This is a genomic window from Tersicoccus phoenicis, from assembly GCF_001968835.1.
In the GTDB taxonomy this organism is placed as follows: domain Bacteria; phylum Actinomycetota; class Actinomycetes; order Actinomycetales; family Micrococcaceae; genus Tersicoccus; species Tersicoccus phoenicis.
The window spans coordinates 1-56,177 of record NZ_MRDE01000016.1 but is presented as its reverse complement, the minus strand read 5'-3'; the positions used below and the strand labels follow the sequence as shown (position 1 = coordinate 56,177).

Genomic DNA, 56,177 nt, shown 5'->3' with positions numbered 1-56,177 from the left:
GCCGAACTCGCCCGGGCCCGAGCCGGCGGCTCATTCGACCCGTCCCGGGTCTTCGCGGCCGGGATGGCCGGCGACGTCGTCTCCCTCGCCCGCGGTCAGCGACCGCGTCCACGGTCGCAGGCCGTGGTGCTCTGGCGAGGGCTAGCCCGCTGACCCGAACCGTCAGCGCCGCTCGTAGGTCAGGTCGCGGATCACCCGGCCGGCGGCGATGCCCTTCCGTTCGAACCCGGTCGCGATGCGCCCGGGAAACCGTGGAGCGAAGCCGTCCGGGCCGTCGTTCGCGGGGGCGAGGCCCGAGACGGCGTCCAGGGTGTCCCGCATCTGCTCCGCGTACTCCTGCCAGTCCGTCGCCAGTCGCCACCGACCGCCGGGCCGCAACACGCCGACCACCAGCTCCGCGAAGGCGGGGGAGACCAACCGCCGCTTGTGGTGCCGCTTCTTGGGCCACGGGTCGGGGAAGAACGTCCACACCTCGTCGACCGAACCGGACGCGAGCAGGGTTCGGAAGACGTCGGGCGCATTCGCCTCGATGACGCGGATGTTCACCGCACCCGCCCGGTCGGCCTTGCGCATCAGGTCCGACAGGCCGGGCCGGTACACGTCGACGGCGAGGAAGTCGTGTTCGGGCGCGGCGACGGCTGCCGCGACGACGGCGTCACCGAGACCCGATCCGATCTCGACGACGAGCGGCGCACGCCGCCCGAAGACGGTGGCGGCGTCGAACCGAACGGTCGGGTCGACGGAGGTCGCCGCGCTGCCGCGTGGGACGTCGATCAGGTAGCGCCCGGCCAGGCGCTGCCAAGCGGCCAGCTGCTTGCCCTGCAGGCGGGTGCCCCGGCGCACGAAGGAGACCACACCTCGGCGCTCGTCGGCGGCGGCCGACGGCGTTCCGCCGGTTCCCGGTGCGCTGCCGTCCTCATGTTGCGTCACGGGGACCCAGCCTAGCTGGGCAGCAGATCGGCACGGAGAGCAGGTGCAGGACGCGCAGGGACTTCCGCAGACTTGTTCTCCTTGTGGACACCGCTGACTGGGACAGTTCCTCCCGAGGAGGCGGTGCCCCACACCGCCTCAACGGTAGGACGTGTCCCATTCGGTTCGCGGCGCTACTCCTCCACGTCCGCCTTCAGGGCATCGGCCAGCTGCTGTGCGGGGCGGCGGCGAGGCGGCCGGTCGGATGTGACCAATCACTCCGCGCTCGATCCCCACCTCGGCACCCCTGGAGCCGTAAGATCGGAGATAGTACCGGCTCGTCGGACGGTTCTTTCGTCCTGGTGCGCCATCATCGGCCCGTGACGACTGATCGACGTCGTCGATCCCGCGGGTCGCCTGCGGTTCCCGCCGCACCGGCTCCAGCCGGTTGCGATCACCCGCCGGTACGCGTCGCGAATCTGACGACCCGCCGCTCGTGCGGCCCTTCCTTTTCCGGCGCACCCGCCGCCATCCCGCGCGCGGGCCCGACCACTGAGAGGTTCCACCCTCGTGACATCCTTCGCCGCTCTCGGCGTGCCCACCGTTCTCGCGGACGCCCTGGCCGTCCGTGGCATCTCTGCCCCGTTCCCCATCCAGGAAGCCACGCTGCCCGATTCGCTCGCCGGCCGCGACGTCCTGGGCCGCGGCCGCACCGGTTCCGGCAAGACCCTCGCGTTCAGTATCCCGCTCGTCGCTCGTCTGGCCGGTGCCCGGGTGCGACGCCGGCCCGGTCGGCCCACGGGGCTGATCCTCGCCCCGACCCGCGAGCTGGCCACCCAGATCAACGCGACGCTCGAACCGCTGGCCACCGCGCTCGGCCTCCGCACCACCGTCATCTTCGGCGGTGTCCCGCAGAAGCGACAGGAGACCGCGCTGGCCGCCGGCGCCGACATCGTCGTCGCCTGCCCCGGGCGCCTCGAGGACCTGCTGCGGCAGCAGATCCTGACCCTGGCCGACGTGCGGATCACCGTCCTGGACGAGGCCGACCACATGGCCGACCTCGGCTTCCTCCCGGTGGTGCGGCGCCTGCTGGACGGCACCGCGAAGGACGCCCAGCGACTGCTGTTCTCCGCCACGCTGGACAACGGGGTCGACGTGCTGGTCAAGCGCTACCTGCACGACCCCACGGTGCACTCGGTGGACGAGTCCGCTGCGACCGTCGCCACCATGGAGCACCGGGTGTTCGTCGTCGGCGCCGACGAGAAGAAGGACCTGGTCCGGGTTCTGGCCTCGGGCACCGGCCGACGGCTGATGTTCATGCGCACCAAGCACCACGCCAAGAAGATGGCCCGTCAGCTCACGGCCGCCGGGATCCCCGCGGTCGACCTGCACGGCAACCTCTCCCAGAACGCGCGGGACCGCAACCTGGCCGAGTTCTCGTCCGGTGACGTCCGGGTCCTCGTCGCGACCGACGTCGCGGCTCGTGGGGTGCACGTCGACGACGTCGAACTCGTCGTCCATATCGACCCGCCGACCGAGCACAAGGCCTACCTGCACCGGTCCGGCCGCACCGCCCGCGCCGGCTCGGACGGCACCGTCGTCACGGTCGTGCTGCCCGAACAGCGCCAGGATGTGCGGAAGCTGCTGCGCGCCGCCGGCGTCGAGGCCGCGTTCGAATCCGTGACGCCCGAGTCGCCCGAGGTCGCCGCGGTCGTCGGCGAGGTCGCCCCGCACGTGGCTGCCGCGCCGGCCCGCACCCCGGCACAGCGCCCGGCGAAGTCCGGCACGGTGGGTTCCCGCCCGGCGAAGTCCGGCACCGCAGGTTCTCGGCAGGCGGAGTCCCGGCAGGCGGAGCGGACCGGCGGTGAGGGCGTCGGCCGCTCCCGGAACAGCTCTCGCCGCGGACGTGGCGGTCCGGCGAAGAACTCCCGGCCCTCGTCCTCGGTTGCCTACAGCACCTCCACCGGGGCGCCGGGCGGAGCCGCGTCCGGCGGTAGCCGCAGCGCCGGTGCGCGGGGGACCGGAACCACGGTGGGTCACCGGCGCGGTCCGCGCCGGGCCGACTCCCCGAACACCGCCCGCGCCCGCCAGGGCTGACCGCGGTCGCTGCCGGCTCGTCGCACCGGAGGTCCGGAAGTCCCGGACAGCCGGTGCTCAGCGACGGGCCGGACCGGGCTGGGTGGCGGCCGAACGCCGCGGGCTGTCCGGGTTCATCACCGAGTTGCGGCGTGAGTACAGGAAGTAGATGGCCAGGCCGACCGCGAGCCAGACGACGAACCGGATGTAGGTCTCCACGTTCTGGATGGAGACGATCAGCCAGAGGGAGAACAGCACGCCCACGGCCGGGGTGATCGGCATCAGGGGGGCACGGAACTCGCGCGGCAGGTCCGGGCGTCGATAGCGCAGCACGATGACCGCGATGCAGACGACGACGAACGCGGACAGGATGCCGATGTTCGTCAGGCCGGCGGCTTCCTCGATGGGCAGCACCCCGGCGATGATGGCGGAGCCGATGCCGGCGAGCCACGTCACCCGCACCGGCACCTTCCGGCGGGTGTCCGTCTTCGCGAACCACTCCGGCAGCAAGCCGTCCCGGCTCATGGAGAACCAGACCCGGGTGACGCCGAGCATGAAGGTGATCATGACGGTCAGGATCGAGATGATCGCCCCGACGGCGATGATGTTGGCGACCACGGGCAGGCCCACGGAGTTGAACGCGGAGGCGAAGCCGCTGGTGGGGTCGATCTCGGTGTACTTCTGCATCCCGGTCAGGACCAGGGTGGCCAGTACGTACAGCGCCATGGCGATGGCCAGGGAATAGAGGATCGCCTTGGGCATGTGCTTGGTCGCGTCCTTGGACTCCTCGGCGGCGGTGCTCATCGCGTCGTACCCGAACACGGCGAAGAACACGGTGGCCGCGCCCGCCATCACCCCGGAGAACCCGAAGGGGAAGTACGGCGTGTAGTTGGCGGTGTTGATCTGGAACGCGCCGAGCACCACGATCAGCAACACCAGCGCAACCTTCAGAACCACGAAGATCATCTCGGCGCGGGCGGCGCTGCTGATGCCGCGCGTGAGGATGAACGCGGTGAGCAGGCACAGGACCATCGCGAACAGATCCACCACGTGCCCCTCGCCGGTGCCGGGCGCCCCGAGCATCCAGGGGGGCAGGTCGATGCCGATCTGGCCGACCAGGAAACCGAAGTAACCCGAGATGCCGATCGCGACGACGGCGACGATGGCGATGTACTCCAGCAGCAGGTCCCAGCCGATGAACCAGCCGACGATCTCCCCGAGCCCGGCATAGCCGTAGGTGTAGGCGGACCCCGCCTTCGGCACCATGCCCGCGAACTCGGCGTAGGAGAATGCCGCCGCGGCGCTCGCGACGCCCGCGATCAGGAAGGACAGCAGAACCGCCGGTCCTGCCTTGCCGTTCGCGACGGCGCCGGCGAGGGAGAAGATGCCCGCACCGATGATGCCGCCGACGCCGATCGCGGTCAGCTGCCACAGGCCGAGGGTCCGTTTGAGGGAGTGCTCCTCGACCTCCGGCTCGATCTCCCCGATGGGTTTGCGGCGGAGCACGGAGTACGGGTTGTCCGCCCGAGCCGATCGTGACGCCTGTCCTGGTGCTGTCATGGTGCCCTCCTGCGTACGCGTGCGCCGAAGCGGAACCGAGCGCCAGCGTGAGCGGCATCACCCGGCCCGGCACAGGCGATGCTACCCGGGATCACCGACATCGGCACGGGTTCGCCGACGCTGATCGCCGGTGGTGGTCACTGCCGACCGGTGGCGGCCGCGCCGGTTCCGGGACAGAATCGGAGCATGAGGACCCTGCTGAACCTGATCTGGTTCGTCCCGAGCGGCCTGTGGCTGGCCGTCGCCTACGCCGTTGCGGGCGTGATCTGCTGCCTGCGCAACCCGGCCGCGGTGGGCGGCCGGCCCGCGATCGGCGCATGCGTGGACGACGCGCGCTGACTCGCACTGCGAACCATACCCGCCCGACGCGAGGAGCTCATGCAGACCGTCACCCTCGGCGCCGGCTCGGCCGGGCCCCTCACCGTCAGTGCCCTCGGCTTCGGCGGCATGGCGCTCACTTCCGCCTACGGCGGCCTGTCGGCTGACGAGGCGCTCGCCGTGCTGAACGCCGCCGTCGATGACGGCATCATCTTGGTCGACACCGCCAACGTCTACGGTGACGGTACGAACGAGGAACTGGTGGGCCGGCTGCTGGCGGACCGGCGCGACGAGGTCGTGGTCGCGACGAAGTTCGGCATCGTGCACGGCGCGGACGGCACCCGGCACGCCCGGGGCGACGCCGCCTACGTGCGCCGCTGCGCGGAGGAGAGCCTGCGGCGGTTGAGCGCCGACGTCATCGACCTGTACTACCTGCACCGGCGCGACCTCTCGGTTCCCCTGAGTGAGACGGTGGGGGCCATGGCGGCGCTGGTGGATGCCGGTCTCGTCCGCCACCTGGCACTGTGCGAGGTGACGGCGGCGGAGATCCGGGAGGCGCACGCCGTCCACCCGATCACCGCCGTGCAGAGCGAGTGGTCCGTGTTCAGCCGGGACGTCGAGCACGCGGTCGTGCCCGCGTGCGCGCAGCTGGGTATCGGGTTCGTGCCGTTCGCGCCGCTCGGTCGCGGGTTCCTCGCCGGTGCCGTCCGTTCCGTGGCGGACCTGGGGCCCGACGACGCCCGGCACGACTTCCCGCGGTTCGACGCCGACAACCTCGGTGCGAACCTGGAGCTGCTCGCCGAGATCGAGGCCAGCGCGCACGAGACCGGGATCACGCTCGCGGAGATGGCCCTGGCGTGGCTGTACGCCAAGGGCGAGGACGCCGGTCTGACCGTGGTGCCCATTCCCGGGTCCCGGCATCCCGAACGGAACCGGCAGAACGCCGCCGCCGTGGACATCAGCCTCTCGGCTGAGCAGGTCGCCGAGCTCGACAGCGCCGCGGCCCGGGTGGCAGGCGCCCGTTCGCGCGACCGTTCCTGGGTGTCCGAGGGACGGGAGCGATCCGCGGACTGAGCCGGCCGGCGGTGCCTCGACCCGGCGGCGGCGAAGACGACGGCCAGGTGAATCCGTCCAGAGCTATTTGCTGCTTGGCGCCGGGCTCGGTGTGAGACCGCAGGCCGTGAGCAGGGCCGTGACCGAGGCGGTCGGAACCTGGTCGCCGGCCTTCGCAATCTCCTCGAGCGGAGTGACGAACTGGGCCGGGACCCCCGCTGCCTTGGCGGTGGAGAGCAGGCCCGAGAGGACCTGCCGGTCCTGTGCGCCGAGCTGCCCGTCCTGCAGCGGCGAGCAGATCTGTCCCCGCACCACATCGGCAGCGGCCGTTGCTGCCTGCGAGGCGGCGGCCCCGGCGGCGCTCTTCGCTGCGTCCTGCACCTGGCCGCAGCCGGCCAGGGCGAAGAGCAACGGGATCCCGATGAGCACCACGAGAGGACGGTTCATCTCCCCATGCTAGAACGGGCGTCCGACGCCGGACATCGTTCCGCAAAATTATCCATGCTGCGCGTAACCCATGGTCGCCCAGGAAAGGTCACGCCGCGATGCCGGCCTCAAACGCCGGCAGGGTCCCCGGCCACCGCGGCCACCGCGGCCACCGGTGCGTTCACCGAGTGGACAGGAACCATCGGAACCGGGAAAAAAACTAGCCAAGGTTCTTCGATGCAGGGAGTCAGTTCTCACTGGCTGCTTCCAGCGTGCCGGTTTTGACTGCTTTGACGAGTTCATGGTAGTCGGATTCGGTCTGGTCGGCGTAGCCGACAGCGTAGGTGGTGAACGCGGTGTCCATCGGTTCGCCGTTGGCGCAGTAACCTGCCAGCAGCCGCGGGTCGATCGATCGGGAGTGGGCCCGCGCCAGCAGTGCCCCTGCCAGGCGGCCGTAGTCGTCCAGGTGGTCGCGTCTGAGCCCGGTGGGGTCGATTTCACCTTTCCGGTTGCGGAATTGCCGGATAAGGAACGGTCGCCCCCCGATCGTGGTCCAGCCAAGCAGGATGTCGGTTTCCGCCTGGACCAGTCGCGCGCCGTGCACGATCCGCCTACCCTCATGCGAGGCCGGCGCACGGCCCAGGGCATCGTTCACTGCGCTCCGTACGGCCTGCTTGGCTTGCAGGATGAGTGCCTCGTCTCCGTTGCCGCGCAACAAAATCAGGTAGTTGCGCAGTCCGACGCTGCCGGTGCCCACCACCCGGAAGGCCACATCGGAGAGGCTGTAGCGCGCGAGCAGATGCCCGCGGGACTCGTGCAGGCTTGTCACGTAGCCGGGCAGCCCGCCGATCACAGCGTTCGCTGTCGCGGAGCTGACCTGGCTGAGCGCCGGCGGGTCGGCAATGAAGCGCCATTCCCGCCCGTCCATGCGGGTCCATTTGGCCGCGACCTTCGCGCTGGTGTTCTTTGTGGCTTTACGCGCGGCCTGGGCGAAGTCGTCCAGCAGTTTGTCTGCCTTGACCCTGTTCAGCACCGACTCATCCCCGAGCGCGGTCCACGAATCCATGAACGGCAACCCGGCCAGATGTTTGCTGGTCTGGCGGTAGGCCCGCACGGCGTCCTCCGCCGCGTCCTTGCACCCGCTTTCCGACACACCGCCCACACGGCCGGCCAGGATCAGGCTGACCGCCAGGCGTTTCAGATCCCACTCCCAGGGACCCGACGCCGTCTCGTCGAAATCGTTGATGTCCATGATGATCCGGTCATCGTGCGTGCCGTACAGCCCGAAGTTCCCTGCATGCGCGTCCCCGCACAACTGGGCCTCCAGACCGGTGCGCGGGCCGGCGGCCAGGTCCCCGGCCATCAGCGCCGCACTGCCCCGGAAAAAAGCGAAGGGCGAGGCGAGCATCCTGCTTACGCGAAGAGGCACCAACTCCGGCCGCCGGCCTTCGTTGCTCGACTCCACGAATTCCTTCACCGCAGGCCTGCGGGCGGCCAGGACAACAGACCGGTGCACCTGGTGATCGACACTCTCACGCAGCGCCCGGCCGCGCGCGTGAACCTCCGTCGGGTCCACCCAACGTCCCAGCACCGGGGCGGCACCCGGCCCTTCGAAATCACTCATAAGTAGTGCCTCATAAGAGTGGTGTAATGCCCCGGTGGCCAGCACGTCATTGCAGACGTGGACGCGACCACCGGTGTGGTCCTTCGAGTCAGCCTTGCACAGAATCCTCGAAAGGAGACACCACGGTGACCGCTCCTCATATTGTCGACCCTACCGGGCTGCTGGGTGAAGCCCCGGCTGACCACGCAGGGATCCTCCCCGCGGCCCACGGCGCGGCTCTGGACGCCGTGGGAGCGTGGCATCGGCCAGGTCGCTGCCAGCGGTCCGGCTCCAAGGCCTTCGGGCCGTGGACCGGGCGCGCCGAGGCGCTTAGGCTGAACGAACCGCGACCTCGCCGGTGAAGGAGAGTGACATGAGCCAGGCCAGCCAGTCCGACGACAGCGCGAAGATCATCGAGCTGATGCGGAAGGACCACACCGTCATGGTCAGTACGGTCCTGGAGAGCGGATCGATCCAGAGCCGGCCGATGACGGTCCAGAAGGTCGAGGGCGACGGCACCCTGTGGTTCTTCGCCCGTGACAACGGCCCGTTCGCCGAGCAGTTAAGTGCCCACCCGCAGGTCAACGTCGCCTTCGCCGGCTCCGGGCACTGGGTCTCGCTCGCCGGGAGCGCGCGGCTCGAGCACAGTCGGACCAGGATCGACGAGCTGTGGGACTCGGCCACGGACGCCTTCTTCCCGGACGGGAAGCAGACACCGGGGCTGACCCTGATCGCCGTCAGCCCGGACTCCGCCGAATACTGGGACCAGCCCGGCGGCGGCGCGGGCGCCCTGCTCAATTTCGTCAAGGCCAAGGTCACCGGCGCCACGTACGACGGTGGCAACAGGGGCAGCACCGAGCTGTAGTCCACGGCGGCGCCGCCCAGACCGGACGGGGCGGCGGGCGCCCGGAGGCTCAGAGGCGGACGGTGCCGCGAATGCAGGTGACCACGTTCCCGCCGACCCACACGTCGTCGCCGTCGGCGTCCACGTGCACACGGCCGGCCCGGCCCACCCGGCTGCCCTGCGCCGCGACGTAGGACGGGGGCAGCACGCCCTCGCCGATCAGCCACTGCGCCAGGGACGCGTTCAGGCTCCCCGTGACGGGGTCCTCTGCCACGCCCGCGCCGACGGCGAAAGCACGCACCTCCGCCCGGACCGGCCCGCCCACCGGCTCGAGCCCGACGATGCCGACGTTCAAGCCGCTCAGGGCCGTGACGTCGGGCTCGACGGCACGCACCGCGTCGGCGTCGGCCAGCAGGACACCGAGCCAGCCGGGCCCGTTGTCCACCCACCGGGCGGCGACCACCTGGTCCGGCTCGATCCGCAGTCCCGTGGTGACGAGGGCGAGCGTCTGCTCGTCCGGAGGCCCGGATCGGACCGTCGGAGGTGCCGCGAACGCGAGCCGCCCGCCGTCGCGCCTGATCCGGACCAGGCCGGCGCCGCATTCCTGGACGACGTCGCCGATCCGGTCCTCCGGGCGCGAAGCGTCGCCGGAGGTCAGCCACGCGTGCGCGCTGCCGAGGGTCGGGTGACCGGCGAACGGCAACTCGCGCGCCGGCGTGAAGATCCGCAGCCGGTAATCGGCGCCTGGTGCGGTGGGAGCGCACACGAATGTCGTCTCGGACAGCTTCGTCCACGCCGCGAAGCGTTGCATGGCATCCGCGTCCAGTCCGTCGGCGTCCAGGACGACGGCGACGGGGTTGCCCCGGTAGGGCTCGGCGGTGAACACGTCGACCTGGGTGAACGCACGATCACGCGGCTGCCGGCCGGCGGAGGTCGCTTCAGTCATGAGGCCGACTCTACGGCCGACACCGTTACCGGATCGTTCCGTCGGCGGTCGGCGTGGGCGCGTAGCGTGACGACGGTGCAACGAAGGGAGTGGATCGTGATGTGGCGATCGAAGCCGACACCGTCCGCGCCGACCCGGCGGGCTCGTCCGCGGGTGAGGAGGGGGCGGACGGCGGCGGCCGCGCTGATGGCCCTGGGCCTGGTCAGTGCGACGGTCGCGCCTGCGCAGGGAGCGCCCGTGGCGCCGGCTCGCGCCGTCCCGGCCAGCGTCATTCCCGGCGCCGGCAACCTGACCGGGCGACTCACCCTCGAACAGCGCGTGGGTCAGCTGTTCATGACGGCGAACACGGCCACCGGCGTCGACCCGGCGGTCACGGCACTGATCCGCGGCCGGCACATCGGCAACGTGATGCTCAGTGGGCGCAGCAGCGCTGGCATCGGGGCCACCGCTGCCGTCAGCCGTGACCTGCAGGCCACGGCGGGCGCGGCCACGGGAGGATATCGACTCGCCGTCGGCACCGATCAGGAGGGCGGCGCCGTCCAGGTGCTCCGCGGTCCGGGCTTCTCCACCATCCCGTCTGCCCTGACGCAGGGCACCTGGTCCGACGCGACGCTGCGTTCCTCGGCCGCCGCCTGGGGGCGCCAACTGCTGTACGCCGGAGTGACGGTGGACCTGGCGCCCGTCGCCGACACCGTCCCGAGTCCCCGGTTCGCGCCGTCGAACGCCCCGATCGGCGCCTTCGCTCGCCAGTACGGGTACACACCCGCGCAGGTCTCGGCGAAGTCCCGTGCCTTCGCGGCGGGCCTGCGGGACGCCGGCGTGGCGCCGACACCGAAGCACTTCCCGGGCCTGGGCCGGGTCACCGGCAACACCGACACCACGGCCGGTGTCACGGACAGGCAGACCACCCGCACGGACCCGTACCTGCAGCCCTTCCGGGACCAGGTCGCCGCCGGTGCCCGCTGGATGATGGTTTCCACCGCCTACTACAGCCGCATCGACGCCGCCCGGCCCGCGGCGTTCTCACCCACCGTGCTGTCGGGCATGCTGCGGTCCGACCTCGGCTTCGGCGGCATCGTCATCTCGGACGACCTGTGCAACGCCAAGCAGGTCGCGGCGTGGACCCCGGCCCAGCGCGCCGTGAACTTCATCGGTGCCGGTGGCAGCATGGTGCTCTGCGCCAGCCCGACGATGACGGCACAGATGTACGACGCCGTGCTGGCGCGGGCGCGGTCCGACTCCGCCTTCGCGGCCAAGGTGAATCAGGCGGCCCTCATCGTCACCCGGACCAAGGCGACCAGCGGCAGTCCCAGCATCCCGAGTTCGGCGGACCTCATCGCCCGGGGCTCGAACAACGACCTGCTCGACTATGCCGGCTCCGGTCGTGGAACCGTGCTGCCCGCTCGCCGGATCGGCACCGGCTGGGGCGCCATGCGGTCCGGTGCCACCGTGGACTACAACGGCGACGGCACGTTCGACATCGTCGCCTCCTTCACCGGCGGGGATCTGAAGCTCTACCCGGGGTACAACGGCGGCGGGTTCGCCCCGCCCGTGACGATCGGTCGGGGCTGGGGTGGGTATCAGGTCATTCCCGGTACCTGGATCGACGCGGCGCGGTATCCCGGCGTGGTGGCGAAGAGCCCGGACGGACGGTTGCTCTACTACGCCAATCCGAGTGCGGGAACCACGGCCGCCGGCACACTGATCGCTTCCTCGTGGCCGGCGGTGGAGACGGTGATGCTGGACACGGACGGAGACGGGCACGCCGATCTGCTCGCCCGTACCGGTGACGGGCTGCTGCGGCTGTATCGCGGCGACGGCGCCGGGCGCCTCACCGGCGCCCCCACCGTGGTCGGCCGTGGCTGGAACCGGATTCGCGGGATGACGGTGGTCCACGGTTTCACCGCGCCGACGAGTACCGGCCTGCTGGCGACGTTCGACGACGGGTCCCTGCGGTACTACCCGGTGGCCGCGGGCCGAGTCAGCGGGGGTCCCACCGTCGGGTCGGGTTGGACACGGATGACGACGCTGCGATGAGGCTACGCGAGGCCTGGCTGGTCGGCATCGAGACCGAACGGACCGGTCAGGCCTTGGCCGCGGCTTCCTTCTCGGACGTCGCACCCTCGTGTCGCAGGCCGCCGCCCGTGTTCTCCAGGTGGGCGCGGATGAACCACTGGAACTTCTCCAGCGCCTGCACCTGGCCGATCAGCATGTCCTGGGTGACCAGGTCCAGGTCGTCGAGGATCGCGATGTCCTTGCGGTGGTCCTCGATCACCCCGTTGTAGACGAGGTCCAGCGCGGCGAGGTGCTCGACCGTGCTGGCGCGGCCGATCGAGTAGTCCTGCCAGGTGCGGCGGGCCACCAGGTCCCCGGGCAGGCCGTTGGGCGGCACTCCGAGTGCGGCCATTCGCTCGGCGAGGTCGTCGACGAAGCCGCGGACCAGTTCGATCTGAGGGTCCAGCATCTCGTGCACCCCGATGAAGTCGCGCCCGATGACGTTCCAGTGCGCGTGCTTGAGGGTCAACTGCAGGTCGTTGAGGGCGTGCAGACGGATCTGCAGCAGATCGCCCACCCGGTGTCCGTCCTCCACGCTCAGGCCTGGAACCGTGAATGTCGCATCGTTCGTTGCCATGCTCGGACTGTTCTCCTCACCATCGACTCCCGATCGGCACCGACGTGCCGCTGTGCCCGTCCATCATAGTGCTGATGATCTGGGGTGCTCCAGTCGACGTCTACCGACCTCCATCGGCTCGAGCCGCGGCGGCGGCCTCGTGAACGAGGGTCGTGATCAGCCGGGCGCCCGTGCGCGCGGTCCGCTGGTCGACGTCCAGCCGGGGTGCCAGTTCGACGACGTCGACCAGGGCCAGCTTTCCGCTCGCGGCCACGTGCCGGCAGACGGCGTGGACGACCTCGAGGGGCACCCCGTAGCCGGCGGGCGCGCTGACGCCGGGGGCGACAGCGGCCGGGAGCACGTCCAGGTCGATGCTCAGGTGCAGGGCGTCGACGTCGGCGAGCAGGGCGTCGACGGCCGCCAGGACCGCGGTCAGGTTCGTGGGCGTGCACTGTTCATCGGTCAGGTACCGCACGTCCAGCTCCGCCGCCGCGTCGAACAGGGCGCGGGTGTTGGACGGTTCGCTGATCCCCAGCACGGTGTAGCGGAAGTCGCGGCCGTCGGCCCGGTCGGCGTCGGCCATCTGCCGGAACGGGGTGCCCGACGACGGGGCGGCCGCGGTGCGCAGGTCGAAGTGGGCGTCGAGATTGAGCACGCCGACCCGCCGGCCCCGCTGCCCGGCGCCACCCAGGCGGGTGCTTCGCCTCCGCCCGAGATAGCTGCCCCAGGCGGTCTCATGGCCGCCGCCGAGCACCACGACGAGGTCGTGCTGGTCCACAGCCTCCGCGACCCGGTCACCGAGCCGGTCCTGACCGCCCTCCAGATCGGGGCCGTCGACCGTCACCGTGCCCGTGTCGACGATCGGCAGCTCGGTGTGCACGGCCAGTGGGGCGAGGGCCCGCCGCAGGGCATCCGGCCCCTCGACCGCACCGGGCCGCCCGTGGTTGCGCCGCACCCCCTCGTCGCTGGCGAAGCCGATGAGCGTGACACCGCCACGTCCGTCGCCGGCGCCGGTCTCCGCCGTGCAAACCGCCTGGTGCCAGCGACGGTGCTCGGGGCCGGGACCGTCGGTGCGCCCGCTCCACGCGAAGGACGCCGGCGCCGCGGCGGGGGACGGGTCGGAGGTCATGCTGCGATTCTGCCGTCGTCGGGCCGGCGCCACGACCGCCGGCGGAGCCGGTAATGTCTGGGATCCCAGATATGGCATCGGAGGAGGAACGACCATGGGCTCCAAGGTCCCGGCGGCGACGAACACGCTGCGCCTGCTCCGCTTCCTGGCAACGCGCCGGGGACCAGTCACCGCCGCGTCGATCGCCACGGCGCTCGAGCTGCCCCGTTCGTCGGTGTACCACCTGCTCGCGGTGATGACGGCCGAGGGCTTCGTGACCCATTTACCGGAGGAGCGGCTCTACGGCCTCGGCATCGCGGCGTTCGAGTTGTCGTCGGCCTGGGTGCGGCAGGACCCCATGGCGCGTCTCGGCGCTCCGCTGCTGCACGCTCTCGTGGACACGGTGGGGGAGAGCGCCCACCTGGCGCTGTTGCACGGGCGCGACGTCGTGTACGTCGTGGAGGAGCGCGCACCGGGCCGCCCGTCCCTGGTCACGGAGGTGGGGGTGCGCATCCCCGCGCACCTGACCGCGAGTGGACGATCGATGCTCGCCGACCTGGCCCCCGCCCAGGTCCGGGCCCTGTACCCGAACCGGGCCGCGTTCAGCTCCCGGCGCACCGACCGCGACGAGCGCACCGGGATCACCAGTCCGAGCCGGCTTCGCGCCGAGCTGGAACGCACTCGGGTGCGGGGCTGGGCTGTCGAGGAGGGCGACGTCACTCCGGACTTCGCGTCCGTCGCCGTCGCCGCCCACGATCATCGCGGCCTGCCGGTGGCCGGTCTCGCCGTCACGTTTCTCTCTCATCGGATCGACGAGGAACGCCGCCGTGGTCTCGTCGTGCACCTGCGGCGGACCGCCGACGCGTTGGCGGCCCGGCTGTACGGGGTTCCGCGGTCGGATTGAGCACGTGCCGCCCGTGTCTGGGATCCCGGACAGATGGTGTCGGGACGGCCGCACAGGGCAGGCCCGACGTGGTGCCATGGAGGCAGTCGCGGGCCCGTCACGGCCTCACCGACCCGATCCGCGTCACCGGCCCGTGCGCTTGACCCGCTCGACCCGACAGGAGAACGACCATGGCCCTGCCCGGAGCCCGACCCGTCCGCGCCCCCCGCGGCACCGAGCTCAGCGCCCGGAGCTGGCAGACCGAGGCACCGCTGCGCATGCTGATGAACAACCTCGACCCGGAGGTCGCCGAGCGGCCGGACGACCTGGTCGTCTACGGTGGCACCGGCCGCGCGGCCCGCAGCTGGGCCGCCTTCGACGCCATCGTGGAGACCCTGCGCGATCTGGCGGACGACGAGACACTGCTCGTGCAGTCCGGCAAGCCCGTGGGCGTGTTCCGCACCCACGTGTGGGCGCCGCGGGTACTGATCGCCAATTCCAACCTCGTCGGCGACTGGGCCACCTGGCCCGAGTTCCGCCGGCTCGAGGCCGAGGGCCTGACCATGTACGGCCAGATGACCGCCGGCTCGTGGATCTACATCGCCACCCAGGGCATCCTGCAGGGCACCTTCGAGACCTTCCACGCCGTCGCGAAGGTGATGCACCAGGACGGACGGCTCGCCGAGCCCACCCTCGCCGGGACCCTCACCCTCACCGGTGGCTGCGGCGGGATGGGCGGCGCCCAACCGCTGGCCGTGACCCTCAACGGCGGGGTGTGCCTGGTGGTCGACGTCGATGAGAGCCGGCTGCGCCGCCGCCAGGCCAAGCGGTACCTCGACGAGGTCGAAACGGATCTGGAGACGGCGATCGCCAAGGTGACCGCGGCCAGGGCCGAGCGGCGGGCCGTCTCGGTCGGGTACGTCGGCAACGCCGCCACTGTCTTCCCCGAGCTGCTGCGCCGGCACCGGGCCGGCGAGCTGACCGTCGACGTCGTCACCGACCAGACCTCCGCGCACGACCCGCTCTCCTACCTGCCGACCGAGTACACCGTCGACGCGTGGCAGGCGGAGGCCGCCGCCGACCCCGAAGGGTTCACGAAGAAGGCCCGCGAGTCGATGGCCACCCAGGTCACGGCCATGGTGGGATTCCGCGACGCGGGTGCCGAGGTGTTCGACTACGGCAACTCGATCCGCGACGAGGCGCGGCTGGCCGGGTACGGCCGCGCGTTCGACTTCCCCGGCTTCGTACCGGCCTACATCCGGCCGCTGTTCTGCGAGGGTCTCGGGCCGTTCCGCTGGGTGGCGCTCTCCGGGGACCCGCACGACATCGAGGTGACCGACGCGGCGATCAAGGAGCTGTTCCCCGAGAACGAACACCTGCACCGGTGGCTCGACGCCGCCGCCGAGCGCGTCGAGTTCGAGGGCCTGCCGGCGCGGATCTGCTGGCTCGGCTACGGTGAACGGCACCGCGCGGCGCTGCGGTTCAACGAGCTCGTGGCCGACGGGACCATCTCCGCGCCGATCGCGATCGGGCGGGACCACCTGGACTCGGGCTCCGTCGCCTCCCCGTACCGCGAGACCGAAGCGATGGCCGACGGGTCCGACGCGATCGCCGACTGGCCGCTGCTGAACGCATTGACCGCCGCCTCCTCGGGTGCCACCTGGGTGTCCATCCACCACGGTGGCGGCGTCGGCATCGGCCGCTCCCAGCACGCCGGTCAGGTCGGCGTCGCCGACGGCACGCCGCTGGCCGCGCAGAAGCTCGAACGGCTGCTCACCAACGACCCCGGCATGGGCGTCATCCGGCACGCCGACGCCGGCTACGTCCGGGCGCTCGAGGTGGCCGACGAGCGCGGGATCGTCATCCCCATGCGGAACCGGGAATGAGCCTCTCCGACCGGGGGTCCGTACTGATCACCGGCATCGCGGAGCTGACCACCGTGGACGAGGAGCTCGGCACCATTCCCGACGCGGCGGTCGTGATCGAAGGTGAGCGGATCGCCTGGGCCGGGCCCGCGTCACGCGCGCCGGCGGCGGACCGCGCCGTCGACGTCGGCGGCCGCGCGGTGCTGCCCGGCTGGGTCGACTCGCACACCCACCTGGTCTTCGACGGGGACCGGGCCCCGGAGTTCGCCGCCCGGATGGCGGGCCAGGCGTACGAGGCCGGGGGCATCGCCGTCACCGCCGACGCGACCCGCGCCGCCGACGACGCGCGGCTCGACACCCTCGTCGCCGCTCGGGTGCGGGAGGCACTGGCCGGCGGCACCACGAGTCTGGAGACCAAGACCGGCTACGGGCTGACGGTCCGGGACGAGGCCCGCAGCGCCAGGATCGCCGCCGCCCACGTCGAGGACGTCACGTTCCTCGGGGCGCACCTGGTGCCGGACGGCCTCGACCCGGACGACTACGTCGAGCTGGTGTGCGGTTCGATGCTCTCCGCGGTCGCTCCCCACGTGCGCTGGGCCGACGTGTTCTGCGAACGCGGGGCCTTCACGGTCGAGCAGTCCCGCCGCGTGCTGACCGCCTGCCGGGACGCCGGGCTCGGGCTGCGGGTGCACGGCAACCAGCTGGGCCCCGGCGGCGGCGTCGCCCTGGCCGTCGAACTCCGTGCCGCCTCGGTGGACCACGTCAACCACCTCACCGACGACGACGTCGAGGCACTCGCCGGGTCCGCGACCGTGGCAACGGTGCTGCCGGCGTGCGACCTGTCCACCCGCGCCCCGCTGGCCCCGGCCCGGCAGCTGCTCGACGCCGGGGCCACGGTCGCCATCGCCTCCAACGCCAACCCCGGCACCAGCTGGACCACCTCCATGAACTTCTGCGTCGCCACCGCCGTGCTGCAGATGGGCTTGTCGGTCGCCGAGGCGGTCGAGGCGGCCACCCTGGGCGGCGCCCGGGCCCTTCGACGCGACATCGGCACCGCCGACCGGCCCGCAATCGGGCGCCTGGCCGTGGACACCCGCGCCGACCTGCACGTGCTCGACGCGCCGTCGGCCGTGCACCTGGCCTACCGCCCCGGAATGCCGCTGACCTGGGCCGTCTGGCGACGCGGCGAGCAGCTCGTCCGGCCCGTCGGCCGCCCCTGAGCTCCCGATTCACGACCCCACACCCTCGTCAGCCCGTCATCCCACCACCCCGTCAGTTCGTCATCCCAGGAGGAATTCCGTGACCGCCACCACCACCGTCTTTGCCACCGATCGGGCGGCTCCCGTCACCCTGTCGACGTCCGGGACCACGACCGCGGACGTGATCGCCGTCGCCCGGCACGACGCCCGGGTCGAGCTCGCCCCGGAGGCGCGCGAGCGGGTGAGCCGCGTCCGGGCGCACATCGACGCGCTCGCCGCATCCGACACCCCGGTCTACGGGATCTCCACCGGCTTCGGCGCCCTCGCGAACACCCCGATCCCGCCGCAGAAGCGCACCCGGTTGCAGAAGTCGCTGATTCGCTCGCACGCGGCCGGTGCCGGTCCCGCCGTCGAGCGCGAGGTGGTCCGCGCCCTGATGTTCCTGCGCGCCAAGACCCTGGCGTCGGGTCGGACAGGCATCCGGCCGCAAACCCTGCAGACCCTACTCGATGTGCTCAACGCGGGGATCACCCCGGTGGTGCACGAGTTCGGCTCGCTGGGCTGCTCGGGCGACCTCGCCCCGCTGGCACACTGCGCGCTCGTGCTGATGGGGGAGGGCCGCGCCACCGGGCCCGAGGGCGTCGAGCGTCCCGTTCCCGAGTTACTCGCCGAGGCCGGCATCGCCCCCGTCACTCTGACCGAGAAGGAGGGGCTCGCCCTGATCAACGGCACGGACGGCATGCTCGGGCAGCTGATCCTCGCGCTCGCGGACCTGAGGGAGCTGTTCACCGTCGCCGACATCACCGCCGCGCTCTCGGTGGAGGGGCTGCTCGGCACCGACCGCGTCTTCGTGCCGGAACTGCACGAGCCGCTGCGGCCCCACCCCGGTCAGGTCGACGCGGCCGCCAACATGCTCGCCGTGCTCGCCGACTCGCCCATCGTCGCATCCCACCGGCACGGGGACGACCGGGTCCAGGACGCCTACTCGCTGCGGTGCGCCCCGCAGGTCGCCGGGGCCGCGCGGGACACCGCGGCCCACGCGACGCAGGTCGCCGACCGGGAGCTCGCCGCCGCGATCGACAACCCGGTGGTGCTCGACGACGGCACCATTTCCTCCAACGGCAACTTCCACGGCGCTCCGGTCGCCTACGTCCTGGACTTCCTGGCCATCCCCGTCGCCGATCTGGCGTCCATGGCCGAACGCCGCACCGACCGGATGCTCGACCCCGCCCGGTCCCACGGTCTGCCGCCGTTCCTGGCCGAGGACCCCGGCACCGACTCGGGGCTGATGATCGCCCAGTACACGCAGGCGGGACTGGTCTCGGAGCTGAAGCGGCTGGCGGTGCCGGCGTCCGTGGACTCGATCCCCAGTTCCGCGATGCAGGAAGACCACGTCTCGATGGGCTGGCACGCGGCGCGGAAGCTGCGCCAGGGGGTGGGCAACCTCCGGCGGGTGCTCGCCGTCGAGCTGCTGACCGCCACCCGGGCGATCGCGCTGCGCAGCCCCCTGCAACCCGGTCCGGCGGGAGCGGCGGTGCTGGCGGACGTCACCGCCCGCATCGGGACCCCGGGCCCCGACCGCTTCCTGGCCCCGGACATCGCCGACCTCGACGACTACCTCGCCTCGGGCCAGCTCGTGCGCACGGTCGAGGCGGTCGTCGGTCCCTTGCACTGACGCCGCGACGTAAAGCGAGGTGCGGGCACGGCCGGCCGGGAATGTCCACTTCCCTCCCCGAATTGAGTTGATTAGACTCAAGTTTGAGTTCTCTGCACCCCTCTCGTCGAAAGGACTCCGGTGAGCCCCCGATTCACCACTCGCAGCCAGGAAGCGCTGTCGGCCGGCGTGACGGCCGCGTCGACCGCCGGCAACCCGCAGGTCGAGCCGCTGCACCTGCTCTCGGCCCTGCTCGAGCAGACCGACGGCGTTGCCGTGGCGGTACTCCGCGGCGCCGATATCGATCCTGCAGTGCTCCTGCCGAAGACCGCCGCGGCGTTGCGCGCACTGCCGGCGTCGTCCGGGTCCTCGGTCCAGCAGGCGCAGCTCTCCCGTGCCGGTCTGGCCGTCGTGCAGGCCGCGCAGACCGAGGCCGAGCGGCTCGGTGACGAGTACGTCTCCACCGAGCACCTGCTGCTCGGCGTCGCCGCCGACCAGGGCGCCGCCGGCACCCTGCTGCGCGAGGCGGGCGCCACCCCGGACTCGCTGCGTGCGGCGATCCCGTCCGTGCGTGGTGGCCGGAAGGTCGACAGTCCCGATCCCGAGGCCACGTTCGCGTCGTTGGAGAAGTACGGCACCGATCTGACCGCCGTCGCCCGCGCGGGCAAGCTCGACCCGGTGATCGGCCGGGACGCCGAGATCCGCCGCGTCGTGCAGGTGCTCTCCCGCCGCACCAAGAACAACCCGGTGCTGATCGGCGAGCCCGGCGTCGGCAAGACGGCCGTCGTCGAGGGTCTGGCCCAGCGCATCGTCGCCGGCGACGTGCCCGAGTCCCTGCGCGGCAAGACCCTGATCAGTCTCGATCTCGGCGCGATGATCGCCGGCGCCAAGTACCGCGGCGAATTCGAAGAGCGGCTCAAGGCGGTGCTCGAGGAGATCAAGAACGCCGAGGGCCAGGTCGTCACCTTCATCGACGAGCTGCACACCGTCGTCGGCGCCGGTGCGTCCGAGGGCGCGATGGACGCCGGCAACATGCTCAAGCCCATGCTGGCTCGCGGCGAGCTGCGGCTGATCGGCGCCACCACCCTGGACGAGTACCGCCAGAACATCGAGAAGGACCCGGCACTGGAACGCCGGTTCCAGCAGGTGTACGTGGGCGAGCCGAGCGTGGACGACACCATCGCCATCCTCCGCGGGCTGAAGGAACGCTACGAGGCGCACCACAAGGTGGCCATCGCCGATGCCGCGCTGGTGGCCGCCGCGTCCCTGTCCCACCGGTACATCTCCGGTCGGCAGTTGCCGGACAAGGCGATCGACCTCGTCGACGAGGCCGCGTCCCGGCTGCGGATGGAGATCGACTCCGCGCCGGAGGAGATCGACACACTGCGGCGCGCCGTCGACCGGCTGACCATGGAGGAGCTCGCCCTGCAGAACGAGACCGACGCCTCCTCGGTGGAACGGCTGGCCGCGCTGCGGGAGGAGAAGGCCGACAAGCAGGAGCAACTGGACGGGCTGAACTCCCGGTGGGAGGCCGAGAAGTCGTCCCTGAACCGGTCCGGTGACCTGCGCGCCCGGATCGACGCCCTGCGCTCGACGGCGGAGAAGGCGCAGCGCGAGGGCGACCTGGCGGAGGCCTCCCGCATCCTCTACGGCGAGATTCCCACCGTGGAACGCGAACTCCAGGCCGCCGACGCCGAGGCCCAGCGGGTCGACCTCGGGACGACGACGCTGCTGGTCAGCGAGGAGGTCACCGCGGACGACATCGCCGAGGTGGTCTCGGCCTGGACCGGCATCCCGGCCGGCCGGATGCTGCAGGGCGAGTCGCAGAAGCTGCTGCACATGGAGCAGTTCCTCGGTGAGCGGCTGATCGGTCAGCGGCAGGCCGTGGCGTCCGTCTCCGACGCGGTGCGGCGTGCCCGGGCCGGGATCAGCGACCCGGACCGGCCCACCGGCTCGTTCCTGTTCCTCGGACCCACCGGCGTCGGCAAGACCGAGCTGGCCAAGTCGCTGGCGGACTTCCTCTTCGACGACGAGCACGCCATGGTGCGCATCGACATGAGCGAGTACTCCGAGAAGCACACCGTGAGCCGCCTGGTCGGCGCTCCTCCGGGATACGTCGGTTACGACGAGGGCGGACAGCTCACCGAAGCGGTGCGCCGCCGGCCGTACTCCGTCGTCCTGCTCGACGAGGTGGAGAAAGCCCATCCGGAGGTGTTCGACATCTTGTTGCAGGTGCTCGACGACGGTCGGCTCACCGACGGTCAGGGCCGCACGGTCGACTTCCGCAACGTCATCCTCGTGCTGACCTCCAACCTGGGCTCGCAGTTCCTGGTGGATCCGTCCATCGACGACGCGCGGAAGCGCGACCTGGTGATGGGGGTGGTCAATGCCTCGTTCAAGCCCGAGTTCCTCAACCGGCTGGACGAGATCGTCGTGTTCGACGCGCTGACCATCGAGGAACTGTCGCGGATCGTGGACCTGCAGGTGCGGGATCTGGCGTCCCGGTTGACGGACCGGCGGTTGACTCTTGACGTCGCCGACGCCGCCCGGGAGTGGCTGGCCCTGACCGGGTTCGATCCCGCCTTCGGGGCCCGGCCCCTGCGCCGGCTGGTGCAGCGGGAGATCGGGGACCGGCTCGCTCGGGGCATCCTGGCCGGGGAGATCGCCGACGGCGACACGGTACGCGTCGAACGGCTGACCGCCGAGGACGGCAGCGAAGGGGACGGTCTCACCGTGCGCACCGTGGTGCCCTCCAGCTGACGGTTGGTCACCCTCGGGAAAGGGGGTGTGCTCACGGCGTCGACGGTGCAAGGATGGCCAGCATGCTTCGTCCTCGATCGGAAGGGCCGTCATGACGAACACCTTGACCCGCGGCATCCTCGCCGGCGCGGCCGGTACCGCCGCGCTCAACGCCGTCACCTACCTCGACATGGCGCTCCGCGGCCGGTCCGCCAGCGACGCACCCGGTCGGACCGTGCAGGCGGCGCTGCGCCGGTTCGACGTCGACATCCCCGGCCGCGGTGCCGAGCGGGAGAACCGCCGCAGTGCGCTGGGCGCCGTCGGCGGCATCGCCGTGGGCGTCGGCATCGGTGTCCTCGCCAGTGCGGCCCGGTCGGCCGGCCTGCGCTTCTCTGCCCCCACCGGTGCCGCCCTGACCGGTGCCGCCGCGATGGCCGCGAGCGACGTGCCGATGGCCGCCCTGCGGGTCAGCGACCCCCGCGCCTGGTCCTCGACCGACTGGGCGACCGATGTCGCGGGCCACCTGGCCTATGGCATCGCCACCCGGGCGGCGCTCGGGGCCGCCGAGCCGGGCCGGCCGGTCGACCGCGGTCTGGCGCGTGTCGAGCGTCGCGCGCGACGGCGGGCGGGCCGACCCTCGCTGTCCCTGGTCGCGCGCTCCGGGGTGCTCGGTGTCGCCGCCGGTATCCGCAGCTCGTTGGGTGTGGCGGGTCCGGTGTACACGCCGCATCCCGGCTCCGTCTCGGCCGGACGCCGGGTCGGCCGGGCGGTCGCGGGCCTGGCGGTCGCGGGCGAACTAGTCGGCGACAAGTTGCCGATGACGCCGAGCCGGCTGGCGCCGGGGGCACTTGCCGCCCGCCTCGTCTCCGGCGGCAGCGGCGCGGTGATCCTCGCCCGGCGGGAACGGGCCACCCTGGATCTGCCCGTCGTCGCCGGCGTCACGGGTGCCCTGCTCGGATCGTGGGGCGGTGCGGCTTGGCGCAGCTGGGCGCAACGCGAGCTCGGCTGGACCTGGTCCGCCGCGCTGATCGAGGACGGCGTGGGTCTGACGTTCGCGGCGCTCGGGAGCCGTCCGCCATCGACGCCGACCACCGCCATCGTGGCGCATGCTCTGTCGTCCGACGTGCGCCAACCGGCGGCGCCGTCGACCAGGTGAGCGAGGCCGATTCATCATGGCTGCGGCCCGGGGAATGAAAGTGACGTCCGAGAGCGGCACCTGATGGACCGGTTCGAGAGCCTGGCCGAACGCCGGATCCGGGAGGCCATGGAACGCGGGGAGTTCGACGACCTGCCCCTGGCCGGTAGACCACTGGACTTCTCCGACGTCGAGGACCCGCAGTGGTGGATCAAACGATGGATGCAGCGCGAGCAGATCGACACGTCGACCCTCGCCCCGATGGTCATCCAGTTGCGGCGGGAGGCGGACGGCTTCCCGGCCTCACTGCGCCGGTTCACCCGGGAGGACGACGTGCGGGCCTACCTGGAGGACTTCAACCACCGGGTCAGGGCCGACCGGGTCGAGTCCCGCTTCAGCCGCGAGTCCCGGATCGTCGCGCCGATCGTGGACGTCGAGGCCATGATCGCGCGATGGCGAGACCTCGAGTGACGGATGCCGGAATGCCGGCGGTTCGCTTCCCGTTGTCGCCTGCGTGAACATCGACATCTGGTCCGACATCGCCTGCCCCTGGTGCTACATCGGCAAACGTCGCTTCGAGTCCGCACTCGCCCGCTTCGAGCACCGTGACGCGGTGACCGTCAGCTGGCACAGCTTCCAGCTCGACCCCGCCCTCCCGGCGCACTACGAGGGGACCGAACTGGAGTACCTCAGCGAACGGAAGGGTATGCCCGCCGACCGGGTCGCCCAGATGTTCGCGCAGGTCACCGAGGTGGCCGCGGGGGAGGGGTTGGCCTACGACTTCGACGCTCTCGTCGTCGCCAACAGCCTTTCGGGCCATCAGCTGCTGCACCTGGCCGCCGAACACGGCGTCGCCGCTGACGTCAAGGAGTCGCTGCTCTCCGCCCACTTCGAACGGGGCCTGGACATCGGTGACCGCCAGGTGCTCGTGGGGATCGGCACCGGCGCCGGTCTCGACGCGGAGGAGATCACGACGGCGCTCGACTCCGGGCGCTTCCGCGACGCGGTGAGCGCCGACATCCGACGCGCCCAGAGCCTGGGCATCACCGGCGTGCCGTTCTTCGTCCTGGACGGCAAGTACGGCATCTCCGGGGCCCAGCCCGTCGAGCTGTTCGACCAGGCTCTGCGGACGGCGTGGACCGAGGCGAATCCGCTCGTCATGGTGACCCCGGAGGGCAACGCCGATCGCGAGGCCGACCTCGACGGCCGGGCCTGCGGCCCGGACGGCTGCTGACGACGTCCGTCGTTCTCGCCCGGTCAGAAGCCGGCGGGTTCGTGCGGAGTGTAGGGCGCCTCCAGTTCTGCGACGTCCTGGTCGCTCAACCTCACCTCGAGGGCGGCGACGGCGTCGTCGAGATGCTGTCCCGTCGTCGCCCCGACGATGGGTGCGGTCACCACCGGATTGCGCAACACCCAGGCAAGGGCGATCTGCGCCCGTGACACCCCGTGCCGGTCGGCGACGACGCCGACCGTCTCGACGATCGACCGGTCGGACTCCGGATAGAGCTGTTTGCCGAACTCGTCCGTCGCGGAGCGTTCGGTGTCGGTGTCCCAGGGGCGGGCCAGACGTCCGCGGGCGAGCGGGCTCCAGGGGATGACACCGACGCCCTGATCCGCGCACAGGGGGAGCATCTCCCGTTCCTCCTCACGGTTGAGCAGGTTGTAGTGGTCCTGCATCGAGGCGAACGGGGTCCAGCCGTTCGTGAGTGCGACCTCCTGCGCCTTGGCGAACTGCCAGGCCCACATGGAGGACGCACCGAGGTAACGCACCTTCCCGGCGCGCACGACGTCGTGCAGGGCCTCCATGGTCTCCTCGATCGGGGTGTGGGGGTCCCAGCGGTGGATCTGGTAGAGGTCGACCCAGTCGGTGCCGAGACGGCGCAGACTCGCGTCGAGTTCGGCCATGATCGCCTTGCGGGAGAGGCCGGCGCCGTTCGGTCCCTCGTGCATCCGGCCGTTGACCTTCGTGGCCAGCACGACGGTGTCGCGATCCGTGAAGTCGGCCAGCGCCCGGCCGACGATCTCCTCGCTGCTGCCCGCGGAATAGACGTTCGCGGTATCGAAGAAGGTGATGCCGGCGTCGACGGCCTGCTTGATCAACTCACGGCTCGGTTCCTCCGGCAGGCTCCAGGAATGACTGCCGCGGTCCGGGTCGCCGAAACTCATGCACCCGAGGGCGATCCGTGAGACCTCCAGGCCGGTGGTGCCGAGACGGGTGTACTCCATGGCAAGTTCCTCCCCTTCGTCCGTGTGCGGTGCATCGTGGTCGAGCCTACGAGCCTACGAGCAGGTGGGGGACTCCGCGACGGTGTCCTCAGGTGTGGGCGGTCCTGGACCCGCAGGACCGGCAGGACCCGCAGGACCGGCAGGACCCGCAGGACCGGTGGGACCCGCAGGACCGGCAGAACCCGCAGGACCGGCAGGACCGCGCGCGCGTGTGGCGCTGTGGCCGTCAGAAGGGTGGTGGGTCGGCGGGCCGGGTCGTGTAACGGCGGCCGGCGGGCGAGGTCCAGGTCAGAACGCTTGACGAGAGCGCCTCCCGCTCCTCTGGTCCAACGGTGTCGTGGCGGTCGTGGCGGTCGTGGCGGTCGTGGCGGTCGTGGCCGTCGTGGCGGTCGGTGTCGACGGTGTTGGCGGTGTCCCTCGCTGCGCTGACGGTCCAGCCGGAGTGGTGTTTGAGGACGTGGTGTTTGCGGCACAAATGGGCCAGGTTCGCCGGTGTCGAATCACCGCCGTGGGCCCAGGCGATCACGTGGTCGAGGTCGCAGGCGGTGGAGGATCGGCGGCAGCCGGGGAACCGGCAGGCGGCTGGGTCCCCGGTGCCGTACCGGGTGTCGAGGCGTCCGTGCCTTCCATGACACCAGTGAATCCGACACCACCGACAGAACTCAGGGGGCCCGTGCCGGCTGGCGCATATCACGGCTACCGTGGCCCGGACGACGGATCGGCGTCCAGGTCGGGACCCGAGGTCGACGACCCGCCGACTTCGTCGCTGGCGCGTTGCGCCTCGCCCTCGACGGCGTTCGCCTCCGCGAGGGCCGAACGGACGTCCTCGTCCTCGACCTCCGCGGAGAGAACCGCATCCTCGAGCTCCGGCTCGGGCAGGGACACAGCGTCGGGGTCGGTGATCTCCGGGACGGAGCCGGTGGCCAGCGTCGGATCCGCCCCACCCGGCATTGCGTCGTCCTGCCCTGGTGTTTCGCTCATGGGTGATCAACCTCTCGACGGACGATTCGACGGACAGATTCACGGACATATCGACGAACCAACGGAACACCACGGACGCCGAGCCGGGGGTCGACGGTGCCCCGCCGGGATCACCGGAAGCGCCCGGTTCCGTGCTGGCACCCTAGCCGATCCGCTACTGGCCGTCACCGTACCCCCGAATGAAGGCACGGTGACGGGCTCGAACGGGCGCCCCTCTCCCCGCTCCGTGGAGGCGGGAGTGCCGGACTCGCGGGACGGTGGAGCCTGGCGGGCGGGCGTTCGGGCGTGCCGACCGGGACGGCCGAGCATGTACCCTAGTGCTACGAAATATCGACCACATCATCCGTGGGCCCGCACGCGTGTGCCCAGCCCGGCGGAGTACTGACAGAGCAGAGGGGGTCACGCCATGGGGCGCGGCCGTCAGAAGGCGAAAGCCACCAAGCAGGCGCGGGACATCAAGTACTACAGTCCCACGACCGATTACTCGGCGCTGCAGCGCGAACTGGCCGGCTCCCCCGGTCATACCCCTGCCGGCCGATATCCGGAGCCGGCCGAGGACGATGATTCCTCCGTCGACCGGTACACCGACGACGACGACGACCGCGGGAGCCGCCGCCTCGGTTGAGCCGGGGCGCACCGTCGTCGGTCACGCCGTGCTCGCGGACTGATCGCACCACCTCACCGATGTGGGCGAACCGTGGGTCACCCGGTGGGCCCGGAGACTCCCGGATCGAGAGACGCGCTGCTCAGGCGTACCGGTTGACCAGCCGCACGGTCCCGCCGTCGACCCCCTTGGCGCCCTGCACCACGTCCGGATCGTGCGCGGACATCGGGGCCAGGTCAGCGTCGACGTCCACGTGACCCATCACCCACGCTTCGGTCCCACGCGCGCGCAGCCGAGCAACCACGGCGTCGGCGACGTCCTCGGCCACGACGACAACCATGCCCACTCCCTGGTTGAGGGTGCGTTCCAGGTCCGGCTGCGGTACACCGCCGAGCTGGCCGACGAGCGCGAACACCGGTGGCAACTGCCAGGTCGCCCGGTCCACGGTCGCCGTGAGACCGCGCGGCAGGACACGTGCCAGGTTGGCGGCGAGCCCGCCACCGGTGACGTGGCTGACCGCGTGCAGGCCGTCGCCCAGCGCGTCGGCCAGGTCGAGGATGTCGGCGGTGTACAGGCGGGTGGGTTCGAGCAGTTCCTCACCGAGGGTGCGGCCGAGTTCGGAGACCTGCCGCTCGAGCGCCCAGCCCGCGTGGTTGATCACGCGGCGGACCAGTGAGTAGCCGTTCGAGTGCAGGCCGGAGGACCCCAGGCCGATCACGACGTCGCCGGCGCGGGCCCGGTCCGGGCCGAGCACCCGGTCCGCTTCCACGACGCCGGTCGCCGCACCGGCGACGTCGTACTCGTTCGGCGCCAGCAGGCCGGGATGCTCGGCCGTCTCCCCGCCCACCAGGGCCGTTCCCGTCTGTTCGCAGGCGGCGGCGATGCCGCGGACGATGTCGGCGATCCGCTCGGGCACGACCCGGCCGCACGCGATGTAATCGGTCATGAACAGCGGTCTCGCGCCGACCACGACGATGTCGTCGACCACCATGCCGACCAGGTCGAACCCGATGGTGTGGTGCACGTCCAGCGCCTGCGCGATGGCGACCTTGGTGCCCACCCCGTCGGTGGAGGTGGCCAGCAGCGGCTTCCGGTAGCCGGTCAGCGCGCTCGCGTCGTACAGACCCGCGAATCCGCCGACCCCGCCGAGCACCTGAGGGCCCTGAGTGGCGCGGACGGCGTCCTTCATCAGTTCGACAGCGCGATCCCCGGCCTCGACGTCCACGCCCGCGCTGGCGTAGGTGATGCCCTGGGCGACGCTGACGTCGGTGTTGCCGGCGGTGCCGGGCGCGGTGCTCTCCTCGGTGGCCGCTGCCGGGTGTGGCCGGCTCATGTGCGGGCCCGCAGACTCGCGGCGGTGTCCTGTGCGGCGTGCTGCTCTTCCGGATTCAGCACCCGTTCCAGGTCGACGTCCGGACCGGGTTCGCAGCCGCCCGGGTCCTGGCGCTCGAGCAGGTTCTTGCCCAGCCGGTCGGGCGCGGGCAGCGGGATGGGGTACTGCCCGGTGAAGCAGGCGGTGCAGAGTCGCTCCCGTGGCTGCTCGGTCGCGGCGATCATGCCCTCCTCGGAGATGTAGCCCAAGGAGTCCGCGCCGATCGAGGTGCGGATGTCGTCCACCCCGAGGCCGGTGGCGATCAGCTCGGCACGGGAGGCGAAGTCGATGCCGTAGAAGCAGGGCCACGTGATCGGCGGAGAGGAGATCCGCACGTGCACCTGCGCGGCGCCCGCCTCGCGGAGCATGCTGACCAGCGCTCGCTGCGTGTTTCCCCGCACGATCGAGTCGTCGACGACGATGATCCGCTTGCCCCGCACGACGTCCTTGAGGGGGTTGAGCTTGAGCCGGATACCGAGCTGGCGGATCGTCTGGCTGGGTTGGATGAACGTGCGGCCGACGTAGGCGTTCTTCACCAGGCCGTTGCCGAAGGGTATCCCGGACCGTTCCGCGTAGCCGATGGCGGCCGGCGTCCCGGACTCCGGGGTGGGGATGACGAGATCCGCCTCGACCGGGTGCTCGGCGGCGAGGCGGCGGCCCATCTCCACGCGGGAGGCGTAGACGTTCCGCCCGGCGATGGTGGTGTCCGGCCGGGCCAGGTACACGTACTCGAAGACGCAGCCGGCCGCACCGCGTTCCGCGAACCGCTGGGATCGCAGGCCGCCCTCGTCGACGGCGATGAACTCCCCGGGTTCGATCTCCCGGACCAGGGAGGCGCCGATGATGTCGAGGGCCGAGGTCTCGGAGGCGACCACCCAGCCGCGCTGCAGCCGACCCAGGACCAGCGGGCGGACCCCGTACCGGTCCCGCGCGGCGTAGAGGGTGCCCTCGTCCATGAAGACGAAGCAGAAGGCACCCTCCAATTGCGGCAGGATCTCCATCGCGGTGGCCTCGAGGTCCTCGCCGGGTCGACCCTGCAGCAACGCGGTGACGAGTGCCGTGTCGGTGGTGTTGCCCTGCGCCAGTTCCCCGGACCGTGGGGCCCCGTAACGCTCGCGCACCAGGTCGTACAGCGCCGCGGAGTTGGTCAGGTTGCCGTTGTGCGCCAGGGCCACGGTGCCGCCGAAGGTGGCGCCGAGCGTCGGTTGGGCGTTCGCCCACACGGAGGCGCCGGTGGTGGAGTAACGGCAGTGCCCGACGGCGATGTGCCCGCGCAGGGTGGTGAGGGTGGCCTCGTCGAACACTTGGGAGACCAGGCCCATGTCCTTGTAGACGCTGATCCGCTCGCCGTCGCTCGCGGCGATCCCGGCCGACTCCTGGCCGCGGTGCTGGAGGGCGTACAGGCCGAAGTAGGAGAGTTTGGCGACCTCCTCGCCCGGGGCCCAGACCCCGAAGACGCCGCAGGCGTCCTGGGGGCCTTTCTCCCCGGGCAGCAGGTCGTGCGAGAGTCTTCCGTCGGGACGAGCCACGGGTCGATTATCGCATGGTCCCGGTGACCTCGTCGGCCGTCGCTCTCCGGATCCGCCGGTGGCTGCGCCGGTCCAGGCCGAGCACGAGCAGGGCGCCGGCGCCGACGCCGACGACCCCGAAGATCATGGCGAAGAAGCCGAACGCGGCGGCGGGCGTGTACTGCGGGTCCTCCGGGCGGGCGAACACGAGGACGCCGGCGACGACGAAACCGAGGACGGCGCCGCCGAGCAGGAACGGCGTGAACCGGGGTGCCCGGCGGACGGCCAGCTCCCGGCGTTCGACCGACTCCACCAGTCGGGGCGTCTGCTCCGGGACCTCGGCGTCCCGGCGTCGCAGTGGTGCGGAGGCGCCCGGGCCGGGGTCGGCGGCCGGGTCGGCGTCGGGGGGTGGCGCGGCGGAACTCATGCCGTCCAGCGTAGTCGCGGCGCCACCCGGCCGCTCACGCGTCTCCGGCGGCGAACCGCGACCACAGCGGGAGCAGTGCCGTCAGGTCGGCCCGGGTGCCGGAGGCGGTGACGGCGCCGGATTCCCGCGCCCCGTGCCAGTCGAGGCGCCCGGTGACGAGGCCGAGGAACGTCGCGGCGTCGGTCTCGATCACGTTCGGCGGGGTACCGCGGGTGTGCCGGGGACCGGCCACGCACTGGGCGACGCCGAAGGGCGGCACCCGGACCTCCACGCTGTTGCCCGGGGCCCGGGCGGTCAGTTCCTCCAGGGCGTACCGGACGGCGGTCGCGACGGTCGGGCGGTCGGTCGCGCCCTCGGCGCAACGGCTCAGCGCCGCGTCCCCGTCGGCCCACTCGATCCGTCGTCGTGCCATGTCAGCTCCCGTTCGGCGCCCGAGACAAGCGAATCAGTCGAGCAGGGCGGTGACCGGCGCCGCGAGCTTGACGTGGCCCACCGGCTCGCCGCCGCCGAGCACCGGGCGCACCACCTTCGGCAGCACCGCGGTGACCCGGTCGGCGTCGAGGGCCCCGGACGCGGCGAGCAGGGTCAGGGCGACGAGCGAGGTTGCCCGTTCCGCGCCGTCGAGCATCTTCAGCGCCACCGCGGCGCCGGACGGGGTGGCCATCGCGATGACGCCCTCCGCGCCGCCCTTGGCCAGCACGCCGAGCTCGTCCATCACCACGGTGTTCGGGGCGCCGTGGCCCTGCACCGCCCACGGATAGTCCAGCATCGCGGTGCACACGGTCGCGGCCCGGGCGTCGGCCATCACCTCGCCCGGGGCCTGGGCCAGCGAGGAGAAGGCACGGGCGAGTCCGTGCAGGGACACGGCCGCGAGCGGAGCTCCACAGCCGTCGACCCCGACGTGCGTCACCGATTCGCGGGTGTACTCCTCGATCACCTTGATCACCCGCTGCTGGAAGGGGTGCCGCGGGTCCAGGTAGGTCTCGGTGTCCCAGCCGGCCTCGGTGCAGGCCCACAGGAAGGCGGCGTGCTTGCCGGAGCAGTTCATCGCCAGCCGGGTCTTCCCCCGCTCGTTGCGCACCAGCCACTCGCGGGCCGCCGCGTCGGCGGGCCAGTCGGGTGGGCACTGCAGGTCCGACTCGGCGCAGCCGGCGGCCGTCAGCATGCCCTCGACCACGTCCAGGTGGTCGAAGCTGCCCTCGTGGCTGGCGGCGGCCAAGGCCACCTGCGGCCCGCGCAGCGGCACCCCGGCCTGCATGGAGGCGATCGCCTGGAAGGGTTTGAGCGAGGACCGCGGGAAGATCGGGGCCCGCACGTCCCCCAGTTCGAGGACCACCTGGCCCTCCGCGTCGACGACGACGGCGGCACCGACGTGCCGGGACTCGATGAAGCCGCTGCGCTCGACGACGGCCAGTTCCACGGCGGTGTCCGCGGCGAAGGTCTGTGGCATGCGTCCCAGTATCCTGGATCCACCCTCCTCGGATCGCACACCCGGATCGCGGTGAGCCGGACGGCCCCCGTAGGCTGGACCACTGTGAAGGTACTCGTGCTCGGTTCCGGTGGCCGCGAACACGCCCTGGTCCGCTCCCTCGCCTCCGACCCGTTCGTCACCGACCTGCACGCCGCGCCAGGCAACGCCGGGATCGCGCAGGAGGTGCCCTGTCACCCCGTCGACACCGTCGACGGCACCGCCGTCGTCGAACTCGCCGGTCGGCTCGGCGTCGAACTCGTCGTGATCGGCCCCGAGGCGCCCCTGGTCGCCGGGGTCGCCGACGACCTGCGCGCGGCGGGGATCGCCGTCTTCGGCCCGTCGGCCGGTGCCGCCCGGTTGGAGGGCAGCAAGGCGTTCGCCAAGGAGGTGATGGCGGCAGCCAACGTGCCCACCGCGATGGCGCGGGTCGCCGCGACCGGCGAGGAGACCGCCGAGGCCCTGGACACCTTCGGGTCTCCCTATGTCGTCAAGGACGACGGGCTGGCCGCGGGCAAGGGGGTCGTCGTCACCGAGGACCGGGACGTCGCGCTCGCGCACGCGCAGGACTGCTTCCGCTCCGGCGGCACCGTGCTGATCGAGGAGTACCTGCGCGGGCCCGAGGTCTCCCTGTTCGTGCTCTGCGACGGCCGCACCGGAATCCCGCTGAGCCCGGCCCAGGACTTCAAGCGCATCGGCGACGACGACGAGGGTCCCAACACCGGGGGGATGGGCGCCTACACCCCGCTGGACTGGGCGCCGGCCGGGCTGGTGGACGAGGTGATGGACCGCGTCGCGACCCCGGTGCTCGCCGAGATGGCCTCGCGCGGCACCCCGTTCGTCGGCGTCCTGTACTGCGGGCTGGCCCTCACGCCGCGCGGCATCCGCGTGGTCGAGTTCAACGTCCGGTTCGGCGACCCGGAGACGCAGGCCGTGCTGGCCCGGCTCAAGACGCCGCTCGGCTCGCTGCTGCTGGACGCCGCGAAGGGCCGGCTCGACGAGGACGAGCAACTGCGCTGGCGGCACGAGAGCGCCGTCGCCGTCGTGCTCGCCGCCCACGGCTATCCCGCCTCGCCCCGGACCGGGGACCGAGTACGCGGGCTGAAGAAGGCCGCGGCGGAACCCGACGTCACGGTGCTGCACGCCGGCACCGGAACCGACCGTGGCGGCAGGGTCATCGCCACCGGCGGCCGCGTGCTGGCCGTCGTCGGCCGCGGGGAGGACCTGAACGCCGCCCGCCAGCGTGCCTACACCGGCATCGGCCACATCCGGCTGGACGGTGGTCGGTACCGGCGGGACATCGCCGCCGCAGCCGCCGCCGGCCGGATCGAGGTGCCGGCCGCCGCCGCCCGGCCGCCGCGTCGCCCCGATCCCGCGTCCGCGGGGCAGACCGGCACCATCGAACCGGTCACGTCCACGATGGGGACGACGGTATGAGTCCGGGGTTGTTGGAGGCGCCGAAGATCCCCGGCTGGACGCACGTCTACTCCGGCAAGGTCCGGGAGCTGTACGTACCGACGGTGCCGGAACACGGTGACGGCGACGGCGACCCACAGCTCATCCCGGAGCGGCACGTCCTCGTCGTCGCGACGGACCGGATCAGCGCGTACGACCACGTGCTCGCCACCCCGATCCCGGACAAGGGACGGATCCTGACCCAGCTCTCGCTGTGGTGGTTCGAGCAACTCGACGACGTGGAGAACCACGTCGTCTCGGCCGACGTGCCCGACGAGGTCGCCGGCCGGGCGATGATCTGCCGCAACCTGTCGATGTTCCCGATCGAGTGCATCGCCCGCGGCTACCTCACCGGGACCGGGCTCACCGAGTACCGGCGATCCGGCACGGTCTGCGGACTCTCCCTGCCCGACGGGCTGACCGAAGGGTCGGCCCTGGAACCGCCCCTGTACACCCCGTCCGCGAAGGCGGCGGTCGGCGAGCACGACGAGAACATCACGTACGAGCAGACCGTCGAGGCGGTCGGCGCCGACGTCGCCGACCGGCTGCGCGAGCTGACCCTGCGGGTGTACGGCCGGGCCGAGCGGATCGCCCGCGAGCGCGGCCTGGTCCTGGCCGACACCAAGGTCGAGTTCGGCCTGGACGTGCACGACGGGACCATCACCCTCGCCGACGAGGTGCTCACCCCGGACTCGTCCCGGTTCTGGGACGCCGCCGCCTGGCAGCCGGGACGGCCGCAGGCCAGTTTCGACAAGCAGTTCGTCCGCGACTGGCTGACCTCGCCGGCGTCCGGGTGGGACCGGGCCGCCGACACCCCGCCGCCGGCCCTGCCCGACGACGTCGTCGCCGCCACCCGGGACCGCTACCTCGAGGCATACGAGCGGCTCACCGGCCGCACGTTCTGACATGGCCTCGGACGGCTCCGGCCCGGAAGGCGGCTGAGCGCCGGCGTCACCGCGGTGCCGTCGACCGGTCCGATACCGGCACGCGCTCTGGTGACTCCCAGAGCCGCGGCGTACCGTGGACCCCACAGGTGACGTGACGGCGGAAGTGATGGACGATGCAACGCCGATGGTGGAACTGGATGCCGGCGGTGGCGCTGCCCGCGGTAGTCGTCGGCGGTGTGCTGGTCGGCTCGTTGCCGGCCAGTGCCCAGGACCCGCCGCCGCCCCGCACGGCGGAACAGGTGCTCGCCCTGGCCGCCGGCAGCCAGGCGAGGCAGTTCTCCGGTGACGTCGAACAGCGCTCCGACCTGGGTATCCCGTCCCTGTCCGGCGCACTCGGCTCCGCGTCACCGGGCGCGTCGTCGCCCAGCTCCGGCAGTGCGCCCGGTGCCGGGACGCTGGCCGGGCAGGCCGCGGCCCTGGACCTGTTGACCGGCACGCACACGGCCCGGGTCTACGCCGACGGCCCCACCCGCACCCGGATCCAGGTCCTGGACCGGCTCGCGGAGCGGGACGTGATCCGAGACGGCACGCAGGTGTGGACCTGGGACTCGAAGGCGAACGCCGCCACCCGGCTGACCCTGCCGTCCACCTCGGCGGACCCGACGCCGACCGCGCCCACGGTGACCCCGGATCGGCTCGCCCAGCGCTTCCTCACCCGTGCCGCACCCAGCACCGCGGTCGGTCTCGGCCCGGCCACCACGGTCGCGGGCCGCTCGGCCTACCAGCTGATCCTGACCCCGCGCACCGCGGCCACGCTCGTGAGCTCCGTCGCCGTCGCGGTCGACGCCGGCACCGGGCTGCCCCTGAGCGTCGACGTGTTCGCCCGAGGGCAGCAGCAGCCGGCCTTCCACACCGCGTTCACCGCGCTGGACCTGCGGGCGCCGGACGCCTCCCGGTTCCGGTTCACCCCACCGGCCGGGGCCACGGTCACACAGCAGGCCCTGCCGACGCCCACGGCGAAGCAGCACACGCCCGCGCCGGCCGGCCAGCGCCCCGCGGTGCGCGGGTCGGGTTGGGACGCCATCATGGTCGTCCCCGCTGCCGCCGTGCCCGCCGGGACGCTCTCCTCCCCGCTGATCACCAGGCTCGCGACGCCGGTGCCCGGCGGTCGGGTGCTCTCCACCTCCCTGGTCACCGTGCTGCTGGCCGACGACGGCCGGGTGCTGGCCGGTGCCGTGCCACTGAGCGCGTTGCAGGCCGCGGCGGCACGGTGAGCCCGGCCGCCGCCACGCGCGCCCGGGCGGCGGCAGCGGGGGGGCAGCCCGACGACGGGCTGGTGATCGCCACCGCGGGACTGACCAAACGGTTCCGGCACCAACTCGCCGTCGACGGCGTGGACCTCGCCGTCCCGCGCGGCAGCGTGTTCGGGTTCCTCGGGCCCAACGGCTCCGGCAAGACCACCACCATCCGGATGCTGCTCGGGCTGGTGGCGCCGTCCGGTGGGCGCGTGCGCGTGCTGGGAGAGGCCGTGCCCGAGCGGCTGCTCTCGGTCCTGCCCCGCGTCGGGGCCCTGGTGGAGGGACCGGCGTTCTACCCGTTCCTCTCTGGAACGGCCAACCTCGTCCGGCTGGACACCGCGGACCGGCGCGCCGACCCGAGGACCCGGTGCGCCCGGGTCGCCGGCGCCCTGGATCGCGTGGGATTGACCCAGGCGGCGGGCAAGAAGGTGCACGCCTACTCCCTCGGAATGAAGCAGCGCCTCGGCCTGGCCGCGGCGCTGCTCGCGCCCCGGGAGCTGCTGGTGCTGGACGAGCCCACCAACGGGCTGGACCCGCAGGGCACCCGGGAGGTCCGTGGTCTGATCCGTTCCCTGGCCGACGACGGCACCACCGTCTTCGTCTCCAGTCACCTGCTGGCGGAGATCGATCAGATCTGCACCCACGCGGCGGTGCTGCGAGCCGGCCGGCTCGTCGCCCAGGGCACCCTGGACGAGTTGCGCCGGTCCGGGACCGGCCGCGCCGTCGTCCACACGCCCGACGGGGATCGGGCGCGCGCCGTGCTCACCGCCCTCGGCCTGACGGTGGCGCCGGAACTCTCGCCCGGCGTCGTGAGCGCCGACCTGCCCGACGACGGTCCCGCGCCCGAGTCCTTGGTCGCCGGACTGGTGGCCGGCGGCGTGCGGGTCCGCGGCTTCGCAGTGGAGCGCGCCGGACTGGAGGAGCGGTTCGTGCAGCTGACCGGGGAGGGCTTCGATGTCGACCAGTGACCGGGCACCCGCCGCGGTTGCGCACGGTCCCCGGACCGGTGACGACGACGGTCGGGCTCGGGTGGCGCGGTGGGAGCGGACAGCGGGGCCGCCCCACGGCGGCGGGCTGCGGTTGTTCGGCTCGGAGCTGGCGGTCCTGTTCCGCCGCTGGCGCACCTGGGCGCTGCTGGCGGCGCTGGCGGCCGTGCCGGTCCTGATCGGGTTGGCGGTCCGGTTCTCGCCGGGGCGCCCGCCGAGCGGCCGGGGCCCCGCGTTCCTGGACCAGGTCACCAACAACGGCCTGTTCGTCGGTGTGGTCGCCATGATCGTCAGCGTGCCGTTGTTCTTCCCGCTGACCGTCGGTGTGGTCGCCGGTGACACCATCGCCGGGGAGGCGGGCCTCGGCACGCTGCGCTACCTGCTGGTCGCCCCGACCGGGCGGCTGCGCCTGCTGCTGGTCAAGTACGCCGGAGCCGCCGTGTTCTGCGCCGCGGCCGCTCTGACCGTCGTCCTCAGCGGCGCCGTCACCGGCCTCGTGCTCTTCCCGCTCGGCCCGGCGACCCTGCTGTCGGGGGACACCGTCGACGCCGGTGCGGCGTTCGGCCGGCTGCTGCTGATGGCCGGTTACGTGACGGTGTCCCTGCTGGGGCTGTCCGCCGTCGGGCTGTTCCTGTCGACGCTGACGACGGTGCCGGTCGGTGCGATGGCCGCCACCGTGGTGCTCGCGGTCACCGCGCAGATCCTCGACTCGCTGGACCAGCTGGCCTGGCTGCACCCGTGGCTGTTCAGCCACTACTGGCTCGACCTCGGGGACCTGCTGCGCTCACCCATCTCATGGGCGTCGTTCGGGGACAACGCCGTCCTGCAACTGGGATACACCGTCGTATTCTTCGGCTTGGCGTGGGCCCGCTTCGCCAGCAAGGACGTCCTGCCCTGAGAAGACGTGATACAGCCGAATACTTGGGCTAGAACTTTCCTGCGTTGCACCGCGGTGGCATGCTCCCGCTTCGGCGAAGAGTGTCGCGGGCGGGCCGTGCCAGCGCGACGCCCTACAGAGGCCGAGAACCCAACTTGCCCGGATGGCTCCGGCGACACCCTGTCGATAACTTGACTCCGAGCTGCACAACGGGCTACGGTGATCAATGTCACGTTCAGTGACTCGGCACAACAAACCTGGGGGTTTCGACGATGAAAAAAGTCCTCACCGCTTCGGCGGTAGCAGTTGGAACACTTCTCTTGGTAGGCATCGCGGCGGTCCCCGCGCAGGCCTCTGTCCTCTCCTGCCCGACGAGCAACGTGTGCGTCTATGCCGAAGCCAACTTCTTGACAGGCGGGTCGTATGCTTGGCAGAAGACCAGCGGCTTCAGCGCGTACGCCGACCTCGCTCCCGGAATCCACGATCGGGCGTCATCGTGGATTAACGCCAACAACTCACAACGCATGGGAATTGGCGAGTGGGTGAATGGTGGTCAATTCATCGCGCAGAGGCTGAACGCCGGGTGGAAAGACAACAACCTCAGCGATATCGGCTTCAATGATCGAGCCGATTTCGTCCTTCAACAGTAGATGAAGCGCGGAAACTGATCGTTCGGGCTGTGCGTCAAGCGTGCGTGTGGCGCACAGCCCACCCAAAATTTAGGTCTCTCGTGAAATTCACCTACCGGTTCATCGTGGTCATTGCCGTTCTCTTCGTCACCGTCGGCACTGTTGCCGCAGCCTCACTGTTCACATCGACCGAGCAGAAAGCGGCGGAAGCCAGCCCACCTGCCCGGTCCGATGTCACGGTCACGGTTGAATCGGGGTCGATCAAGGACACCGTCCCGTTGACCTGCGAAACGGTGTACCGATCGACGACGGCGCTGAAGGCTTCGGGTGCGCCACCCCTCGTCCTGACCCGCACGACGGTGAAGGACGGTGAGGAACTGACCGACGGCTCCCTTCTGGCCGAGATCAACGGACGTCCGCTGTTCGCTCTGATCGGCGACTTCCCCTTGTACCGGTCCCTCGCCAAGGGCGACAAGGGTCCCGATGCTGTCATGGTCAATGCCGCTCTCGTTCGCCTTGAACTGATGGCACCACCCGCACCGGACGTGGCCGCCGTGCTCCATCAGGACGCGGTCGACTCAGTGGCCGAACTCTACCGGCGTGCCGGATACGAGCCACCGGCAAAGGGTAAGCCGGTGGTATCTGCGACCGACTTCCTCGTGGTGCCGAAGGGAGCCACCGTTGCCGGTGCCCCCAGGACTCCCGGCTCTCTCACGGGTCCGTTCGCCACGGTGGCGATGGGCGGGGCCGTGGTGGAGTGCAGCGGAGTCAACGGCAAGCTCCCGACCGAGGCAAAGAGCGGTCAGAAAGCGACGACCAGTCTGAGCGGCTCCGGTGAATGGCCGGTCACGGTGGTTGCGGCGGCCCAGGAACAGACGACGCCCCTGGGATCCTCGTCGACCGGTGGCCAACCGGGACCGGGAGCGGGTGGTGCCGCCAACGGGACCAACCCGTCAGCCGGCGGTCAGGCCGGCTCGCCGGCGGACGCGGCGACGGCTGGCAGCGGCCGCCTGCAACTGGCCGCGACCAGCGTCGGCAAGGTGGGACAACGGGGCACGGGAACGCTGGTGCTGGGTTCCTCCGCGCCCGACCAGCTCGTCGTGCCGAGCGCAGCATTGTGGTCGAAGGATTCCCGCACCGTCGTGACGGTGCTCGAGGGGGATGCCCGTCGTGACGTCCCTGTCGAGATCGTCTACTCCGCCGACGGTCGGAACGCGGTCAAAGCCGTGGAACCTTCAGGATTGCGTCGCGGTGACCAGGTGCTCGTCTCGGAGCCGGGTGCCTGATGCCCGAGACCACCGGGCGGGCGCCGCTCGTCGAAGCGGTCGGCTTGAGGAAGAGCTTCGGCTCGGGCGACCACGCCGAAACCGTGGTCAAGGACGCCCATTTTCGCATCGCCAACGGATCCATGGTCGCGCTACTGGGCCCTTCGGGATCGGGCAAGAGCACCTTGTTGAATCTTCTGGGTCTGCTCCTGCCCGCCGACGGGGGGACTCTGCTCATCGAGGGCGAGCCCGTCGCCATGGGTTCCGCCAACGACCGTGCCCATTCGCGATTGGTGAACACGGCGCTGGTGTTCCAGTCGTTCCATCTGATCGAGCACAAGACGGTTGCGCAGAACATCGAACTCCCTCTTCTTCACCTGGGACTGCCGCGCGCAGAACGGGCGCGGCGCGTGGGCGAGGTGCTGGAACGGTTGGAGATTGCGCACCGCGCAACCGCTCACCCCGGGACGTTGTCCGGCGGCGAGAAGCAGCGAGTCGCGATCGCACGAGCCATCGTCACCGAACCCCGGGTGCTGCTCTGTGATGAGCCGACCGGTTCGCTCGACAGCCGGCGAACCGCCGAAGTCATGGATCTGCTGCGGTCGGTCACCACGGATGACCGGGCAACCGTCGTCGTCACGCACGACCAAGCGGTCGCTGCTCGATGCGACGAGGTCCTCCGCATCGATGACGGCGAGTTGCACCAGGTGACGGCACCGGCGGCGGTCCCCGATGCCACCACGCCGACGGAGGTGACCCACCGGTCCGTCGGCAGGTCGAGGTCCGGGCGGCCGGGCCACTGGGCCGCGGTGTCGAGCCGGGAAGCCATGGCGGCGGTCTGGGCGCGGATGCGCCGCAATCTCTTCACCATGATCGGCGTGGGTCTGGGCGTGGCCGCTCTGGTGCTCTCCGTCGGATTCACCGCGACGGTGTCGGCTCAACTGTCGGACAAGTTCAACGGTTATCTCGCACAACGCGTGACCGTCACGCGAACCGACCTGGAGCGGGCACCATTGTCGACCGGTATGGCATGGGACCAGTCAGCTGCCCTCCGGCGCATCAACGGCCTCAACGGGGTGGAGGCCGCCGGGGTCATTCAGGAGGTCGGCGGTGGTGCGGTCACCGTCACCACTGCCCCGGAGCCGCGCGACCAGTTTCCGGGCCGAGTGCAGGCTCCCGTGCGGGCGCTCTCCGACCAGGGCATGAGCGCGCTCGGGGCGACGGTCTCGCAGGGTCGCATGTTCGACGCCGGGCACGCCCGGCGCGGTGACCCCGTGTTGGTCGTCGGTCGAGCCACGCTGCAGGCACTGGGGCGGCCGTGGGTACCGGGACTTCAACTGTACGTGGATGGACAGCGCTACACCGTGATCGGAGTGGTGGAGGAAGATCTCTCGGCGGGTGGAGCGACGTCGGCGTTGTACGTTCCGCTCTCCGAGCGGGCGATGGGTTCGAGCGGTGTTCTGTCCGTGCTCGTGAAGACGTCGCTGGGTGCGGCTCAGCAGGTGGCCGGGGAGATCCCGCCGGCCTTCCTGCCCGAACATCCCGATCGTGTGCTGGCTGCGGCGCCGCCCGAGCCACGAACGCTCACGCAGGCCGTCGACGAGCAGCAGCGGATCCTGCTGCTCGGTATGTCACTGGTGACCCTCGTCATCGGCGGGGTCGGCATCATGAACACCTTTCTCGTCGCCGTGATGGAACGGCGACGAGAAATCGGACTCCGGCTGGCGCTCGGCGCACCTCCGCGCGCCATGACGCTGCAGTTCGGACTCGAATCCGTGGTGACCGCCATGATCGGGTCGCTGGGCGGGACGGCGGTTGCCGTCAACGTGCTGGCGGTGGTCAGCCTGGTGAACCACTGGACGCCGGTCATCTCCGGGACGACCATCGGACTCGGTCTGGTCGCCGGCGTCGTGCTCGGACTCGTGGCGGGGGTCTACCCCGCCCGGAAGGCGGCCGGGATCGACCCGGTGGCGGCCCTGTCCCATGCGTGAAGAATCGATCGATGTGAGGAGCCTCATGCGCAGGCACGTGATGACCACAGGAGCGACCGCCATCGCCGTCGCCCTCGCCCTTGCGGGTTGCGGCAACGGCGGCGGCAGCGGTGGGACCAACCCCGGTGCGGCGTCGGCGCAGATCAGCCCCGCCCAGAATGCCGATCCGCAGACCGTGGCGCAGGCCAACGCGCTGCTCTCACCCAACGAGGCGGCGGAACAGGCGCGCCAGGTGGTGCTCGAGACCTGTATGGCGGCAGCGGGCGGCTCCTGGACCAGGCAGACGCCGGAGAAGGCTACGGTGTACGACCTGTTGGCTCTGCGGCCGCTCACCATCGAGCAAGCCCGCCAGCGGGGCTACAACGAGGACAGGTCCACGGGAGAGCAGGCGCAGGGCGGGGGACAGGCTTTCCTCGGTACCGGTCAGACCGAGGCGCCCGTCTCCGCCGATCTGTTCGGGATCAAGTCCCAGGTCAACCCGGATGGGTGCCTCGGCAAGAGCTTGGCCGAGGTCTATGGGTCGGTCCAGTCCGGCATGCAGGCCACGGGCGTCGTCGACAATGCCATGCTTCCCGCTGTCAACGCGGCTCTGGCGAGTCAGGAGATGTCCGACGTCACCGGCAAGTGGTCGGCGTGCATGAAGCAGGCGGGCGAGAACTTCCCGACGCCCGACCTCGCGACCATGAACGCCCGCCAGCAGCCGGATCGCAGCATGGCGATCGCGCTGGCCGATGCGAAGTGCCGTGAGTCCGTTCGATACGAGCAGGTTCGCACGAGCCAGCTGAACCGGTACCTCGCCACGTTCCTGCGTCAGCACGAGGCCGAGATCACCACGGTGCTGGATGCCCGGAAGGTGGGCGCGCAGAACGCGGAGCGAATTCTCGCCGGGTGACTGCTGCGCCATCGACGCTGGTCGGGGTGACAGGATTTGAACCTGCGGCCTCGTCGTCCCGAACGACGCGCGCTACCAAGCTGCGCCACACCCCGTCGCAAGGCCGCGAAGAGCGGCCAGAGCAACTTGTCAAGGATAGCCGACGCGGGCCCCGATCCAGAAACCGGCGACGTCAGGCGGTGACGTGGCAGCCGGGGACGGACGTGGGCCCGGCACGCGAGGTGCCGGGCCCACGCGGCGCGGGTCGCCGTGCGCGGTGCGAATCTGGGGTAAGCACCGATCACGGCCCCGGGCGCCGGCGGCAGGTCTCCGCAGCCTGCCAGGGTGAACGGTGTGTTCGCTGCGGATCGTGCCGTCAAGGGGATCAACGCTGATCCACGTCGAATCTATCCCGGTCGCCGGCCCGCGTCGACGAGTAGCACTACTCGTTCCCGCCGGCAGGGGACGGGAGCCGCGCTGGACCCGGGCTCAGCGGTCGGTCGGGGTGAGCGTGAGCAGGACGGCCTCGGGCGGGCACGCGAAGCGGACCGGTGCGTAGAAGGACGTGCCCAAGCCCGCGGAGACCTCCAACCAGGATTCCCGGCCGGCGACCTTCCAGCGGTGCACACCGCTCGCCATCGACGTCGGCAGATCCGAGTTGGTGACCAGGGCGCCCACCCCGGGCACGCACACCTGACCGCCGTGCGTGTGCCCGGCGAGGATGAGCCGCGCCTCGTCCCGGGTGAACGCGTCGAGCACCCGCCGGTACGGCGCATGGGCGACGCCGATCCGGACGTGGCCCGACTGGTCCTGGTTGACGGCGCCCAGTGGGAAACCGGTGTACCGGTCACGACCCAGGTGGGGATCGTCGACGCCGGAGAAGTCCAGCCGGGTGCCCTTGATCGCCACCGACTGGTGCCGGTTGGCCAAGGAGATCCAACCGGCGTTGCCGAATGCGGTGTGCAGGGCCCCGGTGGGCAGCGCCTCGGGCGGCTTCGAGGACCGGCCCCGGGAGCCGGTGAAGTAGGTGAACGGGTTCTTGAACACGGGTGCGAAGTAATCGTTCGACCCGGGCACGAACACGCCCGGGAACCGCAGCAACGGTTCCAGTGCGTCCAGCAGCGGTGCCAGGGCGTCCCGGTGGCCGAGGTTGTCACCGGTGTTGACGACGAAGTCCGGCTCCAGGTCCGCCAGCGACCGCAGCCATGAGGTCTTGAGCCGCTGGCCCGGCACCATGTGGATGTCGGAGAGGTGCAGCACCCGCGTGGTCGGTGCGTCCGACGGCAGGATCGGCAAGGTCGCCTCCCGCAGTGTGAACCGGTGGCGTTCGACCACCGTGCCCCAGCCGAGCAGACCGAGACCGCCGGCGACGGCGGTGCCGGCGGCGAGTGCGGCGCCGGCCAGCAGGGGAGCGTGCGAGTGGGTGCGAGTGGGTGTCATGGCCATCCTGTGGTCGGAGGTGCTACGGACGGTGAGAACGGTGGCCTGCCCGGGCGCACCGCTCACACCTCATCCTTGATTGCCGGAGTGGGGGTTCTTGGGCTCGACGACACTTTGCGGCGGTTTCGGGAAGTCGTCGGTGTTGTACAGCGGCGCCACCTCCTTCATATAGCCCTGCCAGGCGCCGCCGGCCACGGTCGCCCCGTCCACGTAGGGCATCGTCGTGCCGTCGCCGTAGAACTGGGCGCCCGGGTTGCCGTCGCGGGCGTTGGGGGAACGGTACCCGTCCGGGTACCCCAGCCACGAGGCGGTCGCCAGGCCCTTGGTGTAGCCCACCATCCACGTGTACTCGGAGTTGTCGGTGGTGCCCGTCTTGGCCGCGGCGGGAACCCCGATACCGCGCTGGTACCCGGAACCGCGGACCAGTACCTCCTGCAGGACGCTGTTCACCCCCTGGGCCACCTCGGTCTTGATGGTCTGCCGGCAGTTCGCCTGCGGCACCTCGTAGGTCTTGTTCTTCCGGTCCGTGACCGACGTGATACCGACCGGCGCGCAGTACTTGCCGTCCGTGGAGAACGTCGCGAACGCGCTGGCCATCGTCAGCGGGGAGACGCCCTCGGTCCCGCCGATGAAGCTGGAGATCTGCAGCGAGTCGATGGGTGCGCCGGTCGCAGCGTTGTGCATGCCGAGGTTCTGGGCGATCTGCCCCATGTTGCACAGGTTGACCTGCGCGGCCATGGCGTAGGTCGCCGTGTTGATGGAGTTGTAGATCGCCTCGGCGGCCGGCATCTTCCGGTACCAGCCCTCCTCCGCGTTCTTCAGGTCGTTCGAGTTCGGCAGGGTGGAGTCGTACGCACCGCTCACCTGGCGGTCCGGGGTCTGACACGGGGCTTTCCACGGGAAGTCGGCGGGGTAACGCCTTTTGGACCCGTCCACGATCTCCTGCGTGCGGTGGCCTTCGTCCAGCCAGGTGGCCAGGGTGACCGGTTTGTACGTCGAACCCGGCTGCCACCCGTTGCCGCCGCCGTCCTTCTTGTCCACGTTGAAGTTGATGGCGTTGACCCAGTTGTCCTTGCCGGTCAGCCGAGAGTTCTGTGCCATGGCGAGGATCTTGCCGGTGCCGGGCTGCACGGTGACCAGGGACGATCCGATCTTCGAGGGGTTGGCCCGTGGCGGGGCGACCCGGTCGACCTGCTGCTGCGCGGCGTCCTGCAGACGCGGGTCCAGCGTCGTCTTGATCGTCAGGCCGCCCCGGGCGAGCAGGGCCTGCCGGTCTTCCCGGGTCTGCCCGAACACCGGGTTGTTGTAGACCTGCTGCTCGACGTAGGAGCAGAAGTATGCGGCCCGGCTCGCCGCTGCACAGCCCTGCTGTGGCGGGTTCAGCTTCAAAGCCAGGGGCGCCTTGACCGCCGCGTCGTACTGCTGCTGTGTGATCTTCTTCTGCGCCAGCATGACGTCGAGCACCAGATTTCGGCGCTTGACTGCCGCATCGGGCTGCGTGACAGGGTTGTACAGGCTGGGCCCATTGACCAGGCCGGCGAGCATGGCGGACTGCTGCAGGTTCAGATCCTTGGCAGAGACCCCCCAGAAGTACTGCGACGCGGCTTCCACCCCGTAGGCGTTGGGGTTGAAGTAGACGATGTTGAGGTAGTTCTCCAGGATCTGGTCCTTGCTGAACTTCTTCTCCACCGCGATGGCGAGCTTGGCCTCGCGCAGCTTGTCCCCGATGGTCTTGGCCCCGTTGAGCGTGACGCTCGCGTCCTTACCCGCGCTGATGCGTGCCTCGTTGAGCACGTTGTTGACGTACTGCTGCGTGATGCTGGATGCGCCCTGGGTGCTTCCGCCGCTGATGTTGTTCAACAGGGCGCGCATGGTGCCCTGCACGTCGACGCCGCCGTGCTCGTAGAACCGGGTGTCCTCGATCGCGAGCAGCGCCTCGGGCATGAAGGGGGATACCTCGTCCAGCTTCACCGGGGTGCGGTTCTCCACGTAGAAGGACGCCAGCTCGGTGCCGTCGGCGGCGAGCACCCGGGACGGGACGGACAGCGGTCCGACCTGCAGTTCGGTGGGCAACTCGTCGAAGAAGTCCATCGACGCGGTGGCGCCCATCGCGGAGACCGCGGCGGCGGGTACCACCAACCCGGCGGTGAGGACGCCGCACAGCGCACTGACCCCCAGGAAGAGAAGGAACCGGCCCAGCGTGCCGATGGTGCGGGCCCCGCGGGACTTGCCTGATGCCATGAGCGCCAGTCTACAAGGGCGGGTTACGCTGACCTCATGATCACCTGGGAGTACGCCACGGTGCCTTTGATGGTGCACGCGACGAAGCAGATCCTCGACAACTGGGGTTCGGACGGCTGGGAACTGGTGACCGTCCTGGCGGGCGCGCCCACCGGAGCCCCCAGCACGACGCCCGAGGGCAACATGGTCCCGCCGCCGCCGGGCAACCCCGTCGCCTACTTCAAACGACCGATCGGGGACTAGGGTGGCGGCATGCTGTATGGCCGCAGGCTCCCCGACGACGTGACGATCGGGCGCAGCCATGACTGATCCCTCCTTCGGCTCGGCGACCGGGGTCGTCGAGGGGAGACTGGCCGACCTCGGCCGTGTCCTCCCGGCGGTCGCCGCCCCGGTTGGGGCGTACGCGCCTGCCGTGGTCACCGGCCGTTACGCGTACACCTCGGGTCAGCTGCCGTTCGTGGACGGCCGACTACCCGCCACCGGCAAGGTCGGCGGGACGGTCGACCCGCAGATCGCCCAGGAGCTCGCAGCGACCAGCGCCCTGAACGCGCTCGCCGCCGTCAAGAGCGTCATCGGTGACCTGGACCGGGTGGTCCGCGTCGTCAAGGTCGTCGGGTTCGTCGCCTCCGACCCGTCCTTCACCGGTCAGCCGCAGGTGCTCAACGGTGCTTCCGACCTGATCGGTGCCGTGTTCGCAGACGCGGGCGTGCACGCCCGCTCGGCCGTCGGCGTCGCCGTGCTGCCGATGGATTCGCCGGTCGAGGTGGAGCTGGTTGTCGAGTTCGACTAGTCGGTTGTTCCCGGTTCCGGCGCAGTGGCGGGACGAGGCGGAGGGGTGGAACCCCGACGACGCACTGCCCGCGGCCAAGCCCCGTTGGGCCGTGGCCGTGATGCTACTGCGTGACGGCCCGGACGGGGTGGAGGTGTTCCTCGAGTACCAGGGCGCCCGGTCCGGCCTGGGAGCGGTGACCTTCGTCGGGGCGCCGCTGCGCGAGGACGACACCGTTCCGCTGCCGTGGGCCGGACCGGTGGCGGCGCACTGGGGTCGCATGCTCGACGTCGAGGATCCCCACCTGGCGCAGCGGCTGGTCTGCGGTGCCGCCCGGGTCGTGTTCGAACGAGCGGGCGTGCTGCTGGCCAACAGCGGCGGCGATCACACCGCCGAGGTGACCAGTGGCCCGGACGGGGACCGCCGACGACGCGAGGTGCACGACGAGGAGCGCACCCTCGCGGACGTGCTTCGCCGTCGCGCCCTCGACCTGGACACCGGCCTGCTGCGGCCGCTGAGCCGGTGGCTCTCCCCGGCGTTCCTGCGCAAGCGCCTGTGCACCCAGTACTTCGCCGTCGTGCTGCCGCTGGGGCAGGAGCCGTCGCCGCTGGACGGCGTGACCGGATGGGGCCGCTGGTGCTCGCCGACGGCGCTGCTGGCCGACGCGGACTCCACCGCGCTGGGTGACGAGATCGGCGAACCCGACACGGTGGGCCGGCGGCTGGACGAACTCGTGCTGCCCGCGGTGCTGATCATGCTGCGCAAACTCGCCAGTCTGACCTGCACCATCTCCTACATCTCGGAGAAGCGCCCGTCCCGCCAGTTCGAACCGGTTCTGGCGACCGAGGCCGGGACGCTGATGCTGCGGGTCGAGGGGCTGCCCGCCCCCGCCCGTCCGGTCGTGCACTCGCTGTAACCTCACGCCGATCGGGAATCCGGCGAGAGGTCGGCGCGACCCGGCCCCGCCCGGGCACGGGGGACTGGATCTCCCGGCGCTCGCAGAGCTCGCTCCGGTCGACACGTCCCCCTTCCGCCCGAACCGGATCGCGCCAGTCTCCGGGCCGGTGTCAGCGGGAGCGCTGGCGCAGGCGCTGCATGTCCAGGATGACGACGGCGCGCGCCTCGAGTCGCAGCCAGCCGCGCTGCACGAATTCGGCCAGCGCCTTGTTCACGGTCTCGCGAGACGCACCGACCAGCTGAGCCAGTTCCTCCTGTGTGAGTTCGTGCGCGACCAGGATGCCGTCGGTGGCGGGGCGACCGAACCGGTCCGCCAGGTCGAGCAGCGCCTTGGCGACGCGGCCGGGCACGTCCGAGAACACCATGTCCGCCAGCGACTCGTCGGTGCGGCGCAGCCGCTGGGCGAGCGCGCGGAGCAGCTGGGTGGAGACCTCGGGCCGGGTCTCGATCGCGGTGCGGAGGTCGTCGTGCTTGAGGGCGACGAGCCGGGTCTCGGACACGGCGGTCGCGGTCGCGTTGCGGGCGGCGGGATCGAACAGGGCCATCTCACCGAACAGGTCTCCCGGGCCGAGGATCGCCAGCAGGTTCTCCCGGCCGTCGACGGCCGTGCGGCCGAGCTTGATCTTGCCGGCGAGGATGAAGTACAGCTCGTCGCCCCGGTCACCCTCCCGGAACACCGAGGAGCCGCGGGAGAGATTGACCTCCGTCAGCCCTTCCGTGACGGCCGCGAACACGTCGTCCGCGAGCGGGGCGAACAGCGCCGACTGGCGCAGTACCTCCAGGTCCATGGCCATGAGCGTTCCTCTCCGCCGGGCGCGGCATCGTTCTCGTCCTGACCGCGATCGGTCACGACGTCGTCTGCGTTCATTGTGGCATGAGCCACAGCCCGAGGCGTGCGCACCGGGCTAGCGGGCTCCCCGGGAACTCTACCCACGGACCATGACCGTCAGCTGACAACGGCAAACGCCTTCGAGGGCCGCAGCCACCCCGGAGGCTGCCGCAGACGGCGGGCATCGGGGAGTTGCCGGGTCCGGTCCAGACGGCTGCCAGCGCCGGCCGATACGCTCGGGAGCACGGTCCGTCCGGCCACCGAGGCGGGGACCGCGGAAGGAAGAACACCCGTGCCCCCTATCTCCCTGCTCGACGTCCTGCTCGTGCTGATCCTCCTCGGCTACCTGATCCACGGCCTGCGGGTCGGGTTCCTGGTCAGCATCGGCAGTCTTGCCGGCTTCGCGCTCGGTGCAGTGGCCGCCTTCTTCGCGGTCCCTCTGGTCAGTCAGTGGGTCACCGACAGCGCGTGGCGCACCCCCGCGGTGATCGCCGTCGTCGTGCTGCTGCTCGTGCTCGGCAGTGGACTCGGGTCCCGGGTGGGTGCGGCCATCCGGCGCGCGATCGGCCGGATCGGCCCGATCCGTGCTCTGGACCGGGCGCTGGGCGGCGCCGTGAACGTCGTCGTGTGCGCTCTCGCGCTGAGCCTGATCGCGTTCGCGGTCTCCACCATGGGCGTGCCGATGCTGTCGCGGGCCATCGCGGGTTCGACGGTGTTGCAGACCATCGACCGGCTCACCCCGCCGCCGGTCGCCGCCTCAATGGCCCAGGCCCGTGCCGGCCTGTTCACCACCGGCGGTATCCCGCGGATCCTGGCCGAGAACCTGCAGAACACACCGGTGCCGGTGCCGGACGAGACCACGGACACCCCGGCGCTGCGCGCCGCGTCCGGTTCGGTGCTGCGGATCACCGGCAACGCCTACCAGTGCGGACAGAACCAGACCGGCTCCGGGTGGGTGATCTCCCCGGGTCGGGTGGTGACCAACGCCCACGTCGTCGCCGGTGTCGACCAGCCGGTGGTGGAGGTTCCGGGACAGAACGCGCTGCCGGCGGACGTCGTGCTCTTCGATCCCGCGCAGGACGTCGCCGTGCTCGCGGTGGACGGCCTCGGCACCGCCCCCCTGCAGGCGGGCGGTCAGCTGGCGGGTGGGGACTCGGCCGTCGTCGCCGGGTATCCCCTCGGCGGGCCGTACCAGGCCAAGCCGGCGGGCGTGCAGTCCCGCGGGACGGTGCGGGTGCCGGACATCTACGGCAGTGGCACGTCGCCCCGCGAGGTGTACCAGCTCTCCGCCGACGTGCAGCAGGGCAATTCGGGCGGTCCTCTGCTGGACACGCGCGGTCGCGTGGTCGGCATGGTGTTCGCCAAGTCCCGGGAGAACGTCCCGGTGGGGTATGCGCTCACGCTCGCGCAGGTGCGGTCCGTCGTCGACGGCGCGGGCACCGCCGGCGTGTCGACGGGAGCGTGCGTCCGCGGCTGACGCGGCTGTTTCCCGGTTGCCGCGGCCGTCAGTCGCGGGCGTCGGTCAGTTCCCGGTCAGCAGTTCCGCGAGGTGGTCGACGGCCAGCGTGTACCCGTGCACGCCGGCGCCCACGATGACGGCGTCCGCCTGGGGGGAGACGTAGGAGTGCTGCCGGAACGGCTCGCGCCGGTGCACGTTGCTGATGTGCACCTCGACGACCGGCAGCGGTTGGACCGCCTCGAGGGCGTCGTGCAACGCGATCGACGTGTGCCCGTAGGCGCCCGGGTTGATGATGATGCCGGAGCGCACACCGCGGGCGGCGTGGATGGCGTCGACGAGTGCGCCCTCGTGGTTGGACTGGACGAACGCGACGTCCAGGCCTCGCGCGGCCGCGGCGTCGCGCACCCGCGCCTCGACGTCGGCCAGGGTGTCGCGGCCGTAGGTCTCGGGCCTGCGGGTGCCGAGCAGGTTCAGGTTGGGCCCGTTGAGCACGAGCAGACTGCGGCGATCACTCATGGGAACCAGTGTGCCGCAGCCGGCTCGTGGCCCGGGCTCCCGGTGCTCGGTGTCTTACTTCGCGAAGTCCGCGGCGATCTGGTTCATCACGGTGCTGTCCGCGAGCGTGGTGGCGTCGCCGACCTCGCGGCCCTCGGCGACGTCCTTGAGCAGGCGCCGCATGATCTTCCCGGATCGGGTCTTGGGCAGCTCGGGGACGATCAGGACCTTCCGGGGCTTGGCTATCGCGCCGATGTCCTTGCCCACGTGCTGCCGCAGGGTCTCACTCATCGCGTCGTGATCCTCCTCCGCCGCGGAGCCCCGCAGGATGACGAACGCGATCACCGCCTGCCCCGTGGTCTCGTCCGCGGCGCCCACGACGGCGGCCTCGGCGACCGCCGGGTGGCCGACCAGGGAGGACTCGATCTCGGCGGTGGAGAGCCGGTGCCCGGAGACGTTCATGACGTCGTCGACCCGGCCCAGCAACCAGACGTCGCCGTCGTCGTCCTTCTTGGCGCCGTCACCCGCGAAGTACATGCCCGGGAACCGGGACCAGTAGGTCTGCACGAACCGGTCCGGGTCGCCCCAGATGTTCCGCAGCATGGACGGCCACGGCTCCCGGAGCACGAGGTAGCCGGCCTCACCGTCCCCGAGGGAGGCGCCCGTGTCGTCGACGACGTCGGCGGTGATACCCGGCAGCGGCACCTGCGCCGAGCCCGGCTTCGTCGCGGTGACGCCGGGCAGTGGGGAGATCATGATGGCGCCCGTTTCGGTCTGCCACCAGGTGTCCACGACCGGGCAGCGGTCCGCGCCGATCACCCGGCGGTACCACATCCACGCCTCCGGGTTGATCGGCTCACCGACGGAGCCGAGCACGCGGAGCGAGGACAGGTCGTACTGGCCCGGGATGTCGTCGCCCCACTTCATCATGGTGCGGATCGCGGTGGGCGCCGTGTAGAGGATGGTGACCCCGTACTTCTGCACCAGCTCCCACCAGCGGCCCTGGTGCGGGGTGTCCGGCGTGCCCTCGTAGATGACCTGGGTGGCGCCGTTGACCAGCGGGCCGTACACCACGTAGCTGTGCCCGGTGACCCACCCGATGTCCGCGGTGCACCAGTACACGTCCGTCTCGGGCCGCAGGTCGAAGACGTTGCGATGGGTGAACGCGGTCTGCGTGAGGTAACCGCCGGTGGTGTGCAGGATGCCCTTCGGCTTGCCCGTCGTACCGGAGGTGTACAGGATGTAGAGCGGCTGTTCGGCGTCGAACGCCTCGGCGGTGTGCTCGGCGGAGGCCGTGCCGACGGTGTCCGACCACCACGCATCCCGGCCCTCGGTCCACTCGACCGGCTCCCCGTTGCGCTGGACGACGACGACGTTCTCGACGGTGGACTGCCCGTCGGCCAGAGCGGCGTCGACGGCGGGCTTGAGCGGGCTGGGCTTGCCGCGCCGCCAGGTGCCGTCGGCGGTGACGACCAGCTTCGCCTCGGCGTCGTCGATCCGGCTGCGCAGCGCGTCGGCGGAGAAGCCCCCGAAGACCACCGAGTGGGCGGCGCCGATCCGGGCGCAGGCCAGCATGGTGATGACCGCTTCGGGGATCATCGGCAGGTAGACCGCCACCCGGTCGCCCGCGGTGACCCCGAGGGCGGCGAAGGCGTTGGCGGCCTTCTTCACCTCCTCGGTCAGCTGCGCGTAGGTGTACGCGCGGGTGTCGCCGGGCTCACCCTCGAAGTGGATGGCCACCCGGTCTCCGTTGCCGGCCTCCACATGCCGGTCCAGGGCGTTGTAGGCGGCATTGAGCTTCCCGCCGCCGAACCAGCGGGCGAAGGGCGGGTTCGACCAGTCGAGGGTGTCCGTGAAGTCCGTCTCCCAGGTCAGCAGCTCGCGGGCCTGCCGGGCCCAGAACGCGAGCCGGTCCTGGTCGGCCTCGGCGTACAGCGTCGCCTGGGCGACAGCGTCGCGGGCGAACGCGGGGTCGGGAGCGAACGAGCGCTCCTCGTGGGAGAGGTTGTCGAGGGGGGTGGACTCGTCCGATGACATGGTGCGCCTTTCTCTCGTCGCGTTCTCATCCGAGCACGGTCTCGCTGCCGTCAGACTACGGGACGCCCCCACCCGTTGTGCCGTGGGTCACGGATCGGTGACCGCTGGCTGGTTGCGCCGGCGGGCCGCGGTCGGTTCGGAGGTGGTGCGCGGTGGTTCGCGCGCAGCGGTGCCCAGCTAGGCTGGACGCAGATCGACGCCGTACGCCGCGGCACCCGGCGATGCACACCGAGGAGGGCCCATGGGTCAGGATCCGCTCGAGAGCCGAAGTGCCGGCTCCGGCCGGCCGGAGACGACGACGCACGACGCGTCCGGGACGTCGTCCGGGGCGCCGAAGGCGTGGACCGTGGCCGGGCGCTCGGCAGAGACCCGGACCCGCGACACGACTGGTCAGGACTCGGCTGGGCGCGATCCGGCTGGACGGACTCCGGCTGGACGGACTCCGGCTGGACGGGACGAGCGGCAGCGGGCCGTGGCGGGCCCGTTCACGGTGCGAGACCTGACGGTGTTCGGGTCGATCGTGGTCCTGCTCATCGGCAGCGTCATCCCGCTGTTCGTGGACTTCGGCAACGGCTACAGCCCGTACATCAACCTGTGGAGCATGGGTTCCACGGCTCAGGTCGTCGTCTTCGGGCTCATGCTGCCCCTGGTGGTCGGTGCTCTCTTCATCGCGCGACGGCTCAGCGGCAAGGACGAGGTCCTGAGGATCGGCTCCCTCTCCCTGGACCAGTTCGCCTCCGTGGTCGCGTCGGTGGCGACCGTGTTCCACTTCCTCAGCGTCGCCAGCTTCTTCCAGGCGGGACCGATCATCGCCCTGATCGGCGCCCTCGGCCTGCTCGTCGCGACCGTCGGCGGCCCGCACATCCCGGTCTTCGCCGCCGACTTCACGGTGCGTCCGTCCGTCGAGGCGCGGCTCGTCGCCCGCCCGGCGGAGGCGGACGCGGAGCGGGCCGAGCAGGTCACCGAGGAGACGCCGGCCGGCACCACGCCCGCGACGTCGGTGACCGATGGGAACACGGCGCCCCGTGCCTTGGCCAGCCCGGACGCGACGATCGACGCCGACGCCGACGCCCACACGGTGACCGGCGTTCCCGCCGAGGACACCGAGGACACCGAGGACACCGAGGAGCGGCGGACCACGGCCGAGCCCGATTGGTGGGAGCCGGCGGGGCAGGGCAGCGACGAGCGCCGGACCGGGTCCTCGGCCGTGTCCCCGACCATCGGTGCCGTCGTCGATCCGGACGAGCCGGGGCACGGCGATCGCTCCCGCACCGAGGAGAGGCAGGAGCCGTTCGAGGCCTTCTGGTTCGCCGTCGCCTACCCGCGGCCGACGTTCGACGAACGCACCGGTGCCCAGCGCTTCATGCTCGAACCGGGCGCCTGGATCCTGGCGCTGCAGGACCGCGGCAACGCGTTCCTGGTCCAGCACACGGACGGGCGGACCGCCGTCCTGCACGACCTGAACAGCATCGAACGTGCCTGATCCGGTGATCCCCGGCGCTCGCCGGGCGAGCCCACCGGCTCGCGCGGTGCGCCACGCCGGTGCGCGGTCGATGAGCGCCGAGTCCCCGTTGGCGCGCAAACGGCGTTCCCGTCGGATCAACCGGCTCCTGGCGCAGACCTACCCGTACGCGGTGGCGGAGCTGGACTTCGGCAACCCGTTCGAGCTGCTCGTCGCCACCGTGCTCTCCGCACAGACGACCGACGTGCGGGTCAACGCCGTCACCCCCGCCCTGTTCGCCGCCTACCCGGACGCGCACGCCCTGGCCGCGGCGGACGAGACCCGGCTGCAGGAGCTGGTCCAGCCCACGGGCTTCTTCCGTGCCAAGTCCCGTAGCCTGCTGGCCCTGGCGAACCGCCTGGTCGACGAGTTCGACGGCGAGGTGCCGGCCGACCTGGACGCGCTCGTCACCCTGCCCGGCGTCGGACGCAAGACCGCGAACGTGGTGCTCGGCAACGCGTTCGGGATCCCGGGTCTGACCGTCGACACCCACTTCGGCCGGCTGTCCCGGCGACTTGAACTGACCACCTCGGAGGACCCGGTCCAGGTGGAGAAGGACGTCGCGGAGCTGATCGAACGGTCCGAGTGGACGATGTTCTCGCACCGGCTGATCTTCCACGGCCGCCGGGTGTGCCACGCGCGCAAGCCCGCCTGCGGAGCCTGCGTCATCGCCGGCCTGTGCCCATCGGCGGGGATCGGGGAGACCGACCCGGCCGCCGCCCATCAGCTGCTCAAGTACGAACTCGCTCCCGGGCGGGAGGACCTGCTGGCCCGGGTCCTGTCGGGGGCGACCCGGCAGCAGTTGCGCGCCGAGGGGTTCTCCTTGGGCACATGAGCGCTTACACCGACCTGGTCCAGCTGGGCGCCCGGGGCGACCGGCTCACCCGGACCCCGTCCGCCGATCCGTTGCTGGCGCTGGACCCGGCCACCGCCCGGGCGGCCGCCGTGCTAATGCTGTTCGGCGTGCTCGACGACCACCCGGCCGACACCGGCAACGCCTACGCCCCTGCCGACCTGGACGTTCTGCTGGTCGAGCGCTCCCGCGGGCTCGGCCATCACCCGGGGCAGATCGCCTTCCCCGGCGGCGGGGTGGACCACCTCGATGGGTCCGTCGAGGCGGCCGCCCTGCGGGAGGCGCGGGAGGAGACCGGACTCGACCCGGACGGCGTGCAGGTGCTCGGCAGCATGCCCGAGGTCGGAATACCGGTCTCGGGGTATCGCGTGACCCCGGTGCTGGGCTGGTGGGCCGCCACCTCGGCGGTCGCCGTCGTCGACCCGGAGGAGTCCGCGCGGGTGTTCCGGGTGCCCGTCTCCGACCTGCTGGACCCGGCCCGCCGCGTCACCGCCGTCGTCGAGCGCGGCACCCACCGGCACCTGTCCCCGGCGTTCCTGCTCGGCGGGGGCGAGGACGGAATCGTGTGGGGCTTCACCGGACTGCTCCTCAGTGGCGCGTTCGACCGGCTGGGCTGGACCGTGCCGTGGGACGCCGCACGCCGGATCCCCGCGCCGCTGTGATCGTTCCCGCTCTGACCTCCCCGCTCTGACCTCCCCGCTCTGACCTCCCCGCTCTGACCTTCCCGCTCCGCTCGAGGTTCACTTGGCCTGGTCATAGCTGTCCACGACGGCGACGCTGACGGGAAAGTCCGAGCTGCCGGCACCGAAGAGCAGCCCGGCCGCCGCCGCGGCGGCACCCTCCACCGCCTCGACGACGGCGTCCACCTCGTCGTCGGGCACGTGCAGGACCAGCTCGTCGTGCACGAAGAACGCGAGCCGCGCGGCCAGCGCCTGGTCACGGAGGCGCCGACGCAGCTCCGCGAGCCAGCACAACGCCCACTCGGCGGCGGATCCCTGGACGATGAAGTTCCGGGTGAACCGGCCGTTGGCGCGCAGCGCGGGCTGGTCACCGCGGGCGAGAGCGTCACGCAGGCGCGGACCGGCCGGCGGGGTGCTCCGGCCGAGGTGGGTACTGACCGGTCGACCGGCCTCGCCCAACCGGGCCGCCGCCTCCACGAGGGCCACCGCGCGCGGGAAGGACCGGGCCAGCTGCGGCACCAGCCGGCCGGCCTCCCCGGTGGTGGCACCGTACATGGCGCCGAGCATCGCGACCTTGGCTGCGGACCGCTCACCGCCGAAGCCGCGCTCGGCGACGCCGGCGTAGAGGTCGCGGCCCCGCGCGGCGGCCGCCAGCGCGTCGTCGGCCGCCATCGCCCCGAGCACCCTGGGTTCGAGTTGCGCGGCGTCGGCGACCACGAGCCGATGCCCCGGGTCCGCGTGCGCCGCCGCGCGGATCTGGTGCGGGATCTGCAGGGCGCCGCCGCCGCTGGTGGCCCAGCGTCCGGTGACGACCGCGCCGACCACATAATCGGGGCGGAACCGGCCGTCCCGCACCCACTCGTCCAGCCAGGCCCAGCCGTTGGCGGTCAACAACCGGGACAGCTGCTTGTACTCCAGCAGCGGTGTGATCGCCGGGTGGGAATGCCGGACGAGCTCACTCTTGCGGGTGGTGGCGACGTCGACGCCCGCCCGGAAGGTGTCAAGTCTGGTGAGACAGTTTCCGTCAGGCGGTCTGTATGAGGGCCTCCTGTGAGGGTTGGTTGATCCAGGCTGTGGCGGGCAGTGTGGGTGCTGCGGGTCGGCGGTGGCCGAAGCGTTCCGGATGGGCGGTGTAGGCAGCG

At 71.3% G+C, this 56,177-nt stretch carries 53 protein-coding genes and 1 tRNA gene (1 of these 54 running past the window's edge); 32 read left to right on the top strand and 22 right to left on the bottom strand.

Features of this window, described 5'->3' with window-relative positions; translation table 11 throughout:
• On the top strand, positions 1-153 hold the end of the coding sequence (locus tag BKD30_RS02835; protein ID WP_076701682.1) for a heat shock protein transcriptional repressor HspR. It extends 276 nt beyond the left edge of the window; 153 of the gene's 429 nt are visible here — the last part of the coding sequence; its start codon lies beyond the left edge, outside the window; its stop codon occupies positions 151-153.
• 9 nt (positions 154-162) lie between these two features.
• Here BKD30_RS02835 and trmB read toward each other — a convergent pair whose 3' ends face one another.
• Positions 163-930 (bottom strand): tRNA (guanosine(46)-N7)-methyltransferase TrmB, encoded by a 768-nt coding sequence (trmB, locus tag BKD30_RS02830; RefSeq protein ID WP_083955954.1) that lies wholly within the window; start codon positions 928-930, stop codon positions 163-165.
• Between the two features lie 549 nt (positions 931-1,479).
• Here trmB and BKD30_RS02825 point away from each other — a divergent pair.
• Positions 1,480-3,006: a DEAD/DEAH box helicase gene (locus tag BKD30_RS02825; RefSeq protein WP_076701677.1), complete on the top strand. Its 1,527-nt coding sequence runs from the start codon at positions 1,480-1,482 to the stop codon at positions 3,004-3,006.
• A 57-nt stretch (positions 3,007-3,063) separates the two neighbouring features.
• Here the strand turns inward: BKD30_RS02825 and BKD30_RS02820 are convergent, their stop codons facing one another.
• Positions 3,064-4,545 carry an amino acid permease gene (locus tag BKD30_RS02820; protein ID WP_076701674.1) on the bottom strand — a complete coding sequence of 494 codons (1,482 nt, stop codon included), beginning with the start codon at positions 4,543-4,545 and terminating at the stop codon, positions 3,064-3,066.
• Positions 4,546-4,731: 186 nt separating this feature from the next.
• Here BKD30_RS02820 and BKD30_RS16905 point away from each other — a divergent pair, with 186 nt between their 5' ends.
• Positions 4,732-4,884: a YccF domain-containing protein gene (locus BKD30_RS16905; protein ID WP_083955981.1), complete on the top strand. Its 153-nt coding sequence runs from the start codon at positions 4,732-4,734 to the stop codon at positions 4,882-4,884.
• Positions 4,885-4,923: 39 nt separating this feature from the next.
• On the top strand, positions 4,924-5,937 hold the full coding sequence (locus BKD30_RS02810) for an aldo/keto reductase (protein WP_076701672.1): 1,014 nt from the start codon (positions 4,924-4,926) through the stop codon (positions 5,935-5,937).
• A 63-nt stretch (positions 5,938-6,000) separates the two neighbouring features.
• Here the strand turns inward: BKD30_RS02810 and BKD30_RS02805 are convergent, their stop codons facing one another.
• On the bottom strand, positions 6,001-6,363 hold the full coding sequence (locus BKD30_RS02805; RefSeq protein ID WP_076701669.1) for a hypothetical protein: 363 nt from the start codon (positions 6,361-6,363) through the stop codon (positions 6,001-6,003).
• 226 nt (positions 6,364-6,589) lie between these two features.
• The gene (locus BKD30_RS02800) at positions 6,590-7,966 is read right to left on the bottom strand and encodes a DUF2252 domain-containing protein (RefSeq protein ID WP_076701666.1); all 1,377 of its coding nucleotides are present in this window, start codon (positions 7,964-7,966) and stop codon (positions 6,590-6,592) included.
• Between the two features lie 352 nt (positions 7,967-8,318).
• Here BKD30_RS02800 and BKD30_RS02795 point away from each other — a divergent pair, with 352 nt between their 5' ends.
• On the top strand, positions 8,319-8,810 hold the full coding sequence (locus BKD30_RS02795) for a pyridoxamine 5'-phosphate oxidase family protein (protein ID WP_076701664.1): 492 nt from the start codon (positions 8,319-8,321) through the stop codon (positions 8,808-8,810).
• Between the two features lie 49 nt (positions 8,811-8,859).
• Here the strand turns inward: BKD30_RS02795 and BKD30_RS02790 are convergent, their stop codons facing one another.
• On the bottom strand, positions 8,860-9,735 hold the full coding sequence (locus BKD30_RS02790) for a PhzF family phenazine biosynthesis protein (RefSeq protein WP_076701662.1): 876 nt from the start codon (positions 9,733-9,735) through the stop codon (positions 8,860-8,862).
• 99 nt (positions 9,736-9,834) lie between these two features.
• Between BKD30_RS02790 and BKD30_RS02785 the strand changes: the two genes are divergently transcribed.
• A complete protein-coding gene (locus BKD30_RS02785; protein ID WP_083955953.1) occupies positions 9,835-11,772 on the top strand; it encodes a glycoside hydrolase family 3 N-terminal domain-containing protein in 1,938 nt (645 codons plus the stop codon).
• A 46-nt stretch (positions 11,773-11,818) separates the two neighbouring features.
• Here BKD30_RS02785 and BKD30_RS02780 read toward each other — a convergent pair whose 3' ends face one another.
• On the bottom strand, positions 11,819-12,367 hold the full coding sequence (locus BKD30_RS02780) for a Dps family protein (protein ID WP_076701657.1): 549 nt from the start codon (positions 12,365-12,367) through the stop codon (positions 11,819-11,821).
• 100 nt (positions 12,368-12,467) lie between these two features.
• Positions 12,468-13,475, bottom strand: a complete 1,008-nt coding sequence (gene hutG / locus BKD30_RS02775) for a formimidoylglutamase (protein WP_076701656.1) — start codon at positions 13,473-13,475, stop codon at positions 12,468-12,470.
• 94 nt (positions 13,476-13,569) lie between these two features.
• Between hutG and BKD30_RS02770 the strand changes: the two genes are divergently transcribed.
• The 8 genes from BKD30_RS02770 to BKD30_RS02735 all read left to right on the top strand — a co-directional run bounded on the left by BKD30_RS02770 (position 13,570) and on the right by BKD30_RS02735 (position 24,163).
• The gene (locus BKD30_RS02770) at positions 13,570-14,358 is read left to right on the top strand and encodes an IclR family transcriptional regulator (protein WP_076701653.1); all 789 of its coding nucleotides are present in this window, start codon (positions 13,570-13,572) and stop codon (positions 14,356-14,358) included.
• 170 nt (positions 14,359-14,528) lie between these two features.
• Positions 14,529-16,223: a urocanate hydratase gene (locus tag BKD30_RS02765; protein WP_076701651.1), complete on the top strand. Its 1,695-nt coding sequence runs from the start codon at positions 14,529-14,531 to the stop codon at positions 16,221-16,223.
• On the top strand, positions 16,220-17,422 hold the full coding sequence (gene hutI / locus BKD30_RS02760; RefSeq protein WP_076701648.1) for an imidazolonepropionase: 1,203 nt from the start codon (positions 16,220-16,222) through the stop codon (positions 17,420-17,422). Before BKD30_RS02765 ends, hutI begins: the two co-directional genes overlap by 4 nt.
• 79 nt (positions 17,423-17,501) lie before the next feature.
• Complete coding sequence (gene hutH / locus BKD30_RS02755; protein WP_076701646.1) at positions 17,502-19,076, top strand: histidine ammonia-lyase; 1,575 nt, start codon at positions 17,502-17,504, stop codon at positions 19,074-19,076.
• A 120-nt stretch (positions 19,077-19,196) separates the two neighbouring features.
• Positions 19,197-21,815 (top strand): ATP-dependent chaperone ClpB, encoded by a 2,619-nt coding sequence (gene clpB / locus BKD30_RS02750; RefSeq protein WP_076701643.1) that lies wholly within the window; start codon positions 19,197-19,199, stop codon positions 21,813-21,815.
• Positions 21,816-21,906: 91 nt separating this feature from the next.
• Entirely contained in the window at positions 21,907-22,950 is a 1,044-nt protein-coding gene (locus BKD30_RS16330) for a hypothetical protein (RefSeq protein WP_076701640.1), read from the top strand.
• Positions 22,951-23,013: 63 nt separating this feature from the next.
• Positions 23,014-23,400 (top strand): DnaJ family domain-containing protein, encoded by a 387-nt coding sequence (locus BKD30_RS02740; RefSeq protein ID WP_076701638.1) that lies wholly within the window; start codon positions 23,014-23,016, stop codon positions 23,398-23,400.
• Between the two features lie 43 nt (positions 23,401-23,443).
• Positions 23,444-24,163, top strand: coding sequence for a DsbA family oxidoreductase (locus tag BKD30_RS02735; RefSeq protein ID WP_076701635.1), 720 nt, complete (start codon positions 23,444-23,446; stop codon positions 24,161-24,163).
• Between the two features lie 23 nt (positions 24,164-24,186).
• On the opposite strand, the gene BKD30_RS02730 is transcribed toward BKD30_RS02735, so the two are convergent.
• Positions 24,187-25,155 carry an aldo/keto reductase gene (locus BKD30_RS02730; protein WP_076701632.1) on the bottom strand — a complete coding sequence of 323 codons (969 nt, stop codon included), beginning with the start codon at positions 25,153-25,155 and terminating at the stop codon, positions 24,187-24,189.
• Positions 25,156-25,247: 92 nt separating this feature from the next.
• Between BKD30_RS02730 and BKD30_RS16275 the strand changes: the two genes are divergently transcribed.
• Complete coding sequence (locus BKD30_RS16275) at positions 25,248-25,418, top strand: hypothetical protein (RefSeq protein ID WP_173893009.1); 171 nt, start codon at positions 25,248-25,250, stop codon at positions 25,416-25,418.
• Here the strand turns inward: BKD30_RS16275 and BKD30_RS16820 are convergent.
• Positions 25,382-25,849: an HNH endonuclease signature motif containing protein gene (locus tag BKD30_RS16820; RefSeq protein ID WP_143588026.1), complete on the bottom strand. Its 468-nt coding sequence runs from the start codon at positions 25,847-25,849 to the stop codon at positions 25,382-25,384. The two genes, BKD30_RS16275 and BKD30_RS16820, sit on opposite strands and share 37 nt — an antisense overlap.
• A 2-nt stretch (positions 25,850-25,851) precedes the next feature.
• Positions 25,852-26,136, bottom strand: coding sequence for a hypothetical protein (locus tag BKD30_RS16605; protein WP_143588025.1), 285 nt, complete (start codon positions 26,134-26,136; stop codon positions 25,852-25,854).
• Between the two features lie 406 nt (positions 26,137-26,542).
• On the opposite strand from BKD30_RS16605, the gene BKD30_RS02710 reads away from it, so the two are divergent.
• A complete protein-coding gene (locus BKD30_RS02710; RefSeq protein WP_076701622.1) occupies positions 26,543-26,761 on the top strand; it encodes a DUF3073 domain-containing protein in 219 nt (72 codons plus the stop codon).
• Between the two features lie 121 nt (positions 26,762-26,882).
• Here the strand turns inward: BKD30_RS02710 and purM are convergent, their stop codons facing one another.
• From purM to BKD30_RS02685, 5 genes are read right to left on the bottom strand one after another with little or no spacing between them, the layout of a single operon-like run.
• Positions 26,883-28,073 carry a phosphoribosylformylglycinamidine cyclo-ligase gene (gene purM / locus BKD30_RS02705; RefSeq protein ID WP_076701619.1) on the bottom strand — a complete coding sequence of 397 codons (1,191 nt, stop codon included), beginning with the start codon at positions 28,071-28,073 and terminating at the stop codon, positions 26,883-26,885.
• Positions 28,070-29,641: an amidophosphoribosyltransferase gene (gene purF / locus BKD30_RS02700; protein ID WP_076701616.1), complete on the bottom strand. Its 1,572-nt coding sequence runs from the start codon at positions 29,639-29,641 to the stop codon at positions 28,070-28,072. Before purF ends, purM begins: the two co-directional genes overlap by 4 nt.
• A 7-nt stretch (positions 29,642-29,648) precedes the next feature.
• Positions 29,649-30,047, bottom strand: a complete 399-nt coding sequence (locus BKD30_RS02695; RefSeq protein WP_235861340.1) for a hypothetical protein — start codon at positions 30,045-30,047, stop codon at positions 29,649-29,651.
• 34 nt (positions 30,048-30,081) lie between these two features.
• Positions 30,082-30,459, bottom strand: coding sequence for a sterol carrier family protein (locus tag BKD30_RS02690; protein WP_076701614.1), 378 nt, complete (start codon positions 30,457-30,459; stop codon positions 30,082-30,084).
• Positions 30,460-30,492: 33 nt separating this feature from the next.
• Positions 30,493-31,497, bottom strand: a complete 1,005-nt coding sequence (locus BKD30_RS02685) for an asparaginase (RefSeq protein ID WP_076701611.1) — start codon at positions 31,495-31,497, stop codon at positions 30,493-30,495.
• Positions 31,498-31,581: 84 nt separating this feature from the next.
• On the opposite strand from BKD30_RS02685, the gene purD reads away from it, so the two are divergent.
• From purD to BKD30_RS02640, 9 genes are all read left to right on the top strand, one after another.
• A complete protein-coding gene (gene purD, locus BKD30_RS02680) occupies positions 31,582-32,952 on the top strand; it encodes a phosphoribosylamine--glycine ligase (RefSeq protein WP_083955951.1) in 1,371 nt (456 codons plus the stop codon).
• Positions 32,949-33,875, top strand: coding sequence for a phosphoribosylaminoimidazolesuccinocarboxamide synthase (locus BKD30_RS02675; RefSeq protein ID WP_076701609.1), 927 nt, complete (start codon positions 32,949-32,951; stop codon positions 33,873-33,875). Before purD ends, BKD30_RS02675 begins: the two co-directional genes overlap by 4 nt.
• Positions 33,876-34,030: 155 nt before the next feature.
• Complete coding sequence (locus BKD30_RS16360) at positions 34,031-35,131, top strand: LolA family protein (protein ID WP_076701606.1); 1,101 nt, start codon at positions 34,031-34,033, stop codon at positions 35,129-35,131.
• Positions 35,128-36,123: an ABC transporter ATP-binding protein gene (locus BKD30_RS02665; RefSeq protein WP_083955950.1), complete on the top strand. Its 996-nt coding sequence runs from the start codon at positions 35,128-35,130 to the stop codon at positions 36,121-36,123. Before BKD30_RS16360 ends, BKD30_RS02665 begins: the two co-directional genes overlap by 4 nt.
• Entirely contained in the window at positions 36,110-37,039 is a 930-nt protein-coding gene (locus BKD30_RS02660) for an ABC transporter permease (RefSeq protein ID WP_083955949.1), read from the top strand. The genes BKD30_RS02665 and BKD30_RS02660 overlap by 14 nt, the downstream gene beginning before the upstream one ends.
• A gap of 251 nt (positions 37,040-37,290) precedes the next feature.
• A complete protein-coding gene (locus tag BKD30_RS02655) occupies positions 37,291-37,668 on the top strand; it encodes a peptidase inhibitor family I36 protein (protein WP_083955948.1) in 378 nt (125 codons plus the stop codon).
• A gap of 80 nt (positions 37,669-37,748) precedes the next feature.
• Positions 37,749-38,933 (top strand): efflux RND transporter periplasmic adaptor subunit, encoded by a 1,185-nt coding sequence (locus tag BKD30_RS02650; protein WP_076701601.1) that lies wholly within the window; start codon positions 37,749-37,751, stop codon positions 38,931-38,933.
• Complete coding sequence (locus BKD30_RS02645) at positions 38,933-40,903, top strand: ABC transporter ATP-binding protein/permease (protein WP_076701598.1); 1,971 nt, start codon at positions 38,933-38,935, stop codon at positions 40,901-40,903. Before BKD30_RS02650 ends, BKD30_RS02645 begins: the two co-directional genes overlap by 1 nt.
• Positions 40,904-40,928: 25 nt before the next feature.
• Complete coding sequence (locus tag BKD30_RS02640; protein ID WP_076701596.1) at positions 40,929-41,795, top strand: hypothetical protein; 867 nt, start codon at positions 40,929-40,931, stop codon at positions 41,793-41,795.
• 18 nt (positions 41,796-41,813) lie between these two features.
• Here the strand turns inward: BKD30_RS02640 and BKD30_RS02635 are convergent.
• The 3 genes from BKD30_RS02635 to BKD30_RS02625 form a co-directional block, all read right to left on the bottom strand.
• Positions 41,814-41,890 (bottom strand) — tRNA-Pro (locus tag BKD30_RS02635).
• Between the two features lie 373 nt (positions 41,891-42,263).
• On the bottom strand, positions 42,264-43,214 hold the full coding sequence (locus BKD30_RS02630; protein WP_076702114.1) for a metallophosphoesterase: 951 nt from the start codon (positions 43,212-43,214) through the stop codon (positions 42,264-42,266).
• Between the two features lie 69 nt (positions 43,215-43,283).
• Positions 43,284-45,455, bottom strand: a complete 2,172-nt coding sequence (locus BKD30_RS02625) for a transglycosylase domain-containing protein (protein WP_076701593.1) — start codon at positions 45,453-45,455, stop codon at positions 43,284-43,286.
• Positions 45,456-45,491: 36 nt separating this feature from the next.
• Between BKD30_RS02625 and BKD30_RS02620 the strand changes: the two genes are divergently transcribed.
• From BKD30_RS02620 to BKD30_RS02610, 3 genes are read left to right on the top strand one after another with little or no spacing between them, the layout of a single operon-like run.
• Entirely contained in the window at positions 45,492-45,698 is a 207-nt protein-coding gene (locus BKD30_RS02620) for a hypothetical protein (protein WP_076701591.1), read from the top strand.
• Positions 45,699-45,756: 58 nt separating this feature from the next.
• Positions 45,757-46,245 carry a RidA family protein gene (locus BKD30_RS02615; RefSeq protein WP_076701588.1) on the top strand — a complete coding sequence of 163 codons (489 nt, stop codon included), beginning with the start codon at positions 45,757-45,759 and terminating at the stop codon, positions 46,243-46,245.
• A gap of 4 nt (positions 46,246-46,249) precedes the next feature.
• A complete protein-coding gene (locus BKD30_RS02610) occupies positions 46,250-47,140 on the top strand; it encodes an NUDIX hydrolase (RefSeq protein ID WP_083955947.1) in 891 nt (296 codons plus the stop codon).
• 151 nt (positions 47,141-47,291) lie between these two features.
• Here BKD30_RS02610 and BKD30_RS02605 read toward each other — a convergent pair whose 3' ends face one another.
• Positions 47,292-47,969: a Crp/Fnr family transcriptional regulator gene (locus BKD30_RS02605; protein ID WP_076702107.1), complete on the bottom strand. Its 678-nt coding sequence runs from the start codon at positions 47,967-47,969 to the stop codon at positions 47,292-47,294.
• A 333-nt stretch (positions 47,970-48,302) separates the two neighbouring features.
• Here BKD30_RS02605 and BKD30_RS02600 point away from each other — a divergent pair, with 333 nt between their 5' ends.
• Positions 48,303-49,487 (top strand): MarP family serine protease, encoded by a 1,185-nt coding sequence (locus BKD30_RS02600; RefSeq protein WP_076701586.1) that lies wholly within the window; start codon positions 48,303-48,305, stop codon positions 49,485-49,487.
• 45 nt (positions 49,488-49,532) lie between these two features.
• Here the strand turns inward: BKD30_RS02600 and aroQ are convergent, their stop codons facing one another.
• Positions 49,533-49,985, bottom strand: coding sequence for a type II 3-dehydroquinate dehydratase (gene aroQ / locus BKD30_RS02595; protein ID WP_076701583.1), 453 nt, complete (start codon positions 49,983-49,985; stop codon positions 49,533-49,535).
• A gap of 54 nt (positions 49,986-50,039) precedes the next feature.
• Positions 50,040-52,001 carry an acetate--CoA ligase gene (gene acs, locus BKD30_RS02590; RefSeq protein ID WP_076701580.1) on the bottom strand — a complete coding sequence of 654 codons (1,962 nt, stop codon included), beginning with the start codon at positions 51,999-52,001 and terminating at the stop codon, positions 50,040-50,042.
• A gap of 472 nt (positions 52,002-52,473) precedes the next feature.
• Between acs and BKD30_RS16045 the strand changes: the two genes are divergently transcribed.
• The 3 genes from BKD30_RS16045 (at position 52,474) to BKD30_RS02575 (ending at position 55,017) form a co-directional block, all read left to right on the top strand.
• Positions 52,474-53,484 (top strand): hypothetical protein, encoded by a 1,011-nt coding sequence (locus tag BKD30_RS16045; RefSeq protein ID WP_076701578.1) that lies wholly within the window; start codon positions 52,474-52,476, stop codon positions 53,482-53,484.
• Between the two features lie 70 nt (positions 53,485-53,554).
• Positions 53,555-54,337 (top strand): endonuclease III, encoded by a 783-nt coding sequence (gene nth / locus BKD30_RS02580; RefSeq protein WP_076701575.1) that lies wholly within the window; start codon positions 53,555-53,557, stop codon positions 54,335-54,337.
• Complete coding sequence (locus BKD30_RS02575; protein ID WP_076701573.1) at positions 54,334-55,017, top strand: NUDIX hydrolase; 684 nt, start codon at positions 54,334-54,336, stop codon at positions 55,015-55,017. Before nth ends, BKD30_RS02575 begins: the two co-directional genes overlap by 4 nt.
• Before the next feature lie 78 nt (positions 55,018-55,095).
• On the opposite strand, the gene BKD30_RS02570 is transcribed toward BKD30_RS02575, so the two are convergent.
• A partial coding sequence (locus BKD30_RS02570) for a bifunctional 3'-5' exonuclease/DNA polymerase (protein ID WP_143588024.1) occupies positions 55,096-56,177 on the bottom strand: 1,082 nt, incomplete at its 5' end.

Excerpts from the sequence above, each read along its gene's own strand:
- BKD30_RS02660 (WP_083955949.1), top strand. The coding sequence starts at position 36,110 with ATGTCGACCAGTGACCGGGCACCCGCCGCGGTTGCGCACGGTCCCCGG.
- BKD30_RS02605 (WP_076702107.1), bottom strand. The coding sequence starts at position 47,969 with ATGGACCTGGAGGTACTGCGCCAGTCGGCGCTGTTCGCCCCGCTCGCG.
- aroQ (WP_076701583.1), bottom strand. The coding sequence starts at position 49,985 with ATGAGTGATCGCCGCAGTCTGCTCGTGCTCAACGGGCCCAACCTGAAC.
- BKD30_RS02740 (WP_076701638.1), top strand. The coding sequence starts at position 23,014 with ATGGACCGGTTCGAGAGCCTGGCCGAACGCCGGATCCGGGAGGCCATG.
- BKD30_RS02770 (WP_076701653.1), top strand. The coding sequence starts at position 13,570 with ATGGGCTCCAAGGTCCCGGCGGCGACGAACACGCTGCGCCTGCTCCGC.
- BKD30_RS02810 (WP_076701672.1), top strand. The coding sequence starts at position 4,924 with ATGCAGACCGTCACCCTCGGCGCCGGCTCGGCCGGGCCCCTCACCGTC.
- BKD30_RS02655 (WP_083955948.1), top strand. The coding sequence starts at position 37,291 with ATGAAAAAAGTCCTCACCGCTTCGGCGGTAGCAGTTGGAACACTTCTC.
- BKD30_RS02675 (WP_076701609.1), top strand. The coding sequence starts at position 32,949 with ATGAGTCCGGGGTTGTTGGAGGCGCCGAAGATCCCCGGCTGGACGCAC.
- acs (WP_076701580.1), bottom strand. The coding sequence starts at position 52,001 with ATGTCATCGGACGAGTCCACCCCCCTCGACAACCTCTCCCACGAGGAG.
- BKD30_RS02695 (WP_235861340.1), bottom strand. The coding sequence starts at position 30,047 with ATGAGTTCCGCCGCGCCACCCCCCGACGCCGACCCGGCCGCCGACCCC.
- BKD30_RS02800 (WP_076701666.1), bottom strand. The coding sequence starts at position 7,966 with ATGAGTGATTTCGAAGGGCCGGGTGCCGCCCCGGTGCTGGGACGTTGG.
- hutG (WP_076701656.1), bottom strand. The coding sequence starts at position 13,475 with ATGACCTCCGACCCGTCCCCCGCCGCGGCGCCGGCGTCCTTCGCGTGG.
- BKD30_RS02685 (WP_076701611.1), bottom strand. The coding sequence starts at position 31,497 with ATGCCACAGACCTTCGCCGCGGACACCGCCGTGGAACTGGCCGTCGTC.
- BKD30_RS02620 (WP_076701591.1), top strand. The coding sequence starts at position 45,492 with ATGATCACCTGGGAGTACGCCACGGTGCCTTTGATGGTGCACGCGACG.
- BKD30_RS02780 (WP_076701657.1), bottom strand. The coding sequence starts at position 12,367 with ATGGCAACGAACGATGCGACATTCACGGTTCCAGGCCTGAGCGTGGAG.
- BKD30_RS02795 (WP_076701664.1), top strand. The coding sequence starts at position 8,319 with ATGAGCCAGGCCAGCCAGTCCGACGACAGCGCGAAGATCATCGAGCTG.
- BKD30_RS16330 (WP_076701640.1), top strand. The coding sequence starts at position 21,907 with ATGACGAACACCTTGACCCGCGGCATCCTCGCCGGCGCGGCCGGTACC.
- BKD30_RS16360 (WP_076701606.1), top strand. The coding sequence starts at position 34,031 with ATGCAACGCCGATGGTGGAACTGGATGCCGGCGGTGGCGCTGCCCGCG.
- BKD30_RS16605 (WP_143588025.1), bottom strand. The coding sequence starts at position 26,136 with ATGAGCGAAACACCAGGGCAGGACGACGCAATGCCGGGTGGGGCGGAT.
- BKD30_RS16905 (WP_083955981.1), top strand. The coding sequence starts at position 4,732 with ATGAGGACCCTGCTGAACCTGATCTGGTTCGTCCCGAGCGGCCTGTGG.
- hutI (WP_076701648.1), top strand. The coding sequence starts at position 16,220 with ATGAGCCTCTCCGACCGGGGGTCCGTACTGATCACCGGCATCGCGGAG.
- nth (WP_076701575.1), top strand. The coding sequence starts at position 53,555 with ATGAGCGCCGAGTCCCCGTTGGCGCGCAAACGGCGTTCCCGTCGGATC.
- BKD30_RS02790 (WP_076701662.1), bottom strand. The coding sequence starts at position 9,735 with ATGACTGAAGCGACCTCCGCCGGCCGGCAGCCGCGTGATCGTGCGTTC.
- BKD30_RS02730 (WP_076701632.1), bottom strand. The coding sequence starts at position 25,155 with ATGGAGTACACCCGTCTCGGCACCACCGGCCTGGAGGTCTCACGGATC.
- purM (WP_076701619.1), bottom strand. The coding sequence starts at position 28,073 with ATGAGCCGGCCACACCCGGCAGCGGCCACCGAGGAGAGCACCGCGCCC.
- BKD30_RS02575 (WP_076701573.1), top strand. The coding sequence starts at position 54,334 with ATGAGCGCTTACACCGACCTGGTCCAGCTGGGCGCCCGGGGCGACCGG.
- BKD30_RS02765 (WP_076701651.1), top strand. The coding sequence starts at position 14,529 with ATGGCCCTGCCCGGAGCCCGACCCGTCCGCGCCCCCCGCGGCACCGAG.
- BKD30_RS02710 (WP_076701622.1), top strand. The coding sequence starts at position 26,543 with ATGGGGCGCGGCCGTCAGAAGGCGAAAGCCACCAAGCAGGCGCGGGAC.
- BKD30_RS02805 (WP_076701669.1), bottom strand. The coding sequence starts at position 6,363 with ATGAACCGTCCTCTCGTGGTGCTCATCGGGATCCCGTTGCTCTTCGCC.
- BKD30_RS02615 (WP_076701588.1), top strand. The coding sequence starts at position 45,757 with ATGACTGATCCCTCCTTCGGCTCGGCGACCGGGGTCGTCGAGGGGAGA.
- BKD30_RS02625 (WP_076701593.1), bottom strand. The coding sequence starts at position 45,455 with ATGGCATCAGGCAAGTCCCGCGGGGCCCGCACCATCGGCACGCTGGGC.
- BKD30_RS02645 (WP_076701598.1), top strand. The coding sequence starts at position 38,933 with ATGCCCGAGACCACCGGGCGGGCGCCGCTCGTCGAAGCGGTCGGCTTG.
- BKD30_RS02640 (WP_076701596.1), top strand. The coding sequence starts at position 40,929 with ATGCGCAGGCACGTGATGACCACAGGAGCGACCGCCATCGCCGTCGCC.
- BKD30_RS02690 (WP_076701614.1), bottom strand. The coding sequence starts at position 30,459 with ATGGCACGACGACGGATCGAGTGGGCCGACGGGGACGCGGCGCTGAGC.
- BKD30_RS02785 (WP_083955953.1), top strand. The coding sequence starts at position 9,835 with ATGTGGCGATCGAAGCCGACACCGTCCGCGCCGACCCGGCGGGCTCGT.
- BKD30_RS02820 (WP_076701674.1), bottom strand. The coding sequence starts at position 4,545 with ATGACAGCACCAGGACAGGCGTCACGATCGGCTCGGGCGGACAACCCG.
- BKD30_RS02630 (WP_076702114.1), bottom strand. The coding sequence starts at position 43,214 with ATGACACCCACTCGCACCCACTCGCACGCTCCCCTGCTGGCCGGCGCC.